At 65.6% G+C, this 57,671-nt stretch carries 41 protein-coding genes (1 of these 41 running past the window's edge); 24 read left to right on the plus strand and 17 right to left on the minus strand.

Annotation, left to right across the window (positions count from 1 at the left end):
• Positions 1-620: 620 nt before the first annotated feature.
• From QPK29_RS28625 to QPK29_RS28655, 7 genes are all read right to left on the minus strand, one after another.
• A complete protein-coding gene (locus QPK29_RS28625; protein WP_371771853.1) occupies positions 621-1,514 on the minus strand; it encodes an alpha/beta hydrolase in 894 nt (297 codons plus the stop codon).
• Complete coding sequence (locus tag QPK29_RS28630) at positions 1,511-2,872, minus strand: FGGY-family carbohydrate kinase (protein WP_371771854.1); 1,362 nt, start codon at positions 2,870-2,872, stop codon at positions 1,511-1,513. Before QPK29_RS28630 ends, QPK29_RS28625 begins: the two co-directional genes overlap by 4 nt.
• A 13-nt stretch (positions 2,873-2,885) precedes the next feature.
• Positions 2,886-3,902 carry an ABC transporter permease gene (locus QPK29_RS28635; RefSeq protein ID WP_371771855.1) on the minus strand — a complete coding sequence of 339 codons (1,017 nt, stop codon included), beginning with the start codon at positions 3,900-3,902 and terminating at the stop codon, positions 2,886-2,888.
• Positions 3,899-4,888 carry an ABC transporter permease gene (locus tag QPK29_RS28640; RefSeq protein ID WP_371771856.1) on the minus strand — a complete coding sequence of 330 codons (990 nt, stop codon included), beginning with the start codon at positions 4,886-4,888 and terminating at the stop codon, positions 3,899-3,901. Before QPK29_RS28640 ends, QPK29_RS28635 begins: the two co-directional genes overlap by 4 nt.
• Positions 4,885-6,468, minus strand: coding sequence for a sugar ABC transporter ATP-binding protein (locus tag QPK29_RS28645; RefSeq protein ID WP_371771900.1), 1,584 nt, complete (start codon positions 6,466-6,468; stop codon positions 4,885-4,887). Before QPK29_RS28645 ends, QPK29_RS28640 begins: the two co-directional genes overlap by 4 nt.
• Positions 6,469-6,607: 139 nt before the next feature.
• Positions 6,608-7,591, minus strand: a complete 984-nt coding sequence (rhaS, locus tag QPK29_RS28650) for a rhamnose ABC transporter substrate-binding protein (protein ID WP_371771901.1) — start codon at positions 7,589-7,591, stop codon at positions 6,608-6,610.
• Between the two features lie 17 nt (positions 7,592-7,608).
• Entirely contained in the window at positions 7,609-8,490 is an 882-nt protein-coding gene (locus tag QPK29_RS28655) for a DeoR/GlpR family DNA-binding transcription regulator (protein WP_371771857.1), read from the minus strand.
• Positions 8,491-8,810: 320 nt separating this feature from the next.
• Between QPK29_RS28655 and QPK29_RS28660 the strand changes: the two genes are divergently transcribed.
• The 6 genes from QPK29_RS28660 (at position 8,811) to QPK29_RS28685 (ending at position 16,527) form a co-directional block, all read left to right on the plus strand.
• On the plus strand, positions 8,811-10,919 hold the full coding sequence (locus QPK29_RS28660) for a bifunctional rhamnulose-1-phosphate aldolase/short-chain dehydrogenase (RefSeq protein ID WP_371771858.1): 2,109 nt from the start codon (positions 8,811-8,813) through the stop codon (positions 10,917-10,919).
• Positions 10,920-10,984: 65 nt separating this feature from the next.
• Positions 10,985-12,280 carry an L-rhamnose catabolism isomerase gene (gene rhaI, locus QPK29_RS28665; RefSeq protein ID WP_371771859.1) on the plus strand — a complete coding sequence of 432 codons (1,296 nt, stop codon included), beginning with the start codon at positions 10,985-10,987 and terminating at the stop codon, positions 12,278-12,280.
• A gap of 23 nt (positions 12,281-12,303) precedes the next feature.
• Positions 12,304-13,074: a triose-phosphate isomerase gene (tpiA, locus tag QPK29_RS28670; protein ID WP_371771860.1), complete on the plus strand. Its 771-nt coding sequence runs from the start codon at positions 12,304-12,306 to the stop codon at positions 13,072-13,074.
• A 45-nt stretch (positions 13,075-13,119) separates the two neighbouring features.
• Positions 13,120-14,256: an FMN-dependent L-lactate dehydrogenase LldD gene (gene lldD, locus QPK29_RS28675; protein ID WP_371771861.1), complete on the plus strand. Its 1,137-nt coding sequence runs from the start codon at positions 13,120-13,122 to the stop codon at positions 14,254-14,256.
• Positions 14,257-14,272: 16 nt separating this feature from the next.
• Positions 14,273-16,345 (plus strand): glycoside hydrolase family 3 protein, encoded by a 2,073-nt coding sequence (locus tag QPK29_RS28680; RefSeq protein ID WP_371771862.1) that lies wholly within the window; start codon positions 14,273-14,275, stop codon positions 16,343-16,345.
• The gene (locus QPK29_RS28685) at positions 16,291-16,527 is read left to right on the plus strand and encodes a fibronectin type III-like domain-contianing protein (RefSeq protein WP_371771863.1); all 237 of its coding nucleotides are present in this window, start codon (positions 16,291-16,293) and stop codon (positions 16,525-16,527) included. Before QPK29_RS28680 ends, QPK29_RS28685 begins: the two co-directional genes overlap by 55 nt.
• 408 nt (positions 16,528-16,935) lie before the next feature.
• Here the strand turns inward: QPK29_RS28685 and QPK29_RS28690 are convergent, their stop codons facing one another.
• Positions 16,936-19,155, minus strand: a complete 2,220-nt coding sequence (locus QPK29_RS28690; RefSeq protein WP_371771864.1) for a beta-glucosidase family protein — start codon at positions 19,153-19,155, stop codon at positions 16,936-16,938.
• Positions 19,152-21,983, minus strand: a complete 2,832-nt coding sequence (locus tag QPK29_RS28695) for a glycosyl hydrolase (protein WP_400189879.1) — start codon at positions 21,981-21,983, stop codon at positions 19,152-19,154. Before QPK29_RS28695 ends, QPK29_RS28690 begins: the two co-directional genes overlap by 4 nt.
• Before the next feature lie 396 nt (positions 21,984-22,379).
• Here QPK29_RS28695 and QPK29_RS28700 point away from each other — a divergent pair, with 396 nt between their 5' ends.
• From QPK29_RS28700 to QPK29_RS28750, 11 genes are all read left to right on the plus strand, one after another.
• A complete protein-coding gene (locus tag QPK29_RS28700) occupies positions 22,380-22,724 on the plus strand; it encodes a hypothetical protein (protein ID WP_371771866.1) in 345 nt (114 codons plus the stop codon).
• Between the two features lie 143 nt (positions 22,725-22,867).
• Positions 22,868-25,213, plus strand: coding sequence for a TonB-dependent receptor (locus tag QPK29_RS28705; protein WP_371771867.1), 2,346 nt, complete (start codon positions 22,868-22,870; stop codon positions 25,211-25,213).
• A 74-nt stretch (positions 25,214-25,287) separates the two neighbouring features.
• A complete protein-coding gene (locus QPK29_RS28710; protein WP_371771868.1) occupies positions 25,288-27,672 on the plus strand; it encodes a family 78 glycoside hydrolase catalytic domain in 2,385 nt (794 codons plus the stop codon).
• A gap of 32 nt (positions 27,673-27,704) precedes the next feature.
• Positions 27,705-29,117 carry an NAD-dependent epimerase/dehydratase family protein gene (locus tag QPK29_RS28715; protein WP_371771869.1) on the plus strand — a complete coding sequence of 471 codons (1,413 nt, stop codon included), beginning with the start codon at positions 27,705-27,707 and terminating at the stop codon, positions 29,115-29,117.
• Between the two features lie 41 nt (positions 29,118-29,158).
• On the plus strand, positions 29,159-30,463 hold the full coding sequence (locus QPK29_RS28720; protein WP_371771870.1) for a sugar MFS transporter: 1,305 nt from the start codon (positions 29,159-29,161) through the stop codon (positions 30,461-30,463).
• 207 nt (positions 30,464-30,670) lie between these two features.
• Positions 30,671-31,354: a TetR/AcrR family transcriptional regulator gene (locus tag QPK29_RS28725; protein ID WP_371771871.1), complete on the plus strand. Its 684-nt coding sequence runs from the start codon at positions 30,671-30,673 to the stop codon at positions 31,352-31,354.
• 24 nt (positions 31,355-31,378) lie between these two features.
• On the plus strand, positions 31,379-32,536 hold the full coding sequence (locus QPK29_RS28730) for an HlyD family secretion protein (RefSeq protein ID WP_371771872.1): 1,158 nt from the start codon (positions 31,379-31,381) through the stop codon (positions 32,534-32,536).
• Positions 32,533-34,068: an MDR family MFS transporter gene (locus QPK29_RS28735; protein ID WP_371771873.1), complete on the plus strand. Its 1,536-nt coding sequence runs from the start codon at positions 32,533-32,535 to the stop codon at positions 34,066-34,068. The genes QPK29_RS28730 and QPK29_RS28735 overlap by 4 nt, the downstream gene beginning before the upstream one ends.
• A gap of 9 nt (positions 34,069-34,077) precedes the next feature.
• Positions 34,078-35,484, plus strand: coding sequence for an efflux transporter outer membrane subunit (locus tag QPK29_RS28740; RefSeq protein ID WP_371771874.1), 1,407 nt, complete (start codon positions 34,078-34,080; stop codon positions 35,482-35,484).
• A 48-nt stretch (positions 35,485-35,532) separates the two neighbouring features.
• Positions 35,533-36,396, plus strand: a complete 864-nt coding sequence (locus tag QPK29_RS28745; protein WP_371771875.1) for a DeoR/GlpR family DNA-binding transcription regulator — start codon at positions 35,533-35,535, stop codon at positions 36,394-36,396.
• Positions 36,397-36,430: 34 nt separating this feature from the next.
• A complete protein-coding gene (locus tag QPK29_RS28750; RefSeq protein ID WP_371771876.1) occupies positions 36,431-37,558 on the plus strand; it encodes an alpha/beta hydrolase in 1,128 nt (375 codons plus the stop codon).
• 307 nt (positions 37,559-37,865) lie between these two features.
• Here QPK29_RS28750 and QPK29_RS28755 read toward each other — a convergent pair whose 3' ends face one another.
• Complete coding sequence (locus QPK29_RS28755; RefSeq protein ID WP_160408720.1) at positions 37,866-38,312, minus strand: hypothetical protein; 447 nt, start codon at positions 38,310-38,312, stop codon at positions 37,866-37,868.
• Between the two features lie 517 nt (positions 38,313-38,829).
• Between QPK29_RS28755 and QPK29_RS28760 the strand changes: the two genes are divergently transcribed.
• The gene (locus QPK29_RS28760; protein ID WP_371771902.1) at positions 38,830-39,825 is read left to right on the plus strand and encodes a zinc-dependent alcohol dehydrogenase family protein; all 996 of its coding nucleotides are present in this window, start codon (positions 38,830-38,832) and stop codon (positions 39,823-39,825) included.
• A gap of 161 nt (positions 39,826-39,986) precedes the next feature.
• Here the strand turns inward: QPK29_RS28760 and QPK29_RS28765 are convergent, their stop codons facing one another.
• Positions 39,987-41,114 carry a 6-phosphofructokinase gene (locus QPK29_RS28765; protein ID WP_371771877.1) on the minus strand — a complete coding sequence of 376 codons (1,128 nt, stop codon included), beginning with the start codon at positions 41,112-41,114 and terminating at the stop codon, positions 39,987-39,989.
• Positions 41,115-41,118: 4 nt separating this feature from the next.
• On the minus strand, positions 41,119-43,548 hold the full coding sequence (ppsA, locus tag QPK29_RS28770) for a phosphoenolpyruvate synthase (protein ID WP_371771878.1): 2,430 nt from the start codon (positions 43,546-43,548) through the stop codon (positions 41,119-41,121).
• 236 nt (positions 43,549-43,784) lie between these two features.
• Between ppsA and QPK29_RS28775 the strand changes: the two genes are divergently transcribed.
• Together QPK29_RS28775 and QPK29_RS28780 are read left to right on the plus strand one after the other, a co-directional pair.
• Entirely contained in the window at positions 43,785-45,053 is a 1,269-nt protein-coding gene (locus QPK29_RS28775) for a family 1 glycosylhydrolase (protein ID WP_371771879.1), read from the plus strand.
• Between the two features lie 20 nt (positions 45,054-45,073).
• Positions 45,074-46,408 carry a nicotinate phosphoribosyltransferase gene (locus tag QPK29_RS28780; RefSeq protein WP_371771880.1) on the plus strand — a complete coding sequence of 445 codons (1,335 nt, stop codon included), beginning with the start codon at positions 45,074-45,076 and terminating at the stop codon, positions 46,406-46,408.
• A gap of 2 nt (positions 46,409-46,410) precedes the next feature.
• Here QPK29_RS28780 and mgtA read toward each other — a convergent pair whose 3' ends face one another.
• Genes mgtA through QPK29_RS28800 form a run of 4 tightly spaced genes read right to left on the minus strand, consistent with a single transcriptional unit; the run spans position 46,411 to position 51,449 of the window.
• Complete coding sequence (gene mgtA, locus QPK29_RS28785) at positions 46,411-49,002, minus strand: magnesium-translocating P-type ATPase (protein ID WP_371771881.1); 2,592 nt, start codon at positions 49,000-49,002, stop codon at positions 46,411-46,413.
• Positions 48,999-49,865 (minus strand): universal stress protein, encoded by an 867-nt coding sequence (locus QPK29_RS28790; protein ID WP_202114367.1) that lies wholly within the window; start codon positions 49,863-49,865, stop codon positions 48,999-49,001. The genes mgtA and QPK29_RS28790 overlap by 4 nt, the downstream gene beginning before the upstream one ends.
• A gap of 2 nt (positions 49,866-49,867) precedes the next feature.
• Positions 49,868-50,704 (minus strand): universal stress protein, encoded by an 837-nt coding sequence (locus QPK29_RS28795; RefSeq protein ID WP_371771882.1) that lies wholly within the window; start codon positions 50,702-50,704, stop codon positions 49,868-49,870.
• A 25-nt stretch (positions 50,705-50,729) separates the two neighbouring features.
• The gene (locus QPK29_RS28800; protein WP_371771883.1) at positions 50,730-51,449 is read right to left on the minus strand and encodes a lipid-binding SYLF domain-containing protein; all 720 of its coding nucleotides are present in this window, start codon (positions 51,447-51,449) and stop codon (positions 50,730-50,732) included.
• Between the two features lie 238 nt (positions 51,450-51,687).
• Between QPK29_RS28800 and QPK29_RS28805 the strand changes: the two genes are divergently transcribed.
• The 3 genes from QPK29_RS28805 to QPK29_RS28815 are packed head-to-tail and all read left to right on the plus strand — an operon-like array spanning position 51,688 to position 56,601.
• A complete protein-coding gene (locus QPK29_RS28805) occupies positions 51,688-52,764 on the plus strand; it encodes an HlyD family secretion protein (RefSeq protein WP_371771903.1) in 1,077 nt (358 codons plus the stop codon).
• Positions 52,761-55,475 (plus strand): ribosome-associated ATPase/putative transporter RbbA, encoded by a 2,715-nt coding sequence (gene rbbA / locus QPK29_RS28810; protein WP_400189880.1) that lies wholly within the window; start codon positions 52,761-52,763, stop codon positions 55,473-55,475. Before QPK29_RS28805 ends, rbbA begins: the two co-directional genes overlap by 4 nt.
• Before the next feature lies 1 nt (position 55,476).
• Positions 55,477-56,601: an ABC transporter permease gene (locus QPK29_RS28815; protein WP_371771885.1), complete on the plus strand. Its 1,125-nt coding sequence runs from the start codon at positions 55,477-55,479 to the stop codon at positions 56,599-56,601.
• An 18-nt stretch (positions 56,602-56,619) separates the two neighbouring features.
• On the opposite strand, the gene QPK29_RS28820 is transcribed toward QPK29_RS28815, so the two are convergent.
• The gene (locus QPK29_RS28820; protein WP_160408733.1) at positions 56,620-57,462 is read right to left on the minus strand and encodes a universal stress protein; all 843 of its coding nucleotides are present in this window, start codon (positions 57,460-57,462) and stop codon (positions 56,620-56,622) included.
• Positions 57,463-57,667: 205 nt separating this feature from the next.
• Between QPK29_RS28820 and QPK29_RS28825 the strand changes: the two genes are divergently transcribed.
• Positions 57,668-57,671: the start of a sensor histidine kinase gene (locus QPK29_RS28825; protein WP_371771886.1), read on the plus strand. It continues 1,481 nt past the right edge of the window; only the first 4 of its 1,485 coding nucleotides appear in the window; its start codon is at positions 57,668-57,670; its stop codon lies off the right edge, out of view.

Below are 57,671 nucleotides of genomic sequence, written 5' to 3' on the forward strand. Positions count from 1 at the left end.
ACGGCTCTCCGCCGTGATTAACTGATCGGGGACCCAGCCCCTCGAGAATCACTTCTCATACACCACTTCTGGGGACACCATCCGACGTCCAAGATTAGCCAACGTTTTTGGGGGCCGATTTGGGGGCATGATGAGAGCGCTCGGCCGGAAGAGCCTAGATAGAATGCCGGTTTGCGAGGACATTAGGACTCCCACCGCCTCCGCCAGGACAATTGTTAGAGAGAAATCTTTAACATTCATGAGACCCGCTAGCTCTGAGAGCTGCGGGTCTTTTGTCTTTTTGGTGTCTGGATTTAACATCAATACGAATCCCGCAATGGAATTTGTATACGTCGAGATGACCTACGACGAGTCGTACCCCAGTGGGGACGCCAGAGCAAGAATTTGCGCAGCCTTTCGGGGTAGGCTTGGCGCTCGGAGGACTTAGCGCAATTGCCCGACAAGCATGAGCGGATCCGCGTCGGTACCGCGCGGCACTTCCGCGGCTGCTTCGTCACATTACGTGGGCAGTATGCCTGTGGATGTCGAATGATCGTCCGTCGCGGACCGAGGTCGCGTCCAAGCGTATCGTCGACATGTCGTTGACTGGCATACACGCCGACTGCGGAATACCAGACGAGCTAGTCGAGAAAGCCTTTTCCCGCAAGCCACTCCTTGACACGCACAGGCCATGCCGAGGTTGTCCCGAGCTTCGAGCGCATACCGATCCCGTGGGCGCCACGTTCGAACAAATACATCTCGGCAGGCACTCCAGCCCGCGTCAGCGCCTGGTAAAACAGGATGCTGTTCTCGACTGGCACCAAACGGTCTTGCTGCGTATGAACGAGCAAGGTCGGCGGCGTTGCGCCGGTGACCTGCATTTCAACCGACATCAGCCGCAGATCTTCTTCCGTTGGACCTGCGCCCAGCAGCTGTCTGCGCGAACCCGCGTGCGCGTTCGGGCCAGTCATCGTGATCACCGGGTAGACCAGCATTAGGAAGTCAGGACGAGCGCTGACCTTGTCCAGGTCTGCCCCGGTGCGCCCGAGCGGATGATCGAACAGGGTGCCTGCGCTGGCTGCGAGATGGCCGCCCGCCGAGCTACCGATGATGCCGATGCGATCCGGACGGATGTGATAGCGGCCGGCTTCGGAACGCACGAGACGCATCGCACGTAGTACATCAAGTAGTGGCGCCGGATGGCGCGCCCGCACCCGGTAGCGCAACACAAACGCGGTGACGCCCATGTCGTTGAGCGCACGGGCATAGTCGGTACCTTCGTGATCGACTGCCAGTCCGACGTACCCACCGCCCGGGCAGATAATCACCGCCGTCCCGTTCGCGTGGTCGATCGCGGGGCGATACACGGTCAGCGTGGGCGCATATGCCGTCGAAGCCCGATCGTCGCCGGGGTATGCAGCACCAGCCTGTTGAGCGCCCGGCACCCCTTCCGGCCACAGTGGAACCACCTCGGGACTGGCGCTGGCCCAGGGAACGGCCACCGCGAACAGCAGACAAGCGAGCAAGCGTTTCATGTCAAGGCCTCGAGCCAGCGATCACGGTAAGCCGCCAGACCTGGCAGTGGTAGAGGTGGCGTCAATATGCCGGTCCCCGAGGGCGTGCCATCACGATAGCGCAACAGCCAGCCACCGCAGGTGGTGCCGCTGCCATCGTCGGAATAGCTGACGGCCTGTTGCGGCCGCAGGGCAGCGAGCAGTGGACCGAACCAAGGATTCGCGGTGAAACTGCCCTCGACGGTTAAGGGGCCTGCCGTATCGAGCGTAGACAGGCAGTAATCGGTCATGAGCACCACGTACAGGGTCGCCAGGGCATAGCGTTCCTGGGCATTCATTGGTGCCGGACCAATGACGTGTCCCGTGCGGCCGGCGAACGGTCCTCCTGTCCCCGCGTAGCACGGCAGGGCCAGGGTACCTCGTTCGATGACGCGCTCGAGGTCAGCCATTGCGCACGCGTTACCGTTCGCCTGGGCGCCGGCAAGTTCGCCGAATTCGCGACCACCCATGAACCGCATGCACGCCACCGGTTCGCCCCGTGCGTTGGTGTTCGCGAGCATGTCCGCGTCCTCGCGCAGCCTGGCCAGATCCGCCCCGAAGGCGGCGGCGATCACCCAGGTACCGGTGGAAAGCACGGTACGTTCCGCACGCTGGTCGTTCTTGTCGAGGTAGCGAACCAGCGACGCATTACTGTCATGGATGCCGCAGAGGACCTCGCAGGCAGGAGACAGGCCGGAGGCTGAAGCAACTTCGGGGCGCAGCGTACCCAGCGACGCAGATGGCGGGGCCAGCGGCGGCATCAGCGCCTGCCAACCCATGCGTGCCACCAGGCTTGAATACTGCTGGCGACGCGGGTTCCACAAGTCGGTATGACAGCCCAACGATGTCGCTTCGCTGGCCGCCACGCCGCACAGGCGCCAGGCCCAGTACTGCGGATACATGAGGATATGGCGTGCGTGTCCAAATTCGCGCGGGAAGTGCTGCTGCAGCCAGGCCAGCTGGCGCCCCAGGTTCAGTCCCGCCGGCAGATTGGGCGAACAGGTTTCGGCATAGGCGGGCCGCACCGGGTCGTAATCGATTCCCGTCAGCGGCGCTTCGTAATCGAGTACCGGCAGCACCAGGCCGTTGTCGTCCACCAGTGCGGCGGTGGCGCCATGGGTGACAGGCACGATGGCGGTGACGTCGGCCTGCGTGGCGAATACGCGGCAGGTGGCAAGCAGCCAGTCCCAGATGCCATCGGTATCGTGATGCGGATAGGGGCCGCTCATCAATACCGTGTTGGGGCGCCGTTGCTCGGCAATCATGCGTCCGCAGGCGTCGACCAGGGCCAGCTTGACGTTGGTCTTGCCGATATCGAGGATGATCAGGGCGTCGTTCATGGCGTGCCTTGCCTCATGCCCGGGTCGAGCGGCCGCGCAGCACACGCGATACCGCGATCGTCACCAGCAGCAGCACGCCGACGACGATCGTCATGTAGATACCGGGAATGTTGGCCAGCGACATGCCGTAGGTCAGCGTGCCCATGGTCAGTACCGCGAGCATGACGCCGCCGATGGTGCCTGTACCGCCGGCGATGCTGACGCCGCCCAGGATCACCATCGTGATGACTTCCAGCTCCCAGCCGGTCGCGATGTTGGGACGGGTGCTGCCGATGCGTCCCGTCAGCAGGAACGCCGCCAGCCCGGCCATCGCGCCCGTCAGCATGAACAGCGCGAGCCGGTAGCGGTCGACGGCGATGCCGGAAAAGCGCGCGGCGTCGGGGTTGTTGCCGATCGCGTAGATGCGGCGGCCCCAGACGGTTGTGTGCAGCAGCACTGCGAACAGCGCGGCACACGCCAGCAACACCACGAACTCGCGCGGCACGATGCCGAAGAAATAGCCCTGGCCCCAGTCCGTCATCAGCTCGGGATATCCGGTGAACGCCTTGTCTCCCAGGACGACGCTGGCCAGGCCGCGATATAGCGATACGGTGCCGATCGTGACGACGATTGACGGCAGGGCGTAACGGGTGACCAGCACGCCGTTCAGGAAGCCGCAGGCGGCGCCGGTCGCCAGCGCCACGACAGGCAGCATTGCGGGCGGCAGGCCGGCGCCCTTGGCGAGGCCCATCGCGACCGAGGACAGCGCAAGGGTGCCGGCCACCGAGACGTCGATCTCGCGGCAAATGATGAGCAGCGCCATCGGCAGCGCGATCAGCGCCTTCTCGCTGAAGTTCGTGGTGCCGTCGAGCAGGTTGTACGGGTCGAGAAAGTAAGGCAGGACGATGCTGTTGGCCACGAACACGAGTACGAACAGCATGGCCAGCAGGCTTTCCCAGCGCGTCAGCACATGCTTCAGTTTGGTATTTTCACGGTCGAGGATCGTATAGCGCGACGTCTTTTCGTTGGGCGTCATGGTGATCGGATTCATGCTGCGCTCTTCATGTCGTTGGTATGCAGGGGAAGGATCTGGCGGCCGCGGCTCGTTTTGCCGCGTGCGTTGATCAGCACGGCGACCAGGATCACCAGGCCGGTGAGGGCGCTCTGCCAGAACGGCGAGACCTGCAGCACGGGCAGCGCGTTGCCGATCACCGACAGGAACAGTGCGCCCAGCATCGCGCCCGGCACCGAACCGATGCCGCCACCGATGCTGACGCCGCCGATGACGCAGGCCGCGATCACGGTGAATTCGAAACCGTAGGCGACCTCCGTGTAGGCGACCGCGTAACGCGCCACCCACAGGTAGCCGCACAGGCCGGCCACGGCGCCGGACAGGCCATAGACCCACAGCAGGCGGCGCGCGATCGGGATGCCGATGTAACCGGCGCACTGCGGCGCGTTGCCGACCGCGTACAGGTCCCGTCCGAACCGGGTATGCCGCGCAAGAAACGCCATCAGGACCAGCATCGCCGCGGCCAGCCACACCAGGTGCGGCAGCGCGAACAGCCGGGTCAGCGGAAAGGCGATGAACTCGTGCGGCATCTGGTGCGCGGACACCCAGGCACCGCCCGAGAGTACGAAGACCATGCCGCGGTAGACACTCATCGTACCAAGGGTGACGACGATCGGCGGCAGCTGCAGATAGCCGATCAGCCAGCCGTTGACCAGCCCCAGGCCCAGGCCAACGAGGATCGCCAACGCGACCACGAGCGCCAGCGGCAGCCCGGGATTGTGCGACGCCAGCATGGCGGCCACCATGCCCGACAGCGCCAGGTTGGATGCCACCGACAGGTCGATGCCGCGGGTGACGATGACCAGCATCTGGGTCAGCGTCAACATCACCAGGAGCGTACTGTCCGTGACCAGGTTGCCCAGCGACGACGGGGTGAGAAAGACCGGCGCGCGCAGGCCGACCAGGCCGATCAGCATGACGATCATCAGGGCGAGCAGGGACTCGCGTTGTTTCAACAGATTCATTGGACCTCCAGATTGTCGTTGGCCAGCTCGATGCCCGATGCCGCGGCGACGACGCGCTCGGGCGTGGCATCGGCGCGCTCGAACACCCGCTGCACCCGACCGTGGTGCATGACCACGACGCGGTCGGCCATGCCCAGCACTTCGGGCAATTCGGAAGACACCAGGATCACGGACAAGCCGCGCGTGACCAGCTGGCTGATGAAGCGATGGACGGCTGCCTTCGATCCGATATCGATGCCCTTGGTCGGCTCGTCGAGGATGATCACTTTCGGTTCGGTGGCCAGCCACTTGCCGAGTACTACCTTTTGCTGGTTACCTCCCGAGAGTTCGGCGACATGCTGCGTGAGGTGACTGGCCTTCAGCTCCAGCTGCTCCGAAAAGTGGCGTGCAATCGCCGTCTCGGCGGCCCGCTTGCCGCGCAGGAAGAAGCCGATCCGCGACAGGATCGGCAGCGTGATGTTGTGCATGATCGGCATCGTCAGATGCGCGCCATGGTGCTGCCGGTCTTCCGGTACGTAGGCAATGCCATGAGCGATCGCGTCCCTCGGGGTGGCGACCCGGATGGTCTTGCCGTCCAGGCGCACGGTGCCGCGGACGTCGGCCGTCATGCCGAACAAGGCCTGCATGACCTCCGAACGGCCGGCGCCGACCAGGCCGTAGAAGCCCAGGATTTCGCCTTTGCGAAGCGCAAAACCGACGCCGTCGAATTCGGTCGGGTGGCACAGGTTTTCCACTTCCAGTAGCGGTCCGCCGATTGCCGCGATCTCCTTCGGATACGCCTGGTGCACCGCGCGGCCGACCATCAGCGCCACCAGTTCGGACTCGGAAATGTCCGCCAGGCTGCCCTCGGCGACAAAATTGCCGTCCCGGAGCACCGTATACCGGTCGGCCACCTGGTAGATCTCGTCGAACTTGTGCGAGATGAAGATGACTGCGGTACCGGCGGCCTTGAGCTGCGCGATGATGCGATACAACTCCCGGATCTCGCGCTGCGACAGTGCGGCGGTCGGCTCGTCCATGATCACTACGCGCGCGTCCTGCGACAGGGCGCGTGCGATCTCGACGAAATGGCGCTGTGCCACGGACAGGTCCTTCACGCGGGCGCGCACCGGCAGGTCGACCTCGAGGCGCGCGAATAAGGCTTCGGCCTCCGCTTCGATGCGTTTCCAGTCGATGCGGCGCGCGGTGCCCGTCGCAGGTTGCCGCCCGACGTAGATGTTCTCGGCCACCGACAGCTCGTCGAACATCACGGTTTCCTGGTGCACGGCGGTGATCCCGGCGGCCATCGCTTCCTGCGGGCTGCCGAAAGACACAGGCTTGCCGTCCAGGTTGATGGCACCGCCGTCGGGCCGGTAAATGCCGGTCAATGTCTTGACCAGGGTGGACTTTCCGGCGCCGTTCTCGCCTATCAGGGCCATGACCTCGCCAGCCCGGATATTGAGGTTCATGCCGTTCAGGGCCACGATGCCGTTGAAGCGTTTGCTGATCCCGGTCAGCTGCAGCACCGGCGCGGGGGCATCGGTGCTCTGCGGCGTGGCGCCGCGGTGTGGAGTAGGGCTGGACAGTTGTGTGACTGACATACGAATGGGCGGACAGGTTGTGATTGTGGCCGCGGCACGTGTCGAGAACAGGAACGACACGCGCAGCAGAGACTCTCCGTCCCCGCGCGGGGGGACGACATGCAAAACTGCAGCCGATGATCAGGCCGCAGAGGGAGCGTCAGAACAGCTTCGCGAACTTGTCGACGTTGTCGCTGTTGTACGTAAATGGCGGGCCAAGAGCAGCTTCGCGGTTGGCGTCGAGTGTGACGTTGCCCATGCGCCCAACCGAGACCGCGGTGCCGGGCTGTGGCTGAGCCGTGCCCTTGACGAACTCGGCGGCGGCATACGTCGCCGCGTAGCCCAGGTCGATCGGATTCCAGATCGCAAATTCCTTCACCGCGCCGCTCTTCACATGGCCGGCCATTTCGGATGGCAGGCCGAGCCCGGTCACGAACACCTTGCCGACCAGCTTTTCGTCGACGACCGCCTTGGCTGCGGCCACGATGCCGACCGTGGTGGGAGCGATGATCGCCTTCAGGTCGGGGTGGCTGCGCAGCAGGCCGATCGCCTCGCGGTAACTCTTGTCGGACTGGTCGTCGCCGTACACCGTAGCGACCAGCTTGACCTTGGCGTACTGCGGCTCCTGCAGCACCTTTTTCATCACGCCGATCCAGATGTTCTGGTTGGTGGCCTGGGCCGAGGCCGACAGGATTGCGATTTCGCCGGCGCCGCCGATGGCGCTGGCGGCCATCTGCACCTGCTTCTCACCGATCAGCTCGGCGTTGGAGGGGTTCAGCTGCATCAGGCGCCCCTCCGGCGCCAGGCCACTGTCGAAGGAGACCACCTTGATTCCGCGTTGCATCGCTTTTTTCGCGATCGGGACCAGCGCGTTCGGATCGTTGGCGGAGATAACGATTGCATCGACCTTTTGGCTGATCAAAGAGTTGATGATCTCGATCTGCCCTTCGGCGCTCGGGGTCGTGGGACCGGTATAGATGACCTCGATGCCGCCGATCTGTCTGGCCGCCTCGTCCGCGCCGATATGGGCCGCGTTGAAAAAGCCGTTACCGAGGTTTTTCACAACCATGGCAATGCGGGTCTTCTCGGGCTTTTTCTGGCAGCCGGCGCTGCCAACGAGGATGCCGAGGGCGACCGCGCTCAGCAAGAGTCTTCGAAAATTCAATTGAGCATCTCCATGTAGTACGTGTTTGGGGAATTCAAGTCGTACTGGCCATCAAGTGACAGGGCGTCGCCGTCGTGCTCCGATCCGTATGCGTCCGTTTGATCGGGTTGTACAGTGATCACTTTGACCCCACTCTGTTCAAGCATCTGGACCGCTTTATCCGATACGTCCGTATCGGTGATCACAGTCGACACCCGGTCGAGCCCGCACAGGATGAGGCCGGCCCTGCGTGCGAACTTCGAGCTGTCGGCCAGCACGATCAGTTCTTCGGTCTGACTGATCAGCCGCTTCTCGGCCTGGATCAGGACAGGATCGGCTTCCATCAAGCCGAGTAGCGACAGGCCATACACGCTCATGAACATCTTGCTGGCGTAATGGTGCTGCGTGATGTCGTTGTCGAACGGCGAGAGAATGACATTCTGTTCACGATAAATCGTGCCGCCGGGCACGATGACTTCGCTTTTGCTGGACACCAGCAGGCGCTCCGCCATCAGGAACGAATTGGTCAGGATCTTGAGGGGCTTTTCGGTGAGAAATTCCGCCATCATGAACGTCGTCGTGCCGCCGTTGATGATGATGGTTTCCTCGTCCGAGCACATCGATGCGGCGTAACGCGCGATGGCCCGTTTGCGCGATGCGAAGCACTGGATGTTGTTGTCGAAAGTTTCGCTTGCCAGCGGATGCTGGCGGCTCTTCTGTTCGATGTTCCTGGCGCCGCCCCGTGTGCGCGCCAGCAGTTTGCGATCCGCGAGCCAGTTGATGTCGCGTCGGACGGTTGCTGGCGAGGCGTTCAGCCATTCCACCAGCTGCGGAACCGTCACCACCTGATGCTCGGCGAGCAGTTTCAACAAGCTCTTGCGGCGCTTGTGGTTCACCATGTTCGTCTCCTCCATCGGCCGTTGTTCTTGTGTTCGACCGTTTCCGTTCGAAGAGATTAGTGAGTCATGTAGTCATGGTCAATCGCAAAGCGTGTCAAATAAATGATTATTTCGCGCGCTTGTCGCTCAAATGCGATCAAACGAATCATTCCGATGATTATTCGCTGCTTGCGGGCCAATCTGGCCGCCGGCCCGTTGACACCAGTTATCCGCGTGTCTTTTACTAGTTTTAGACGCCGCGGACGCAATGCATCCGTGGTTTGTAGGTGAGACATGAATGCTATCGGGCGATAGCCGCTAACTGTATGGAGACCTTTTTGATGGGCACGATGAGCGAAACGAAGCAGAAGGAACCAATCACGTCGCGCTGGGATGACCAGCACGCCGCCACCCTGAGCGAACCCGAATTGTTGTTGTACCGTTCGAACCTGCTCGGCTCCGACCTGCGCATCACGAACTTCGGCGGCGGCAACACGTCCGCCAAGATTGCGATGACCGATCCGCTCAGCGGCGCGCAGGTCGACGTGTTGTGGGTGAAGGGTTCCGGAGGAGACCTCGGCAGCATCAAGCTGGACGGTTTCTCGACCCTCTACATGGACAAGCTGGAAGCGCTGAAAGGACGTTACCGCGGCCTGGAACACGAGGACGAGATGGTCGGTTACCTGCCGTACTGCACGTTCAACCTGAACCCACGTGCGGCATCCATCGACACGCCGCTGCATGCCTACATCCAGCGCAAGCACGTCGATCACATGCATCCGGATTCGGTGATTGCGATCGCGGCCTGCAGGAACAGCCGTGCGCTCACGGAGAAGATCTTCGAAGGCGAACTGGGTTGGCTGCCGTGGCAACGTCCGGGTTATGACCTCGGGCTGAAACTGGAAAAGCTGTCGCAGGAACAACCGCATCTGAAAGGCATCATCCTGGAAGGACACGGTCTGTTCACCTGGGGTGATACCGCCAAGTCGTGCTACGAGACGACCCTGGCGATCATAAGGCGCGCGGAAGACTGGCTCGCCGCGAACGTCAAGCAGCCGGTGTTCGGTGGCAGCAAATATGCGCCGTTGCCTGCGCAGGAGCGTGCCGCCATCGCGTCGCGCCTTATGCCGCTGCTGCGGGGCAAAATCAGCAAGGATGAATACAAGCTCGGCCACTTCGATGATTCCGACGCCGTCCTGGAATTCGTCGGCAGCGCCGATCTCGCGCCGCTGGCCGCACTTGGTACGTCGTGCCCGGACCACTTCCTGCGCACCAAGATCCGTCCTCTCGTGCTGGACTTCGACCCGACCGCGCCCGATCTCGATCGCCTCGTGAACGGCCTCGACCAGGCTCTGGAAGCCTACCGCGCGGACTATACCGCTTACTACGAGCGCTGCAAACGTGCCACCTCCCCGAAGATCCGCGACGCCAACCCGATCATCTACCTGATCCCGGGCGTGGGCATGCTGTCGTTCGCGAAGGACAAGGCGACCGCGCGCATCGCCGGCGAGTTCTATGTCAACGCCATCAACGTGATGCGTGGTGCGAATGGCGTCGATGAATACGTCGGCCTGCCGGAACAGGAAGCCTTCGACATCGAATACTGGCTGCTCGAAGAAGCAAAGCTGCAGCGCATGCCCAAGCCGAAGAGCCTCGCGGGCCGCATCGCGCTCGTAACCGGCGGCGCCGGTGGCATCGGCCAGGCTGTCGCGCGCCAGCTGCTGCAGGAAGGCGCGTGCGTGATGCTGACCGATATCGACGCGGCAGCGCTGGAATCGGCGCAGGAGAACCTCGTCAAGGTGGCCGGCAAGGACACGGTCGGCACCGTGCAGGCGAACATCACAGATGAAAGCCAGGTCGCCGGCATTCTCTCGGCAACCGCGCTGCGCTTCGGTGGCGTCGACCTGCTCGTGTCGAACGCGGGCATCGCGTCGGCCGCGCCGCTGGACGAAACGTCGCTTGAGGTCTGGAAGCGCAACCAGGACATCCTCGTGACCGGTTACTTCCTTGTCAGCCGCAATGCCTTCCAGATCATGAAGCAGCAAAAGCTGGGCGGCAGCATGGTCTTCGTCGGCAGCAAGAACGGCCTTGTCGCTTCCGCTGGTGCGTCGGCGTACTGCACGGCGAAGGCGGCCGAGATCCATCTGGCGCGCTGCATCGCGCTGGAAGGCGCGGAGCACGGCATCCGCGTCAACGTCGTCAATCCAGACGCCGTCATCCGCGGCTCGCGCATCTGGGACGGCAAATGGAAAGAAGAGCGCGCGGCGTCGAACAAGATCGAAGCCGACGACGTGGAAGAGTTCTACCGCAAGCGCAGCATGCTCAAGCGCAGCGTCCTGCCCGAGGACATCGCAGAAGCCGTGTATTTCTTCTCCAGCGAAAAAGCGGGCAAGAGCACGGGCAACGTCCTGAACGTCGACGCCGGCAACGCAGCGGCATTCACGCGCTGACCATTACAAGGAATACGCAGCGAAGCAAGCCTGCTGGTGGCTTCGCTGTCAAGGAGACACGAAACATGAAAGACTTGATCGACGCCGGCCTGGTGGCCGAACAGAATGCCAAAGCATCCGCACAGCTGCAGGCCGACTATGACGCGCTGGGAGGCATGCTCGCCCGCCGCGGGCAGGACATCGAAGCATTGACCTCGCTCGCGCAGGACTTCGCAGTGGCCGTTCCCAGCTGGGGCGTGGGCACGGGCGGTACCCGCTTCGCGCGCTTTCCGGGCCGCGGCGAGCCGCGCAACGTGTTCGAAAAACTGGACGACTGCGCCGTCATCAACCAGTTGACGCGCGCCACGCCTGCCGTGTCGCCGCACTTCCCGTGGGATAAACCGACGGATGCGAACGAGCTGCGCCAGCATGCGGACGCGCTTGGCCTCGCCTTCGATGCTGTCAATTCGAACACGTTCCAGGACCAGCAGAGCCAGGAACACACGTACAAATACGGCAGCCTGACAGCCATCGCGGCAGCGACGCGTGCCCAGGCCGTCAAGCACAACATCGAGTGCATCGAGCTCGGGCGCGAACTCGGGTCGAAGGCGCTGACGGTGTGGGTGGGTGACGGTGCCAACTTCCCGGGACAGAGCAACCTGCGCGGCGCGCTGGAGCGCTATCTGGACAGCATGCGCGAAATCTACGCGGCGCTGCCGGACGACTGGAACGTCTTCATCGAACACAAGCTGTTCGAGCCGGCGTTCTACGCGACGACCATCGCCGACTGGGGCACGAGCTTTGCGTGCGCCACCGCGCTCGGCCCGAAAGCGAAATGCCTCGTCGACCTGGGCCACCACGCGCCGAACACGAACATCGAAATGATCGTCGCGCGCCTCGCGCAATTCGGCAAGCTGGGCGGCTTCCACTTCAACGACAGCAAGTACGGCGACGACGACCTGGATTCCGGCTCGATCAACCCGTTCCAGCTGTTCCTGGTCTTCAACGAGCTGGCCGACGCCGCGCAGCGCGACGGCGCCACCTTCCGGCCCGCGTACATGCTCGATCAGTCGCATAACGTGACGGATCCTATCGAGAGCCTCATGAACAGTGCCGTCGAGGTACAGCGTGCGTACGTGCAGGCTGCGCTCGTCGACAGGACCAGGCTCGCTGAACTGCAACGCTCGAACGATGTGCTGCTGGCTGCCCAGGCGCTCAAGGCCGCATTCCGCACCGACGTCTCGCCGATCCTGGCCATGGCTCGCGTGCGCAAGGGCGGGGCGGTCGATCCGGTCGCATGCTACCGCGCAAGCGGGTACCGCGACCTTGCAGCGAGCGCGCGTCCGGCCAAGGCCGGCGCGAGCAGCAGCGGCATCGTCTGACGAGGGCATTCATGGGAGCTGAGGTGCGTCGCAAACTCGTTGTTGGAAACTGGAAGATGAATGGGAACAGGCAGACTGTCCTCGAGCTGCTGGGCGCCATCGGCGCGAGGACGGCGCGGCCGGAATGCGACGTGGCGATCTGTCCGCCATTCGTGTATCTCGACCTGTGTGAGCGGGTCCTGTCCGCGACCGCCGTTGCACTCGGCGCACAGGATCTGTCCGAACATGCGAACGGCGCCCGCACGGGGGAGGTGTCCGCAACTATGCTGGCCGACCTCGGATGTCGTTATGTTTTGCTCGGACATTCCGAACGGCGTACGTCCCACGGCGAATGCGACGAAACCGTGGCCCGCAAGACCCTGCGGGCGCTGGCGGTCGGGCTGAACCCGATCGTCTGCGTCGGCGAGACTTGGGACGAGCGCATGAGCGGGCGGACATACGATGTGCTGTCGCGCCAGATCCGTGTCGTCGCCGATGCGCTGACCGAGAGTGAGCATTTCATGTCCTTTACGGTCGCGTATGAACCTGTCTGGGCGATCGGCAGCGGTGTGACGGCGACCGCAACCGTGGCCCAGCAGGCCCACGCATTCATCCGGCAATGTCTTGCGAGGTATTCCGCCACTGCCTCGCAACGTGTGCGCATCCTGTACGGGGGAAGCATGAAGCCGGACAATGCCCCGGAGCTGCTGGCGATGCCCGACATCGATGGCGGTTTGATCGGCGGTGCGTCGCTCGACGCACAGCAATTCCTGTCGATCCTCGATGCCGCGGCCGGGCTCGAGGCAGTGCAATAAGCCGTCTCCGGGATCGATTCCAACCGTACTTCTTCATTATTTACCGTGATTATTTCATCCGCGACCGACTATCGCGCGGCTGCACGCCGCGTATTGCCCCCCTTCCTCTTCCACTACCTGGACGGCGGAGCAGGCGCTGAGGAGACGCTGCGTGCCAATGTCGATGACCTGCAATCCGTCAGGCTGCGCCAGCGTGTCATGCGCGGTTCGGAGCAGCTCGATCTCGGTGTGGAATGGTTCGGCCAGCGGTATGACTTGCCCATTGCGCTGGCCCCTGTAGGGCTGACCGGCATGTATGCACGGCGCGGCGAAGTGCAGGCGGTTCGCGCCGCGTGTAATCGAAATATCCCGTTCATCCAGTCGACGGTGTCCGTGTGCCCGCTGGCCGAAGTTGCTGCGCAGGCCTCCAGACCGATCTGGTTCCAGCTTTACGTGTTGAAGGACCGGGGCTTCATGCGTGACGTCATGAAGCGCGCCAGCGACCTGGGAGCGACGACCCTCGTCTTCACCGTGGACATGCCGGTGCCCGGCGCGCGTTACCGTGACGCGCATAGCGGCATGAGCGGCCCGAACGCGTCACTGCGGCGCGTGATCCAGTCCATGCTGCACCCGCGGTGGGCACTCGACGTCGGACTGCGTGGGCGTCCTCACGATCTCGGCAACATTTCGGCCTACCGGGGGCATGCCACCGGACTCCAGGACTATATCGGATGGCTCGGTGCCAATTTCGATCCCGCCATCGGTTGGCGCGACCTCGAGTGGATCCGCGACGAGTGGAAGGGCAAGCTGGTGATCAAGGGCATCCTCGATAGTGACGATGCGCGCGACGCATTGGCCTTTGGCGCGGATGGAATCGTCGTGTCGAACCATGGCGGACGCCAGCTGGACGGCGCATTGTCGACGGCTCGGGCCTTGCCGGCCATCGCCGATGCGGTCAAGGGAAAGATGACGATTTTCGCGGACGGCGGTGTGCGTACCGGTACGGACGTGTTCCGCATGCTGGCCCTCGGCGCTGATGGGGTCCTGATCGGGCGCGCGTTCGTGTACGCGCTGGCCGCGCAAGGCCAGGCCGGCGTGGAGCGGCTGTTTGCGATCCTGGAAAAAGATATGCGGACGAACATGGTGCTGACCGGCGCAAAATCGGTGCGCGACATCGGGGCGCACTTGCTTGCTGATCAATAAGCCGAAGGGAGTAACGATGAAATTTCAGCGTCAGAACAACCCGAACAAGTACAAACGGACAGGCCGGAACAAGATCTGCAGTGCCGTCGCATTGAGCCTTGCTTCGCTTGGACCCAACGTATCGAAAGCACAAGAGACACTTTATGCTCAAGATAGTGTCCAATCCGCCAGGCAGGAGGCCGTTACCACCGGGGAATGGTCAAATCCGAATCTGTCGCCCGACGCTCGCGCCGCCGCCGCTCTGGCAGCGATGACCCATGAAGAGAAGATTCAAATTATCAACGCAAATCCTATTGGCGTACCTCGACTTGGCATCCAGGCGGTAAAGGAAACCGACGCAAGTTTGGGTATTTCAAACATCGGGAATTTGCGCAAGGGCTTTGTTGCCACGGCGCTGCCTGCTTCGTTGCTCTTGGGCTCATCCTGGGATACCTCGTTGGCTTTCAGATCTGGTGAAATGGTCGGATCGGAAGCGCGTTCGAACGGGTTTGGCATTCTCCTGGGCGGAGGAGCGAATCTGATTCGCGATCCACGCGCCGGTCGAAACTTCGAGTATATCAGTGAAGACCCATTGCTGACGGGTGTTCTCGCAGGCCATTCCATCGCCGGCGTTCAGAGCAACAAAATTATATCGACCCTGAAGCACTTTGCCTTGAATAATCAGGAAACAGGAAGGGCAGTGTACTCGGTCGATATGGATGAAAAGGAAATGCGTGAAACCGAGCTCCTTGGGTTCCAGATCGCGAACGAGATCGGAAATCCAGGCTCGGTCATGTGCTCGTACAATCGTGTCAACGACGTCTACACCTGCGAGAACAGTTTCCTGCTTAACGATGTTTTGAGGCACGAATGGAATTACAAAGGTTTTGTGATGTCCGACTGGGGGGCGGTCCATTCCGTTGAGTCCCTTGTCCGCGGCTTGGACCAGAAATCTGGCGGAAATATCGACACTAAACAGTTCTTTAGTAAAGAATTGGAGCCTAAACTAAAAGACGGGAGTATTCCATACAAAGCCGTGGACTTGGCAGTCACCAGAATTTTAAGGTCGCTCTTCGCCAGCGGAGTCGTAGACAATCCGCCGCTGGCGGGGTCTCGGATTGATTATGGTTCGCACGAGAAGATTGCTCAAGCAGAGGCTGAAGGCGGGATCGTTCTGCTGCAGAACGAAAATAACTTCTTACCTATTACATTCTCCCCGAAGCGAATCGCTGTTATTGGTGGACATGCACGAGAGGGTGTCCTTTCTGGAGGAGGCTCATCGCAGGTCGTCCCGGTAGGTGGGTTTGCACTCGAAATCCCCCATAAAGGGCCCATTAAACGCAGCTATGGCGGTCTCGCACCGCTCAAGGCATTGCTGGATACCTTTCCCAAGAGCCAGGTGGATTATGCGGATGGAAAGGACATTGCCGCAGCAGTTGCCTTGTCTCGCAGCGCAGATGTTGTCGTCATATTTGCCGAAAAGTGGTCAAACGAATCGGATGACAGCGCTGACATGTCCCTCGGTGGCGGCCAAGACGAGCTCATCAGTGCTGTTGCAGAAGAAAACAAGAACACGTTGGTTGTACTCGAGACCGGTAATCCGGTACTGATGCCATGGGCTTCGAAGGTGAAATCTATCCTGGCGGCATGGTATCCGGGCCAGCGAGGGGCCGTCGCCATCGCAAGAATTATTTCCGGCGATGTGAATCCCTCGGGACATCTTCCGGTCACTTGGCCGCTCGGAATCGACCAGCTGCCGCTGCCGACTTTACCCGGATCCGATGTGCCACGTGCAAATATGGAGGTCCGCAAGGCTTTCGGTTATCAGGCAGATCGTATGCCGTTCCGATTTCGCTATCCTGAGGGATCTGACATAGGTTATCGCTGGTTTGAACGCAACAACAAGAAGCCGATATACCCGTTCGGTTTTGGTCGGAGCTATTCGTCGTTTCGCTATGATAAATTCTCGGTTTCTAACGCGAAAAACGGCGTGACGTTACGCTTTCGCGTCAAAATACTGGCCAGCGTGATGGCGCCGACGTACCACAGGTATATATGTCACGTCCAGGTACAACGCGACGTCTTGTTGGCTGGAGCAAACCGTTTTTAAAAGCTGGAGAATCTACAATCGTCGAGGTCAAGGCAGAGCTTCGCACCATCGCCGATTTTTCTGTGGCGCAAAAGAAATGGATTGTGCCGAAGGCTAGATATACGATTGAATTGGCACATGATGTTGCAACGCCAGTTTCAAAAATCGATATTGAAATTTCACGCCAAGAAATTTTTCCATAAAATTGGCCCATGTACGGCGCGCCCCACGAATGGGGCGTCGTCGTTGCAAAGCGGGAAGTAAGAGTGTGCCTTGCGCGGCAACACATGCGAGTACAGGTCGAGGAATTGCGGTACGGCCACGCAGGTTGCGGCAAAGCCCGCAGTCTTTCTCAGCGATCGAGGATCGGCCAACGGCTGATCGGCGTATTAGTTGATCCTCAATCGACGGACGGATCGCCATTCGTGCACGAGCCGCTTTCGTCCGTTGGCAACGCAACGGAGGAACGATAACACGATGATGGTGTGCGCATCGTGTTGCAAGAGTGTCAGGCTCGTGCTGGATCCGTGAATCGAGTCAGACCTGCACGCGACGCCGGATTCGGACGTGGCCGTCACGACGAGCCGGCTCGCCGTGACGGAGGAACAGCGTTACGGCGTCATTTCACGCGGTTTCAGGCGCAGGTCGACGGTGAGGACAGGATCGCTGGCTGAACGCGCGATCGCGAGTTTGTAGGTGCCCCCGGCGATCGTCCATTTCTGCGCCGCGCTGTCGAAGTTCGCGAGGATCCTCGGTTCCAGCTTCACCTTCACGACTTGCGACTCGCCCGGCTTGAGCGTCACGCGTCCCCAGCCGGCCAGGCGCGACACGAGCTTGCCGTCCCGGCCGGGTACCACCGCGTAGACCTGTGGCACATCGGTCCCGGTCCTGCGTCCCGTGTTCTTGACCTTGAGCGACACGGTCAAGCCATCGTCCCCTTGCAGTGTGGGTTTTTCATACTTGAACGTGGTGTAGGAAAGGCCGAAACCGAACGGGAACAGAGGCTTGGCCTGCGTGCGTTGGAACCAACGGTAGCCGACGTCCGATCCTTCGATATCGTAATCGACGTCGAACTCCTTGAGGCCCGACAGCAGGCCGTACGTCACTTCACCCTTGGCGTTGGTCTTGGCGGCCATGCCGGGCACAGTGGGGCGCGGCAGCTGCGTTTCGCTTTGCGGGAACGTCAGCGGCAGGCGGCCCGACGCGTCGGCGTCGCCCGCCAGCACGTTGACGATCGCCTTGCCACCGGCCGACCCCGGATACCATGCTTCCAGGATGCCCGCTGCCTTGTCCTTCCAGGGCATCAGTACCGGGCCGCCCGTTTCGAGGATGACGACCGTGCGGCGGTTGGCCGTGGCGACGGCGTCGATCAGCGCGTCCTGCTTGCCCGGCAGGCTCAGGTTCGGCACGTCTTCGGATTCCGTCGACCACTGGTCGGCGAACACGAGGACGAGGTCCGCATCCTTTGCCCGTTTCACGGCGGCGTCGATGTCATCGCCGCTGTCGAAGACGATCGTCGCTTTCGGAAAACGCTGGGACAGCGCCTTCAGTGGCGACGACGGCAGGTAGGTGATGCGCGAAAATGCGGCCGACATCCCGGTTGGCTTGAGTTCGAGAGCGGGCCCACCTACCGGGTATACCTGCGACGATCCGCCGCCGGAGAGCACGCCGACGTCGGCGTGGGCGCCGATGACGGCGATACGTTTTACCTGCGCCGTGACCGGCAACACGTTGCCGTCGTTTTTCAGGAGTACGATGCCGGCGGTCGCGGCGCGTTCGCTGGTCGCGGCATTCGCTGCATAATCGATGGCCTGGCCCGGTACGGCGGGGTGATCGAGCAAGCCCGTTGCGACGAGGCTGCGGACAATGCGGTAGCTCATGTCGCGGATGCGTTCGGGGGACACTTCACCGTTCTCCACCGCGGTCTTCAGCAAGGCGCCGAAAAACGGCTTGCGGTCGAGTACGTAACCGGACTGGTGGTCGAGTCCCGCCAGGGCGGCAGCGCTCGTGCTGTGCACGGCGCCCCAGTCGGACTGCACCCAGCCCGGATACTTCCAGTCGCCTTTCAACACGCGGTTGAGCAGAAAATCGTTTTCGCAGGCATACACATCGTTGACGCGATTGTAGGCGCACATCACCGCGGCGGGTTGCCCGGTCTCGATGGCGATCTCGAACGCCAGCAGATCCGACTCACGCATCGCCGCTTCGCCGATTTTCGAATTGAGGACGTTGCGTCCGGTCTCCTGATCGTTCACGGCAAAATGCTTGACCGTGGACAGGATCCGGTTGCTCTGCACACCGGCGATGGCGTGGCCGACCATCACACCGGACAGCAAGGGATCTTCGCCCGCGTACTCGAAGTTGCGGCCATTGCGGCCATCGCGCACCAGATTGACGCCGCCGGCGAGCAGGATATTGAAGCCTTTCGCGCGCGCTTCTGAGCCGATCATCGCGCCCCCCTGGAACGCCAGTTGCGGATCCCAGCTGGCCGCCGTCGACAGGCCGGACGGCAGGGCCGTCGCTTCCTCGCCGGGGCGGATATGCATGGGACTGGCGACACCGAGGCCGGCATCCGCTTCGCGCAGCGACGGCAGGCCGACCCGCTCGACGCCGGCAATATAGCCTGCACCCTTTTGCCCGTCGGCGGGCAGCGTCTTGCGCTGCAGCGTCGGGAACATGCCCATAAGCAGGCTGAGCTGCTCATCCCTGGACATCTGCGACACGATCGACGCGGCGCGCGCGTCGACGTCCTGGGGCGGCGTTTGCGCTGTCGATGCCTGGGCCACGAGCAGCAGGGCGCCGGCGAGGAGGGGTTGTTTGCGGAGTTTCATGCGGCTGCCTTCTGTTGTTCGAGTAGGAGTTTGACGGGGCCAAGAAGGCCGGCCGGTTTTGGTTTGAGGTTTTTCAGTCCGGGTAGTTTGGGATCGATCATCGCGTTGTTCGGACTGTTCGACACCGTGATCGTCAGACGCCGGGCGCCAGCGCGCAGATGCTTCGTCAGGTCGGTGTCGAACGGCCGCGCGATCAGTGTGTCGACCAGCCTGCCGTCGACGGCGACCGCCGCCATGTCGTGGACCGCTCCCAGGTCGAGGCGGATACGGTAGCCGTCCCGCAGCCAGTTGTCCGGCAGCGTCAACTCGGTGGTATAGGACGCCTGGCCGGAAAAGTCGGCGAGCCCGTCGAGCGTGCCCAGGTTTTCGAGCCCGTTCAGGCTCAGCTCGCGCTCGATCTTGCGTCCCTTTGCGCCATGCCCCACGGCGCCGAGCCGCCAGTTGCGCTGGCCGAGATCGAGCGTATCGACGGTCGTCCATCTCGGCGCCGGCGGAAGGCGCCGGGCCGCGAACACGACGAACGCTCCACCGCCGGGGCCGATATCGACGCTCACCTCCTGCCGACCGTCGACGTGCGTCGTCTTCAGGCCGGTCCGGCTGCCGTCGAACGCGTTCCACGATTCCGGATGGCCCGGCGCCTTCGACACGAAGCGCACGGTGACTGCCTCGTCCTTGGGATTGTGGAAGAAGTAGGCGCTGCGTCCGTCGAGCGACTTTTCCACGAATATGCAGGGTTCGCTGGTGAAGGTCAGGTTCGGCGCGACGCCAGCCTGGCGGAGCGCGGCCGGCATCGTGTCGGCGTCGGCGGTGCGCGCGCCGTGGTCGAGTGTTTCCTGGATGGCCTGGCGCACGAGCCGGTCGCGCGTCTCCTGCTCGAAATAGCCTTCGTCGCGTAAGGGCGGCCGATCCGCGTAGAACACCGGCAGGCCTTGTTTCGCCAGACGGGCCACCTGCGCCGCGGTGGAGGCACGCAGAGAGACGCGGGGCGGCAGGATGAGCGCGCGATAGCGCGCGCCGCCGGGCGCCACGAGCATACCCCGCTCAATGCGTCCTTTCCCGATGCAGTCGTCATTGATCCGGTCGTAGTCGTAGCCGCCGCGCAGCAACTCATGCAACAAGGTGTGCGTGGCCTTCGGTTCGATGTCGTGGTAATACCCGATCTCGCCCAGGTAGACCGCGACCGACACCACGTTGCGGCCGCGCTGCAGGAGTGCCTGGAGGCGCGCGATGTAGCCGTTGAGCTTGCCCATGGCGGCCCAGAGCGGGTTCGCCTCGTTGATCATGCTGCTGAACCCTTCCAGGAACGGACTGGGCGCGAACGGATACCAGCCGGGCCAGGCGTCCCGGTGCAGGGCATACGGAAAGCCGTGCATCACGATGGCGTTGACGCCGCTGGCAAGCAGCAGATTGACGCGCGCGTGCCATTCGCCGGGTGTGACGTCGAACGACCGCTTGGGCCAGCACAGGCTTTCGCAACCGACGAGTTTTTTGCCGTACAGGTCGGCGGCCGCGCGCGCGAGCCGCATGAAATGGGTGTCGCCTGCGGATTCCAGATCTTCCGTCTCCGGAATGTCGCCCAGGCCGTACGACTGCAGCAGGTCGCCGGGACCGCCATGGGCCTGCACGCGCGCCGACAAGCCGTGGCGATGGTTCCATTCGGCGAACGGCTTCCAGAAGTTTTCGATCAACAGTTCCGAAATGGTCAGGCGATAGTCAGCCCGGATCCGGTCACCGACTTCGCCGGCGTCGAAGTACGGTGCCGATGCGTGGGGATTCCAGGACTCCATCCATCCCGGTTGCAGCAGATGGGGGAAGTGCGGCGTCAGATCGTAGCCGCGGCGGGCCTTGAACTCGACGACGAGGTCCTCGGACCAATATATGTCCGGCATGAGCTCGAGGCTGTCGATGAAGGTCCCGCGCAGCGCCTTCGTCCTGGCGCCGTCCGCCACCATCGGGTCGCCGACGCGCCGGGCGTGCGCGTCGAACGCGGCGCGCCTGAAGTGGTCCAGCACCAGCTGCGGGCCCTCGCCGACGCCGGCCATGACACCGCTATCGACGACAAACTGCTTGAACACGACGATCTGCCAGTCGCCCGCGCTGGGCGGCACCCAGTCCAGCATCCCGTCGGCGCCCAGCCGGTCGGTGAGCACGACGGTGGTTTCGGGCTCCATGGTGCCGCTGGACTTGACGATGGCCGAGCGGTAGTTCTTGTTTTTCTCCAGTACCGGCGCGTTGCCCTTGAAGGCGACGACGGCCACCACTTTTTGCCGGGCCTCGATGCGGGCCCGCCAGTCTGCGGCACGCGGATCCTTCGTGCGGGCGTCGAGCGCCGACATGGCGCCGAACTTGCGGGTGTTCGGAGGCACGTTGAGTCGAATGGGGCCGGTCACGGGTGCGCGCACGCTCGTGACCGCCGGGGTCAGCTCGAGTAACGCGAGCTCGGGCGTGATGGCGAATCCGCCGCCCGACGGCCATGCGGAGCCGAACGTCACGTCGATTTGCAGGTTCTGTTCCTGCGCGGCGTCGGTGCAGGTTTTCAAATGCGCGAAATAAGTGGAATTCGCGTAGTCGTTGATCTGGAGGCGCTCGGCTTTCGTGAGGTTCGGAATCGCCGGATTGAATGCCTGGATCTCCGCGCCGCCGAAACCAGTCTGGCGCAGTACCTGGATTTCCCGGCGCAGTTCCCCGTCCTCCACCACGCCGCCAGGCCACCACCAGCGCGCCCACGGTCTGGCCTGGTCGGGCGGATTGTCGAATACCTGCTGAAGCGTACCGGCGGTATTCGTGGCGCTCGCGGGCAGCGCCACGAAGCCTGCAACCGCTGGCATCGATGCGAGAAAGTCTCTCCGGGTTAAAGGCATCCTGCGTGTCTCCTGATTAATCTTGTTATCGAATTACCGGTGCGGTAGCGCTGCCATCGCGTCGTTTTCAATCGCAATGAGCCTAAATAAAGGAAATACCAGTGTCAATCAATCACCAATCAACCTTTTGCAAACTTTGATTGACCATGTCGCCGGATGAACACGAAACGCTGCAAAAACATGATTATTTCGCGTCCAGGCTGACTGCTTGGCTTTCACCTGATTGACACCGCTCAGCCGGTGATTTCTACTTAAATCGTGGTTACACAGACGCAGCGTGCAGTGATGCCAGTTCTTCGGCAATTTGCAGGCACACGAATACAGAATATTTTGAAATTGGAGACAGCTATGCAACACAAAAAATTGAGCGCAATCGTCGCGGTTCTGGTTGGCTTGTCGTTCGGCCAGGCCTTCGCGCAACAACAAGCGCCCGCCAACCTGCCGGCCGCGGCGTCCGGTCAGGCGCAAGTCAAATGGTCTACCGATTCGTTCGTGGGCGATCTGCTGGACTATGCGCCCGCGAAAGCGATCCTCGTCAAGCACATGCCCGAGATCGCCAAGGACGATCAGATCGAGCAGGCGCGCGGCATGACCTTCCGTTCGCTCCAGCAGTTCGCGCCGGACGCCATTACCGATGCGCTGCTTGCCGCGATCGACGCCGATCTCGCGAAACTGCCGCCTCAGCAGGCCACCGCTACGAAGCCGTAAGCGCCTCTAGGCGCCGCCAATGCGCGGCGCCATCCGACCAGGCAACGGCATGCGCGCGTTGCCGAACAATACAAAAAATCGATCGATCGCATCGGGCGAGGATGCTTTGCGTCGATACGGTGCCTAACTGGAGACCGAGCCACATGAAAGTGTATTCCCGCAGCACTTACCACCCCACCATCAAACTGTCTTTATGCGCGGCGGCACTTGCCGTCGCCTTTCCCGCGGCCGCGCAGGAGATCCCCGTCAAGCCGGGCGAAATCCAGGAGGTCGTGATCACCGCGTCGAAGCGCAAGGAGAGCATTCAGACGGTCGCGATGTCGGTCGATGCACTGACCGCTGAATCGCTGCAGAAACTGAACGTGCAGCAGTTCGCCGACGTCGAAAAACTCAGCCCGGGCATGCAGCTGGATTCCGCCGACGGACGCGGCCAGAGCGTCGCCTTGCGCGGCGTGACGTTCAATCCGGACACGGGCGCAAGTCCGACCGTGCAGATCTACTGGAACGAAACGCCGATCTCCACGTCGGACGCGTTTCGCAGCCTGTTCGATATCGGCCGCATCGAAGTCCTGCGGGGGCCGCAGGGGACGTTGCGCGGACAGACGTCGCCTGCCGGCGCGATTACCGTGGCGACGCGCGTGCCGAGTCTCACCGGCGTCGAAGGTACCATCAACCAGACGTGGGGCTCCCATAGCCTGTGGAATACCCAGGCCGCGGTCAACGTCCCTCTCATCGAGGGCAAACTGGCCATGCGCGTCGCGGGTGTCTACAACCGCAGCGAGAGCGACGTGCACAACGTCTCCAACGGGCGCGACAACAACGACCGGGCGCGCGGCGGGCGCGTGTCCCTGCTGTACCAGCCGACCCGAGACCTGGAAATCCTGCTCGTGCATCAGCAACTCACCGACAAGGCCGTCAACTATCCGGTCAACGTGGGTGCGCCGGTAGCGGGGCAGGGAAGCGGCCCGAGTCTGACCGCCGGCGATCGCACCTCCGTAATTGAGGGCAATTACGACTTCTATAACCGCGCCAGGCTGACGTCGCTGAACGTCACCTGGAATCTCGGAGCGCACAAGCTGAGCTATATCGGCGGTTTCCAGCAGAGTGTCGACCGCTCGGTCCGCGATCTCGATCTGACCAACGTCGTCACCGGCTTCAACGACGAGCAGTCGGTGAATGTCGAAGGCATGCAACGTACGCATGAGCTGCGTTTCGAGTCGGTCAACAATCCGTTCTGGAATTACATGGTGGGCGCGTACTACTCGAAAAATACTTTCGAATCGCGCTTCGCGCAGCCATTCGCCTATTTCTATCCGGCGCCTTATGCGCCGCCGATGACGGTGACCATCGAAGGCTACAGCGCTCCGGGCTCCTATGCCAAGGGCTCGGCGATTTTCACGAATCACCGTTTCGCGCTGACGCCGGTCGACACGTTCGAATTCGGTACGCGGCTGCAGAAAAACCAGTCGTATTCCCAGCAATACCTGAGCGTGTTCGGAAACGTGGCGCCCGGGCTTACGGAAGACCTGGCAAAACGCGATAACAAACGCTGGACCAGTTCCGCCAGCTACAAGCACGAATTCAGGAAAGGCCTGATGGGCTACGCGAGCTATGCCGGCGGCTATCGCCCGGGCGGTGCGGCCAGCTTCGTGACGGCACCCGGACTCGATCCGAACTACATCGTATTCAAGCCCGAGAAGACCAATTCGTTCGAGCTCGGCGTGAAGTCGTCCTGGCTGGACCGCAAGCTTACGTTGAACGCCGACGTGTTCCAGCAGAAGATCAAGGATTACATCGGACGCGCGAACGCGATCAATGTGCGGACCGCCGCCAAGGCCGGCGAGCCGGCGGGTCCGGGGCCGGGCGGCACGTATCCTGGCGACGCCGGCACGGGCGCGATCAACCTGAACACCAATGGCGACGTCGTGGCCCGCGGTATCGAAACGACCGCGATCTGGAGCATCCAGCCGAACTGGCGCGCCCAGCTGTCGATGAGCTATGTCGACGCGCATTACGACAATGCCATGCTGTACTGTAACGACAGCAACAACGACGGCATCCCGGACAATGGCGGCGCGTTCGTGCAGCCCGGGCGCCAGATTTCCGTGTGCAAGAGCAGCCGTCCGCTCGCGGATGCGAATGGCAACGAGGCAGGCAAGTTCAGCATGTCGCTGCAGTCGGAGTACTCGCGTGACCTGGGCAAGGTGGAAGGGTTCGTGCGCGGCCTCGTGCGCCATGCCTCGCCGGGTTACAACGAGATGCTGAACCACCGGATCGCCTCGTTCACGCCGGTCGACCTGTTCGTCGGTGTGCGTGACCCGAACCAGCGCTGGGAACTCAGCGTATGGAGCCAGAACCTGTTCGACCGCTCCGTGGACCGGGGCATGTCCAAGGTGTTCCTGGGTGCACTCGCCGGCGGATATTACCGGATCGCGACGCCTGAACAACGCAAGGTCGGTGTGACGCTGCGCTACGACTTCGACAACTGAGTGATTTCCGGCACGACGGCCTGCGGCAGCACGGATGCCGCGGGCCGTCGTTTATGCTTATCTTAGGAAAGCGAATGAAGATTTCCCCCATGTTCTTTTCGCGCACGACGATTCGCCTGAGGCATTGGATCTCCGGCAGCCTGGTCGTGTTGATGGCGGCCCACGTGCACGCGGCCGCCGTCGAGCCGGTATGGATCACGCATCCCGACGCCAAGGAGGTGCCGGTCGTCCTGCACCTGCGCCAGGCGCTCCAGCTGGACGCGCCGCCTCCGTCGCTCTGGGTCGACGTGAGCGCGGACAACCGGTTCATCCTGTACGTCAACGGCAAGCGCGTCGCCAGCGGTCCCGCCACCAGCGACCTGGCGCACTGGCGCTACAAGCGCACCGATATCGGCCCGTACCTGCATGCGGGCGCAAACGATATCGCCGCGGTCGTGTGGAATTTTTCGAGGCCATCCGGTCCGATGTCGCAGATCAGCGCCCGCACCGGCTTTTATTTCAAGGCCGAGGACGCGGCGTTTGCGTCATTGAACAGCGGCCCGGGCTGGCGCGTCAAGCTGGACAGCGGGCACAAGTCGCAGTCCGGCATGGCCGTGATCAGCAGGCAGGTCAAGAAGGTGTACTACGTGGCAGCCGCGCCCGAAACGATCGATGCCGCGACGGCCGAGTGGAACTGGGCGACGGGGCCGCTGCAGGGCGAGTGGCGCACGGCCGTCGCCGCCGTCGACGCAGGGCAACCGGTGCCGTGGCGCCTGGGTGCGGACCCCTTGCCCGACATGACCTATCAACAAGCCGACAGCGGCAAGGCGGTCAGGACGAACCTGCCGGGCGCGCTTGCCTTTCCCGCGCAACCGGTCAGCGTCCCCGCGCATACCCGGGCCAGGATCCTGATCGACCAGGGAACGATGATCGCCGGCTATCCCGCGTTGTCGGTTGCCGGCGGCAAGGGCGCGACGATCAGGATGACGTACTCGGAAGCGCTGTACGATGCCCAGGGCAAGAAGGGGCAGCGCGACGAGGTCGGCGACCGCATGGCCAAAGGACTGTTCGATACGTTGACCGCCGACGGCGAGGCCCGTACGTTCGAGCCGTTGTCGTGGCGTGTCTGGCGCTTCGTCGAACTGGACGTGGAAACCCAGGCATCGCCGCTGGTGCTGCAGGGGTTTGCCGTGCATGAGACGGGCTATCCGTTCCAGCAGCGCGCCCGCTTTGTCTCGAGCGACCCGGTCCTCAACCGGATATGGGACGTCGGCTGGCGGACCGCGCGCATCGACGCCCACGAGACCTACATGGACTCGGCCTACTGGGAGCGGTTGCAATATGTCGGCGATACGCGCCTGCAGGCGCTGATCTCTTACGCCGTGACGAACGACGATCGGCTCGCGGCCAATGCCATCGACGCATTCGGCTGGTCCGACAAGAACGGCGGCCTGACCGAAGGCGCGTATCCGAGTCGCGGCACCAACGTCATCGCGCCGTTCTCGCTGCTGTGGATTGCGATGATGGACGACTACTACCAGCGGCGACCGGATCGCGCGGTCGTGGTGCGGAACCTGCCGCGCGCGCGCAAGGTGCTGGCCTGGTACGGGCAATACCTCAATCCATCCAATCTGCTGAAGAGGAATCCGACATGGAATTTCGTGGACTGGGTCGGGCAACCGTCGACCGACCGCGATATTTTCCCCAGCTTCGACGCCAATGGCGAATCGTGCCTGACGACGCTGTTCTATCTCGGCGCGCTGCAACAGATGGCGCGCATGGAGCAGGCCGTCGGCGACGCTGGCGCGGGCAGGGAAGACGCGGCGCGGGCCGAGGCGATCACGGATGCGCTGCGCTCGAAGTGCTGGAGTGCCTCGCGCGGCCTGTTTGCGGATGATCCTTCCCTGACCAGGTTTTCGCAGCACAGCAATGCGCTGGCGATCCTGTACGGCGTCGCGACGCCGCAGGAAGCGCGGTCCATCCTGCCGCGCATTACGACCGCAAGCGGCATCGGGGCGCCCGAAGGCATCACGCCGACCAGCTATTATTTTTCCTGGTATCTCGCGCAGGCGAGTGTCAAGGCGGGACGTGCCGACAGCTACATGCAGTTCCTGCAGACCTGGCGTGACTTGCTGCGCCTCGGCTTTACCACGTGGCCCGAGGAGCCGGGCGACACGCGCTCGGACACGCATGCATGGAGCGCCCATCCCACGGCCGACCTGCTGGAGATCGTCGCGGGCGTGGCCCCGGCGGCGCCCGGCTACGCACGCGCCAGGATCGCGCCCCAGCTTGGCGACCTGACGTCGCTGGACGCCGTCGTGCCGACGCCCGCCGGGCCGGTCTCGGTGTCGTACCGCGTCGCGGGCGGCAAGCTCTTCGCGACCATCGACAGGCCCGCGGCGTTGCCCGCCGTGTTCTCCTGGCGCGGCCGGGACTATCCACTCAAGCGGCCACGCACGACGTTACGGCTGAACTGGTAATCCAGCCAATCAACCGTATCGAAAGAGAAGACATGCCGAAACAAATTTTCCTGACCGGCGCGTCCGGAAACATGGGCAATGCCGCTTTGGAGCACCTGCTTTTATCGCACCAGGACATCAAGGTACGCATCCTCGTGCTGCCGTCCGAGCTACGCCATCGCCGCATCCGACGCTGGCAGGACGACGCGCGGGTCGAGGTGCTTGCTGGCGACCTGCGCAACTATGAGGATGTACTGGCAGGAGTGACAGGAGTCCGCTACGTCCTGCATGTCGGCGGGATGGTATCGCCGGCATGCGACCGCTTCCCCGAGCTGACGCGTCAGGTCAATGTCGGCGGTGCCGCCAACATTGTCCGGGCCATCCAGGAGCAGCCGGATCCGGATGCGGTCAGGCTGGTCTATATCGGTACCGTGGCGCAAACGGGCAGCCGCAACGCGCCCATCCACTGGGGTCGTACGGGTGATCCGATCAAGATCAGCAAGTACGACCACTATGCGGTCACCAAAACCCAGGCCGAGGCGATTGTCGCCGAGTCCGGGTTGCGCTACTGGGTCTCGCTGCGCCAGTCGGGCATGGCGCATCCCGACATGTGGAAGATCTTTGACCCGATCATGTTCCACAATCCCATCAATGGCGTGTTCGAATGGTCGACGGTGAAGGACTCCGGCCGTTTGATGGCTGCGGTCTGCGGGGACGATGTTCCGGAACGGTTCTGGCGCTCGTTTTACAACATCGGCGGCGGACCGTCCTGCAGGGTCAACAACCACGAATTCATGCGGGTGACCTTTGAGGCGCTGTCAGGGGATTACCGCAAAGTACTCGCCCCGCACTGGATCGCGACAAAGAACTTCCACGGTCAATGGTACGCCGATTCGGATGCACTGGAACAACTGGTGCCGTACCGCAGCCAGAGCCTGGCCGATTTCATGCATGAGTACCGCGCGGCCATCCCCTGGTATGTCAAGGCGACGGCACGCTTTCTTCCAAGAGCCATCCGGAAGCGCATCGCCGGCCTGGCGCATGCGGAGGGCGGGTCGATGGCCTGGATCGAGAACAACGATACCGAGCACATCGATGCTTTCTTCGGGTCGCGTGCGGACTGGGAGCGCCTACCCAGGAGCTGGGACCGGTTCGAACTCGCCAGCGCCCCGACCACGCCGACCCTGCTCGACCACGGTTACGACGAGCAGCTGGCGCCGGACCGGTGGGACGGCGCCGCGCTGCGGCAGGCGGCTGCATATCGCGGTGGCGCCTGCCTGTCGGACGCGAGCGTGGGGCCCTACCGTCCGGTGCGCTGGCGTTGCGCCCGCCGGCATGAGTTCGACATGTCGCCCAACCTGTTCCTGCGTGGAGGCCACTGGTGCCCGCAGTGCATGGTCGATCCGTCCACCTACGACGAGGTGGCGCGGCACAGCCCTTACTTCAGGCAGGTCTGGCCCGACTGATTCTTCCCTTCGTCCGTATCCGAACCTACTTCAACGACTTCATGGAACCCATTCCTTCGGCTCCGGCCATGCATCAGCAACATCGAGCTGGCGAGGCGACGACCGGCCCGCTCGCCGTCATCACGATGCTGTTTTTCATGTGGGGCTTGCTCACATCGCTGAACGATATCCTCATACCGCACCTGAAGGCCGTCTACATGCTCAGCTATGTCCAGGCCATGCTCGTGCAGTTCTGCTTTTTCGGCGCATATTTCCTTGTCTCGGCGGCGGCGGGAATGCTCATCAAGAAAATCGGCTACCAGCATGGCGTGGTCGTCGGCCTGCTGGCGGCGGCGGCCGGCTGCGCATTATTCTATCCCGCAGCCTTGGGCGGCTACGGCCTGTTCCTGTGCGCGCTGTTTGTCCTTGCGTCCGGCGTTACCGTGCTCCAGGTGGCCGCCAACCCGTACGTGACGGTGCTTGGCGATGCGAGGTCCGCGTCCAGCCGGCTGACCCTGACCCAGGCGTTCAACTCCCTCGGGACGACCGTTGGGCCGTTGCTCGGCGGCGTGATGATTTTATCCGGCACGGTCCTGAGCGCCCAACAGCTCGCGAACATGCCGTCGGACGCTCAGGCTGCCTACCGTACAGCTCAGGCAGCCATGGTCCAGATCCCGTACCTGATGCTCGCCGCGGTGCTCGTGCTGCTGGCGGTCGTGTTCATGGTGATCCGTCTGCCGCGGATCGCGCACGACGGAGACCCCGCGCGTGAACACGGCAACAAGTCGATTCTCGGGTATCGCCATCTTGTACTCGGCGTGGGCGCCATCTTCCTGTACGTCGGCGGTGAAGTGAGCATTGGCAGTTTCCTGATTAACTTCCTCGAAGATTCGCGCGTCGCATCGCTCAGCCAGGCCGACGCGGCACACTATGTCAGCTTCTATTGGGGTGCCGCGATGGTAGGGCGCTTTATCGGTTTTGCCGCGATGCGTTACATCAGTCCCGGGAAGGCTCTCATGTTCAATGCCGGCTGTGCGGTGTTCCTGCTGCTGTGCGCTATCCTCGGCCGGGGACACCTGGCGATGTGGTCGATCCTGCTGGTAGGACTGTGCAATTCGATCATGTTCCCGACCATTTTCAGCATGGCCCTGCGCGGCCTCGGGGTGCGGACCGGCCAGGCGTCCGGCCTGCTCTGCATGGGCATCGTGGGCGGCGCACTGGTGCCGTTCGCACAGGGCCTGCTGGCCGACACGATCGGCCTGCGCGCATCGTATCTTGTTCCTGTAGCGTGCTATGTGTTCGTGTTCTATTACGGATGGAAGTACGCGGCGCCCGCGACGCACCCGTTGCGTAAGTCCTCTCATTGAATGTTCCGGCCAACCGGCGCCATGCGCTCCGGTTCGCTGCCCCACCTCCCGCAGTCCTCGTCTTTCGTCCACGCCGGACGGCCGCTTCCCTCAAGCGATCACTCTCCTGATTATTTAAAACGGGCAGCTTCCGGGCGCTTGCGTCATTACAAAACGCTCGCTAAACTAATCAAACGTTTGTTTGAATAAGAACCGGAAGGATACGCAGTGACACAAGCTTCGCCGACGCGCAAGGTGCGCGCAAACGGTCAGCACGCCCGGGAAAAGATCCTGCTGGCGGCGCTCGGATTGTTTTCCAAAAAAGGCTTTACGGGCACGTCGGTGCGCGACGTCGCCAGTGCCGCCGACGTCAACCTGGCGGCGATCTCTTATCACTTTGGCGACAAGGCTGGCCTGTATCGCGCCGCGTTGCACGAGTACCTCGACGATGCCGGCGACGACATTCCGGCATTCGATACACCCGGCCTGACGTTGGAGGAGTTGCTGCGACGGTACATGCGCGTCTGCCTGCGGCCGCTCGGCATGGGCAAGCCGGCGCTGCTCAGCGTGCAGCTGCGCGTGCGCGAATTCATCGAGCCGACCGGACTCATGGAATCCCTGGCCGAGGGGCGCGACCAGGCTTATGCGCTCCTCCTCGGCATCCTGACGGGTCATTTCGGTCTCGAAGCGCCGGACGATGAGCTGGAGGCACTGGCGTTTTCGATTTTCGCCTTCGTCGGCAACCTGTATTCCGCCCAGGATCACCTCGCCGCCAGGCGACCGGCGCTGCTCGACGCGCCGGACGCCGCCGAGGCATGGGAAGAGCGTTTCACGGCCTATGCCTGCGCCATGGTGGCGGTCGAGTCCGAGCGCCGCAAGGCTGCAGCGCACGCGAACCAAGGTCCTGCCTGACCAGCTCCATTCAGAAAGCATTCAATGACCGACCACACATTCACGCCCGAAGCAACGTTCGATGGACAGGCCACGCCCGCCGCGCCAACCGGGAAGCGTCGCATTCCGCCGGCCCTGTCCGGCTTCGGTGCGGCCGCGCTGCTCGCGGGAGCGGCATGGCTGACCTACCATTATCAGGTCGGCCAATTCTACGAAGAGACCGATGACGCGTATCTCCAGTCGGAGGCCGTGACGATCGCTCCCAAGCTCGGCGGCTATGTCGAGGAGGTGCTGGCGAAGGATAACGAGCTCGTGAAGGCAGGGCAGCCATTGGTGCGTATCGATCCGCGCGACGCGCACGCCCAGGTCGAGCAGTTCCAGGCGCAGATCGGTATCGCCCGCGCCAATGCCGATGCCGTGCGCGCCCAGATCGGGGAACAGGAATCGGCGGTTCGGCAGGCGCGGGCCCAACTCGCGACGGCACGCACCAACGCCGCCTTCGCCGCCGCCGAGGAGCGCCGCTACGCGCCGCTGGTGGAGATTGGCGCCGAGACCGCCGAGCAGTTCGCCAACCGGCGCAATCAGGCCGAGCAAAGCGCACAGCAGGTCGACGCCTACCGCGCCGCACTGGAGACTGCGGAAAAGCGCATCGTCTACCTGCGCGCCCAGGTGGAACAGGTCGAGGCGCAGGCCGCCAGCGCCGAAGCGCAACTCAAGACGGCCAGGATCAACCTGTCGTCGACCACGATCAGCGCCACCGTCGACGGGCGCATCGGCGACCAGACCGTGCGGCCCGGCCAGTTCGTCCAGCAGGGCACGCGCCTGATGTCCCTGGTGCCGTCGAACAGCCTTTACATCATGGCCAACTTCAAGGAAACCCAGATCGGCCGCATGCGCGTCGGCCAGCCGGCCGAGATCAAGGTCGATGCGCTGCCGGGCCTGAAGCTGCACGGCCATGTCGACAGCATCGCGCCCGGTACCGGTGCCCAGTTCTCGCTGCTGCCACCGCAAAACGCCACCGGTAACTTCACCAAGATCGTCCAGCGCGTGCCGGTACGGATCGCGCTCGATCCGAGCGCAGCGACGCGTCAAGTGTTATTGCCTGGGCTGTCCGTCAAGGTCACCGTGGAAACGAGCAATGCCAAGGATGCCGTCAAGCGCATCCTGGCCGCCGAAGATGCCCGCGAAGGAGTGCGCAAGTGAATGGCGTGGCGGAGCCGCGCGCCGACGCAGCCGCGTGGCTGGCGGTTGCCGCCGGCACGCTGGGCGCACTGATGGCGACGCTGGACATTTCCATCGTCAACTCCTCGCTGCCCACGATCCAGGGCGAGATCGGCGCCAGCGGCACCGAAGGCACGTGGATCGCGACCGGCTACCTGGTGGCGGAAATCGTCATCATTCCGTTGTGCGGCTGGCTCGAGCGGGTGTTCGGACTGCGTACTTTCCTGTTGCTGGTCACCGTGCTGTTCACCGCGTTTTCGGTACTGTGCGGCCTGTCCACGTCGCTCGACATGATGATCGTCGGGCGCGTGGGGCAGGGCTTTACCGGCGGCGCGATGATACCCACGGCGCAGACCATCATCGCCACCAGGCTGCCGCGCAGCCAGCAGGCGGTCGGCGGCGCGATGTTCGGCGCGACCGCGATCCTCGGTCCGGTCATCGGTCCCGTGGTGGGAGGCTGGCTTACCGAAAACCTGAGCTGGCATTACGCATTCTTCCTCAATATCCCGATCTGTATCGCACTGATGGCGTTGCTCTGGATCGGCTTGCCGCACCAGAAGGCGCAGGTAAAACAGCTGGCGGAGGCCGACTGGCTCGGCATCGTGGGTTTGACCGCCTTCCTCGGGGCGCTGACGGTCGTGCTGGAAGAGGGCGAGCGCGAGCAATGGTTCGAATCGGGCTTCATCGTCTGGCTGACCGTGCTGTCCGCCGTGGGCTTGCTCCTGCTGATACTGGGGCAGCTGACCGCGAAGCGTCCCGTCATACGCCTCGACATCCTGCTCGACCGCCAGTTCGGTGCCGTCGTCGTCATGGGGACCATGGTCGGCATGGTGATCTACGGGACGTCCTATGTCATCCCGCAATTCCTGGCGACCATCGCCAGCTACAACGCGTCGCAGGCTGGCGGCGTCGTCGTGCTCTCGGGAATACCCAGCCTGATGCTGATGCCGCTGGTGCCGTTGCTGATTCGTTACGTCGATATCCGCCCGGCCGTGGCCTTCGGACTGGTGCTGCTGGGAGGCAGCGCCTTCATGGACACGGGCTTGACGGCGCAGGCCGCGGGTTCGGCGTTCGTCGCGTCGCAATTGATCCGCGGCGTCGGCACCATCTTCGCCATGCTGTACCTGAACCAGGCCGCGATCCAGTCCGTTCCGCGTGAATTCGCCAGCGACGCAGCAGGCCTGTTCAATGCCGCGCGCAACCTGGGCGGGTCGCTCGCGCTGGCCGGGATCGCGGTGATCCAGAACCAGCGCATGTGGCTGCATAGCCGCCGGATGGAAGAAACGTTGAGCGCCAACGGTCCCGGCGTCCATGACTACCTGGCGGCGCAGGCGCATGTCCTGGGCGGCATGCCGCAAGCGTTGCGCGCCCTGTCCGGGACGATCCAGGTCCAGGCGCTGACGATGACCTATATCGACCTGTTCTGGATCCTGGCCGTGGGTGTGAGCTGTACGCTCCCCCTCGTGTTGTTCCTCCGGCCGCTCGACAAGGACGCGCCCCTGGCGGCCCATTGAAAGTTCCCGATGTATAAACGAGCCATCCTTCTCGCTTTCTTCGCCAGCCTCGCCGCCGGTTGCACCACCGTCGGTCCCGATTACGCGGGGCCGCCGCATGTCACCGTCCCAACGGCTTTCAAGGCGCCCACGACGTCCGGCGGCTACCCGGCCGTGTCCCCATGGTGGTCGCAGCTCGACGATCCTGTGTTGAACAGCCTGCTGGACCGGGCGCTCGGGACAAGCCCCGGACTCGCGGTCGCGCAAGCGCGCGTGCGGCAGGCCCGTGCCGTGTTCCAGGGCGAGCGCGCCAACCAGCGGCCCAAGGGTGGGATGACGCTACTGGCTGCGCATGCGCGTCTGCCATCGGGCGGCGACGGCGCGCAGGCGTCCAGCCTCGATCTCTATAACGCCGGATTCGACGCCACCTGGGAGATCGACCTGTTCGGCGGCCGGCGCCGTGCGGCGGAAGCGGCAGAAGCCTCGGCGCAGGCGATGGAGGCCAGCCTCGTCGATGTCCACGTCAGTCTGGCGGCAGACATCGCCCAGGACTACGTCAACCTGCGCGGCTGCCAGCAGCGCATTGCCTTGACCGACGCTGCGATCGCCCGTCAACAGCGGGCGCTGGAGTTGATCCAGCGCCGGCGGCAGGCGGGCGCCGCGTCCGAACTCGATCTGGCGCGCCTGCAGGCGCAGCTGGAAGCGACGCGGGCGGACGCGGGGCCGCTTGTCGCCGAGCTGGATGCCTACCGGAATGCGCTGGCTGTGCTGCTGGGACAGCCTCCAGGCACGCTGGACATCGAGTTGGCACAGCCAGGCCGGGTGCCGTTGCCGCCCGCGGCGGTGGCGGTCGCTGAGCCCGTCGCGTTGCTCCGTAGCCGGCCCGACGTCCGGGCCGCCGAACGTACCCTCGCAGCACGTACGGCCCAGATCGGTCAGGCGGAATCCGCGCGATTTCCCCGTGTGACATTTATGGGCTTGATCGGCATCGGGGGCACGCATCTGTCCGACCTGACCCGCCTGGACGACTTCGTTGCCCTCGCCGCCCCGCAGCTCAGCTGGAATTTCCTCGACTTCGGCCGCAATGCCGCAACGATAGAGAAGGCGAATGCCCTGCGCGACGAAGCGGAGGCCCAGTACCGGATCGCGGTCCTGGGGGCGCTGCGCGACGCGGAGGATGCGCTGTCGCGCTTCCGCCAGCGTCGCATTACCGTCGCCACCCGGGCACGCGCGCGGATGGCTGCGGAACACACGGCCGATCTGACGCGCGCGCGCCAGCGTGCAGGCACCGCGACCCTCATTGACCTGCTGGATGCCGAGCGCACGCAGATCAATGCGGAACAGGGCCTTGCCCTGGCCGAAGTCGCATTGACCAGCGACTTCATTTCCGTTCAAAAGGCATTGGGCCTGGGCTGGACGAATTCGAACCCACCGTAACACCGTTGTTGAAGCACCCATAAGAGCAATGACATCGAGGAGACAATCATGAACCAGGATCGCCGCAAAAAATTGTTGAAGCTTCTCGCCGCGCACCAGACAGCATCGATCAGGTGGCTTGCCGATGCGCTCGATGTATCGCCAGCCACCGCGCGCCGCGACATCGACTGGCTGGCCAGCCGCAATCTGCTCGTCCGGACGAGAGGCGGAGCGCAAAGCGCCGGACCCAAGTCGCAGCAAAATCCGCTGTCGAGCGAAGCGTTCCAGAAGAGCATCCTGGAGTGCGCGGCCCGCAAACGCGCGATCGCGAAGAAGGCGGCATCGATGTGTGTGGACGGCGAAACGATCATCATCAATGGTGGAACCACCACATTCATGATGGCCGAATTCCTGATCGAGAAGAATATGCGGATCCTGACGAATTCGTTTCCGATGGCCCAACGGCTGCTGGCCACGAGCGAGAACGAAATCGTCCTCTCCGGCGGTAATATCTATCGCGAGCAGAATGTCATCCTGGCACCTTTTGACAATGACGTCACCCAGAGCCATTACGCCAGCAAGATGTTCACGAGCGTGTATGGGCTGTCCCTGCTCGGCCTGATGGAAGCCGACCCGCTGTTGATCCAGGCGGAGCAACGCCTGATCAAGCAGGCTGAAGAGCTGATCGTCGTGGCCGACAGCTCCAAATTCGGTCGCAACGCCGGCCTGATCATGTGCCGCCTGGACCAGGTGGCGCGCGTCATTACGGATACCGACGTCTCCGACAAAGCCGTCCAGATGCTCGAGCACCAAGGTATCCAGGTCATTACGGTGCCGGCTGAGGAGCCCAGGCTGCACGCCGAGGCCGCCGTGCCCGGTCGGCGACACGGACGCGAACCGCGGGAACCCTGGGAAATCGGCGCCTATATTTAAGCCGTCTCATCCCAATGCAAAGGAAAAAACAGACATGACTAAGCAGTCTTCGGCGCTCAAGCATGCCCTGCTCGTGGGCGCCATGCCGATGCTGTACTGCGCGATGCCGGCGTACTGTGCCGAGAAAGTCGTCCCTGCCGTGGCGCAGGCCGACCCGTCCCGGATCGTGCCGGATACGGTTTCGGATTCCTGGAAGACGAGTTGGCCGTTGCTCATGAAGTACATCACGAAGTCCAACGGTCCCTTTCCAAAGCCGGACGACTATGCGGGCTGGGAAGCATCGTACACTGCGAACGAAAAGAGAGTTCGGCCTCTGGTGGCAGGCAGCGCGAAGATGTGGCGTGTCGAGACGCGGGAGGCCAGGCTGGGCGGTGTCCCTGTCCTGCGAATCGTGCCGTCGAACTGGCATGACGATGGCCGCGTGCTGATCCACGTGCATGGCGGTGGCTTCACGAGCGGGTCCGTGTATACCAGTTTGGGCATGTCCACGCAGGTGGCGGCGGAAACGGGATTGCAGGTCATCTCTGTGGACTATACGGTGGCGCCGCGCGGACGTTGGCAGCAGGTCACCGATCAGGTGATCGCGGCGTACAAGGCGGTGCTGGCGGAGGGCGTGGCACCGGAGAACATCGCAATGATCGGCGAGTCGGCCGGCGGCTCCATCGTCGCCGGTACCACGTTGAAAGTGCGCGATCTCGGTTTGCCGATGCCAGCCGCAGTGATTCTTTGGTCGCCATGGAGTGACGTTTCAGGCGCGGGCGATACCTATCGCACCCTGGCCGATGCCGAGCCGATGCTCACGATGCCTTCGCTGAATGCGTCGGCGCTTGCCTATGCCGATATCGCCGATCAAAAAAATCCTTACGTGTCGCCCGTGTATGGCGACTTCAGCAAAGGCTATCCGCCCACGCTCATCCAGGGCGGGACGCGTGAAGTTTTTCTCAGCAATTGCGTGCGGCTTTACCAGTCGATCAAGGCAGGCGCCGGAAACGCAACGCTGGACTTGTACGAAGGGATGATTCACGGATTCCAGTCCATCCTGCCGACTTCTCCGGAGAGTAAAAGTGCTCTCCGCACGGTGCGCGCTTTCCTCGACAGGAACATGAAGGCCGGAGGGGATGCGGCAAATGTCGCTGGTGTGAAGCGGTCGCCTACGGACTGATTCGCACGCTCCCGAAACATGGTCGCCGTCGTAGCCAATTTGCGATTCCAAGAATAGACGTCGCGGACGTTTCCAATGCCTGACACGCACTACAATGAGTCTGTTGGCATGCAGGCTCGCAGTGAGTACGGGATCGTCCACGGGTGCCCTGCTTTGACCAGCACGTATGAGGGTACGGATAAGGGTAGACAGTGATGCGACTTGAGGCCGAGCCAGCATTCATGCGCGTTGTAGCGGACTATAAGAATCCCACCGCCTCTGCCAGGAACAATTGTTTTAGAGAAATCTTTAACATTCATGAGACCGGTCAGCGCGACGGTCGGGCGCAGTCCGTGCGCTTCTTGTGCACCCGGAAGGTTCGCTTGGGCGGCGGCCCTGGCGCCGCGCCAACGGGAGCGCGGACGGCTTGCCTGTGCCTGTCTTCGATATAGACAGGGTTGGCGCGTTCCATGATGCCGATGGCCCGGATGGAATCGGGTTCGATGGCGCCAGTAAGGGTAATGACGTGGCGTCCGGGCAAGAAGCCGGACTCATCCACCCGTTCAGGCGCATCGTGCCACGGCCCGAACAGCCGCGCGAGTAGTTGCCGGAGCGTGTTCCTGCTTTCGGCGTCGGGCGGGCGCTCCGTGTCGCCGGCTTCGGGAGGACTGACGAGCGAGGTCCCGGAACGCGGAAAACCGGAGAGGATCAATTCGTCCAGCACTTGCCGGGCATCGTCCCGGTTGTTGAAGACTGCTGTGAGATCGTGGCGCATGACGTGCCCCTTTTCGCTTGCTCTTTCACTCGGCGCGAGGGATGGCACGCGCCCAGCCGCAGCGTACGGCAGGCCTGGATGCGTCTGGAGGGGCACGTGCCGGGGAGGGGCCCGGTAACCGCAACCACGCAGTGCGGGTCACTTCATGCAGTACGGCGCTCGAATGCTCAAAGCATACGCTGAATTCGAACCCGGTGTACGCTGTTTCGCATGTCGGAAAGCGCCAGGTGCAAAGCTGCTGTCAGCGCCGGCATATCGTGCTGGCATGGGAGGAAGCGATGAGACTGAGTGAAGCGGATGAGCTCGGACAATGTGCGCAGGTCCTGAAGAGCAGGACCTGCTCGTGTCTCTGGACGAGCCCGTCGGTATCGCTGGCGCCGGTATCCTGTCGCTTCAAGAACGCCATCGAACCCGCCGTTGCGCGTGTCCACCGTCGGAGTACATTGAATGCTGCCGACCGCGCCGATCCGGATGCCGCCGGTTTCCGCTGAGGGAAGACCCCGCCATGACTGCGACGATGACTGCGATGCTGCTGGATGGCCCCGGACGTGCATTGCGCACGGCGACCCTGCCGGTTCCCGAGCCATCGGGACATGAGATCCTCATCCGGGTTTCCGCCTGCGCGGTGTGCCGCACCGACCTGCATATCGTCGATGGTGAACTCGCGCCGCGTCTGCTGCCGCTCATTCCCGGCCATGAGATCGTCGGCCTGGTGGCGGGCGGCGGGCCGGAGGCGCGGCGTTTCCGCCCGGGACAGCGCGTCGGCGTACCATGGTTGGGCGGCAGTTGCGGACATTGCGCCTATTGCTTGGGAGGACGCGAGAACCTGTGCGACCGGGCCGTGTTCACAGGCTATGACCGCCATGGCGGCTTTGCGGAGTACGCGCTGGCCGACGAACGCTACTGTTTTGCGCTGCCGGAGGCGTACGACGACGTGCACGCGGCGCCGCTGCTGTGCGCCGGGTTGATCGGCTACCGGGCGTATGTTCATGCGGGCGATGCGACGCGGCTCGGGTTGTACGGCTTCGGCGCCGCGGCACACCTGGTGGCGCAACTGGCGCTGCGCCAGGGGTGCGAAATCCATGCCTTTACGCGCCCGGGTGACACGCGCTCCCAGGCCTTCGCACGTTCGCTCGGCGCCGCATGGGTCGGCACGTCGGACGCGCTGCCGCCCGCGCCGCTGGACGCGGCGATTCTGTTCGCGCCGGCCGGGGAGTTGGTGCCGCGAGCGCTTGCGGCCACTCGCAAGGGCGGCGTCGTGGTCTGCGCCGGCATCCACATGAGCGATATCCCTTCCTTTCCCTACTCGCTGTTGTGGGGAGAGCGCTGCGTACGCTCGGTGGCGAACCTGACCCGCGCGGATGGTGACGCCTACTTTCGCCTGATTGCACACGGCGAGGTGCACACCAGTGTCGTTCGCTATCCCTTGCAGCAGGCCAACCAGGCGCTCGCGGACTTGCGCAGCGGGCGGATCGATGGAGCGGCGGTGCTTGTGCCGAATGCGTGCGGGTAGCGGGCCTGGTAAAAACTGGTACACCAGTTCCAGAAGATGGCTGATGTTTGCAGAGCAGCCTCGATACCTGAACGTGCAGATGGAAAGCCATCGGTGGCTGTCGAGTGCCTGCAAACGTCTGATCGGATGGCCGCCGGCGGGCAGGATCGCGGGACCCATGCTCACGCGTCCGCCGCCGGACGATCGCCCAGGCAGATGCCGACTTCGCGTGCCGTCCGGATCGTGTCGCCGCCGAGCGGCACGCGGCGGGTCCGGCCCGCGACGTCGGCCAGCGGCACGGTGCCGATCTGCTGGCCGTCCAGCGTCACCATGACGCCCCTCTCGCCACGCGCCAGCGCGCGAACCGCCGCGGCGCCGAAGCGCAGGGCGATGACGCGGTCGAATGCGGACGGGCTGCCGCCGCGCAACAGGTGGCCCAGTACCACACAGCGGCATTCCTTGCCCGTCAGTTCCGCCAGGCGGGCTTCGACCCACGCGCCGATACCGCCCAGGCGCTCGGCGCGGCCGGCGCCGGCGGCCTCCAGCACCGCGCGCTGGCCGCCGACGGGCAGGGCGCCTTCGGCCACGACCACGATCGAGTGGCGCCAGCCGAGCGCGTCGCGGGCATGGATGGCGTCGGCCACGACGCGCGTGTCGAACGGGATCTCGGGTAGCAGGATCGCATGGGCGCCGCCGGCCAGGCCCGCATGCAGCGCGATCCAGCCGGCGTAGCGTCCCATCGTCTCGACCACGAGAACGCGGTGCTGGCTGTCGGCGGTGGTGTGCAGGCGGTCGATGCAGTCGGTCGCGAAGGCGACCGCGGAGTCGAACCCGAAGGTCTGCAGCGTCCGGTCGAGGTCGTTGTCGATGGTCTTCGGTACGCCGACCACGCGCAGGCCCTTGCGATGGAGGCATTCGGCGATGGCCATCGAGCCGTCGCCGCCCACGACGACGACGGCGTCGAATCCGGCGCGGCGGCACAGGGCCACCAGTTCGTCGCTGCGGTCGTCCTCCGCGACGGTGCCGTCCGCGCGCGCCACCGGATAGCGCAGCGGGTTGCCGCGGTTGGTGCTGCCCAGGATGGTGCCGCCGAGATGGCCGATGCCGTGCACGGTCCGGGCCGACAGCGGCACGACGGGTTCGCCCACGCACTGGCCGGGCGCGAGCAGGCCGTTGAAGCCGTCGCGGATGCCATGGCACTCCCACCCCAGCCGCGCGGCCGCCAGCACGACGGCGCGGATCACCGCGTTCAGGCCCGGGGCGTCGCCGCCGCCGGTCATGATGGCGATCCGCGCGATGGGCGGTGCCATGACGTCAGTCCTGGCCGTCGCGCGGCGGCAGGCCGAGCTTGCGTTCGACGTCGACGAGGTTGCGCGCGGTCGCCACCACCGAGTCCGGGTTCAGGCTGATCGAATCGATGCCTTCCTCGACGAGATAGCGCGCGATCTCGGGATAGTCGGACGGCGCCTGGCCGCAGATGCCGACGTGGCGGCCGTTGCGGTGGGCGCCCGCGATGGCCTGGCGCAGCATCTCCAGCACGCCCGGGTCGCGCTCGTCGAAGTCGAAGGCGACGATCTCGGAGTCGCGGTCGACGCCCAGCACGAGCTGGGTGAGGTCGTTCGAGCCGATCGAGAAGCCGTCGAACAGGCACGCGAACGCGTCGATCTGGATCACGTTGTTGGGGATCTCGCACATGACGTAGACCTCGAGGCCGTCGCTGCCGCGCGCGAGGCCGTTCCTGGCCAGCGCGCGCAGCACGTCTTCCGCTTCGCGTACGCGCCGGCAGAACGGGATCATCAGCTTCACGTTCGTCAGGCCCATGTCCGCGCGTACCCGCTGCAGCGCGCGGCATTCGAGGGCGAAGCCTTCCGCGTAGGCCGGATGCGCATAGCGCGCCGCGCCGCGGAAGCCGAGCATCGGATTGGCTTCCTGCGGTTCGAACGACGCGCCGCCCAGCAGGCTGGCGTATTCGTTGGTCTTGAAGTCCGACATGCGCACGATGACGGGCTTCGGCCAGAACGCGGCCGCGATCGTGCCGATGCCTTCGGACAGCTCGCGCACGAAATAGTCCGCCGGCGACCGCGCGTTGCGCGTCAGCCGGTCGATCTCGGCGCGCGCGCCCGCGTCCCGTACCTGGTCCGGATGGACGAGCGCCATCGGATGGATGCGGATGTGGTCCGCAACGATGAATTCCATGCGCGCCAGGCCGACGCCGTCGTTGGGCAGGAAGCAGGTCCGGAACGCGGTGTCCGGATTGCCGATGTTGACCATCAGCCGGGTGCGCGGCATCGGCAGCGCGGCCAGGTCGGTCGTGATCTTGCGGAACGGCACGCGGCCCGCGTACACGTGGCCGGCATCCCCTTCCGCGCAGGACACGGTGACCTCGTCGCCGGTGCGGATCGCCGCCGTCGCGCCGCCGCAGCCGACCAGCGCCGGCACGCCGATCTCGCGCGCCACGATCGCCGCGTGGCACGTGCGCCCGCCGCGGTCGGTGACCACTGCGGCGGCCGTCTTCATGACGGTGCCCCAGTCCGGCATGGTGGTGGCTGCCACTAGGACTTCGCCCGGCTGGAACTGGTCCAGGTCGGCGGCGTGCGCGACCACCCGTGCCTTGCCGGACGCGACGCTGCCGCCGACGGCGCGTCCCGTGGCCAGGACCTGCGCCTTGCCGTCGAGGCGGTATTCGTCGATGCGGGTGCCGGTCTGGCGCGAGGCGACCGTCTCCGGCCGCGCCTGCACCATGTAGAGCTTGCCGTCGAGGCCGTCGCGTGCCCATTCGATGTCCATCGGCACCGGATGGCCAGCGCGGGCGGAGTAATGGTCCTCGATGCGCACGGCGGCGTCCGCCAGTTCGAGCACGGCGGCGTCGTCCAGGCAGAACCGGGCGCGTTCCTCGTCCGTGGTCGGCTCGTTCCGCGTGGTGACCGTGGCGCCCGCGGCCGCGTATACCATCCGGACTTCCTTGCCGCCGAGGCTGCGCCGCAGCACGATGCGCCTGCCCGCGCGCAGCAATGGCTTGAACACGTAGAACTCGTCCGGGTCGACCGCGCCCTGCACCACGTTCTCGCCCAGCCCGTAGGCGCCCGTGAGGAACACGACGTCGCGGAAACCGGTCTCGGTGTCGAGCGTGAAGATCACGCCGGACGAGGCCAGGTCGGCGCGCACCATCTTCATCACGCCGACCGACAGCCAGACCTTGAAATGGTCGAAGCCGTGTTCGATGCGATAGACGATCGCGCGGTCCGTGAACAGGCTGGCGAAGCAGCGGCGCACGCTGTCGACGAGCGCGGCCTCGCCGACGTGCAGATAGGTCTCGTGCTGTCCGGCGAAGCTGGCGCCAGGCAGGTCCTCGGCGGTCGCGGAGCTGCGCACGGCCACCGTCAGGCTGTCGCCGTATTCCGCGCGCAGCCAGTGCCATCCCTGCAGGATGCCGTCCTCCAGCTCGGGCACGAGCGGCGCGCCGGCCACGATCGCGCGCGCCTGCGCCGCGCGGCGCGCCAGGTCCGCGACGTCGGCCGGATCGACGCCGTCGAGCGCCGCGTGCAGCGCGGGCCAGGCCCCGGCCCGGTCGAGCGTGGCACGGTAGGCCGCCGCGGTGACGGCAAATCCGTCCGGCACGCGCAGGCCCTGGCCCGTCAGCTGGCGGTACATCTCGCCCAGGGATGCGTTCTTGCCGCCGACCGATGGCACGTCGTCGATGCCCAGCTCGGAAAACCAGCGGATGTAGTCGTGCGGCGTCGCCATGGCATCGGCCTCCAGGAACGGACTGCTAGCCTGACCATGGTAGCAGCCCGGCACCGTGTTCACCGGGATTTCGCATCCGCCGGAAAACCGTGAGGTCAAGGCGCCACATCGGTTAGCAATTTGATTCAGGTCAAACAAAATCCTTGCTGCAGCGCTTAGTCTCCAAGGCGGACCCGGCGTGCGACGCTGTGGAAGGGCGCCGGCAGCGCGGCGCGGAACGCGCCAGGGGAGGACGCATGACATCGATGGCGACCTTGCACGGCACGCAACCCCCGCCGGCCATCCGCGCGTGTCCTCCGCTGTCGCCGGCCACGCTGACGCGGTCGTTTTCGTTCTGCACGGGCATCGAGAACAGCGCGCCCGTGATCGCCGGTCCCGACGGCGCGCCGTGCCGCATCGACCAGATGGCGGCCTCGGGCCACGACACGCGCTGGCGCGAGGATTTCCGCCTGGTGCGCTCGCTCGGCCTGCGCTGCCTGCGCTACGGGCCGCCGTATTACCGCACGCATCTGGGCCCGGGACATTACGACTGGTCGTTCGCGGACGAGACCTTCGCGGAGTTGTCCCGGCTCGACATCACGCCGATCGCCGACCTGTGCCATTTCGGCGTGCCCGACTGGCTCGGCGATTTCCAGAACCCCGACTTCCCCCATTACTTCGCGGAGTACGCGGACGCGTTCGCGCGCCGTTTTCCCTGGGTCTGGCTGTACACCCCGGTGAACGAAATGCTGGTCACGGCCGAGTATTCGGCGCTGCGCGGCATCTGGAACGAGCGGCTGACCAGCGACCGCGCTTTCGTCACGGCGCTGTCCAACGTCGTGGAAGCGAACATCCGCGCGGGCGAGGCGATCTGCCGGCATTGCCGGCCATGGTTCGTCCAGAGCGAGGCGACGCGTTACTACCATCCCCACGATCCCGACGCCGCGGCACGCGCCGAGTTCCTGAACGGCCACCGCTTCCTGTCGCTCGACCTGAATTTCGGCCGGCTCCCCACGCCCGCGCTCGTGGACTACCTCCGCGAAAACGGCATGGTACAGGCCAGGCTCGACTATTTCATCAAGCGCGCACCCTGGTCGCACGCCATCATGGGAACGGACTACTACGAGATGGGCGAATCCGTCGTCTTCGCGGACGGGCGCACGAGCGGTTCGAACGTGCTGGGCTACTACGGCCTGACGCGGCAGTACCACGACCGCTACCGCCTGCCGATCATGCACACCGAGACCAACCAGGCGCAGTGCCTCAACGCGGCCGGATGGCTCGAACGGCAGTGGGCGAACGTGCTGCGCCTGCGCCAGGAAGGCTATCCGGTCATCGGCTTCACGTGGTACAGCCTGACCGACCAGGTGGACTGGGACATCGACCTGCGCGAGCGGCGCGGCCATGTCACGCAAAACGGCCTGTTCGACATGGACCGGCGCATCCGCCGCGTCGGCGTCGAATACCGGCGCATCGTGCACGCGTGGGGCGGCCAGCTCGTCGGCGCAGAACGGCGCAGGACCTGAGCCGGACAAAGGAGCGGTTTATGGACGACGCGGCATTGCTGACCGACCTGTATGAATTGCACATGGCCCAGGCCTACCACGCCGAAGGCATGGAAGGCACGGCGGTCTTCGATTTCATCGTGCGCAGGCTGCCGCCGGGTCGCAATTTCCTGGTCGCGGCGGGCCTGGAGAGCGTGCTCGCCTTCCTGGAGGCGCTGCGCTTCGGTCCCGACGACCTGGACTGGCTGCGCGCCACCGGCAGGTTCGGCGAGGATTTCCTGCGCTACCTGGGCGAGTTGCGCTTCTCGGGCAAGGTCGACGCCATGCCGGAGGGAACGGTATTCTTCCCGGGCGAGCCGGTGCTGCGCGTCGCCGCGCCGATCGCGCAGGCGCAACTCGTCGAGAGCCGGGTCATCAACCTGCTGCAATTCTCGATCCTGAGCGCGTCGAAGGCCGTACGCTGCGTGTTGGCGGCCGAGGGGCGGCAACTGGTGGACTTCGGCATGCGGCGCGCGCACGGCGCCGAGGCCGCGCTGCTGACGGCACGCTGCAGCTTCATCGCCGGCTTCGACGCTACCGCCACCGTCCTGGCCGGACGGCGCTACGGCATTCCCGTCGCGGGCACGATGGCGCATTCGTACATCCAGGCGCACGCGTCCGAGGAACAGGCGTTCGCCGCATTCGCCCAGGGCTACCCGGGCGGCTGCACGCTGCTGGTCGATACCTACGATGTCCCGCGCGCGCTGGGACGGGGCGCGGCGCTCGCGCGGCGGCTGCGCGCGGACGGCACGGGCCGGATCGACGCGGTGCGCATCGACAGCGGCGATCTGGTCGAACAGGCCCGTCTGGCCCGCCGGTTGCTCGACGAGCAGGGGTGCCCGGAGATCCGCATCGCCGTCAGCGGCGACCTCGACGAGCATGCGATCGCCCGGCTGGTGATGCAGAAGGCGCCGGTCGACAGCTTCGGCGTCGGCACGCGCCTGGCCACGTCGTCGGACGCGCCGTACCTGGACTGCGCGTACAAGCTGGCCGAGTACGACGGACAGGGGCGGCGCAAGCGCTCGACCGGCAAGGAAACGTATCCGGGCAAAAAACAGGTGTTCCGCCGGCTCGACGACGACGGCGTCATCGTCGACGATACCATCGGCCTCGAGACGGAATCCGTGCCCGGGCACCCCTTGCTGCAGCCGGTGATGCTGGCGGGACGGCGCTGCTGTCCCGCCTGGACCCTCGCGCACATGCGCCAGCAACTGCGCAGCCAGCTTGCCAGCCTGCCGCCGGGCGTCACGGGCCTGGCCGCGGCCGTGCCGCCGCCGGTGCGCATCTCGGCGGGCGTGACGCAACTGGCGGCGGAGGTCGACCACCGGTTCGGCTGAGCTCAGGCAATGCCGAAGCGCCGGGTCAGCCACGCCTTGGCCGCCTGGGTGACGACCGCGTAAGCCGCGAGGATCGCAGCCAGGCCCCACCAGTATACCGGCGGCGGCGGTGCGAACCCGAGCATGGATGCCAGCGGCGACCACGGCAGCCACAGCCCGGTCGCGCAGACCAGCACGCTCGCCGCGACGAGCGGCAGCGACGGCCGGTTCGCGAGCGTCGGCAGGGCAGCGGTGCGGATCACGTACACGATCAGCGTCTGCGACAGCAGCGATTCGACGAACCAGCCCGTCTGGAACCGCGCGGGGTCGTGCGCCATGCCGAGCCCGAACCAGAGCAGGCCGAAGGTCGCGTAGTCGAACAGCGAGCTGATCGGTCCGAAGCAGAGGACGTAGCGGCGCAGGCTGTCGACTTCCCAGCGCCGCGGGCGCGCCAGGTAGGCCGGGTCGACGCGGTCGGTCGTCAGCGCCGTCTGCGAGCAGTCGTACAGCAGGTTGTTGAGCAAGACCTGCACCGGGGCCATCGGCAGGAACGGCAGCAGGACGCTGGCGCCGAGCACGCTGAACATGTTGCCGAAATTGGAGCTGGCGCTCATGCGCACGTACTTGACGATGTTGCCGAATACGGTACGCCCCGTCATGACACCATCGGCGATGGCCGTCAGGCTCTTGCTCGTCAAGACCAGGTCGGCCGATTCCTTGGCGATGTCGGCGCCGGTGTCGACCGAGATGCCGACGTCGGCGGCCTTTAAAGCCGGACCGTCGTTGACGCCGTCGCCGAGGAACCCGACGACCCGTCCCCCGCCTTGCAGGCAGCGGATCACGCGCGTCTTCTGCGCGGGATCGAGCTTGGCGAACACGCCGGTGACGAGCGCCTGCTTGCCGAGTTCGGCGTCGTCCAGCCGGTCGACCTGCGCGCCGTCCAGCGCCGCGGCGGCGTCGAGGCCCACCATGCCGCACACGTGGCGGCACACGGCCAGGTTGTCGCCGCTGAGCACCTTGACCGCCACGCCGGCCCGCGCCAGCGCGGTGAGCGCCGCGGCTGCGGACTCTTTCGGGGGATCGAAGAACGCGATGTAGCCGACCAGCACGAGATCGCGTTCCAGCGCGGGATCGGTCAGCCGGTTCTCGGCGGCGTCGAGCAGGCGGTACGCGATGGCGATGACCCGCAGGCCGTCGGCATTCAGGCGCTCCACGACATCGCCCAGTGCGCCGGCCCGGTCGCCGGCGAGCGCGGCCCGGCTGCCGTCGCATTCCGCATGCGTGCAGACGGCCAGCATTTCCTCCACCGCACCCTTGCAGATCAGCACGCGCCGGCCGTCCGGCCCGGCGACCACGACGGACATGCGCCGGCGCCGGAAATCGAACGGCATCTCGCCCAGCTTGCGCCAGCCGCGGTCCGCGTCCAGGCGCGCGTGCACGTGCGAGTGTTGCAGGACGGCATTGTCGAGCAGGTTCCGCAGGCCGGTCTGGTAATAACTGTTCAGGTAGGCATAGTCGACCACCAGTTCCGATTCCTTGCCGGCGATGTCGACGTGGCGCTCGAGCACCACGCGATCCTGCGTCAGCGTGCCGGTCTTGTCGGTGCACAGCACGTCGATCGCCCCGAGGGTCTGGACGGCACCGAGCCGCTTGACGATCACCTGTCGCCTGGCCAGTTCCAGGGCGCCGCGCGCGAGATTGACGGTGACGATCATCGGCAGCATCTCCGGCGCCAGGCCGACCGCCACGGCCGTGGCGAACAGCAGGGCCTCGCGCCAGTCGCCCTTGCTGGCCCAGTTGAGCACGAGGACGAGCGGCGCCATCACCAGCATGATCCGCAGCAGCAGCCGGACCACCCGGTCGATGCCGCGGTCGAAGCTGCTGCGTTCGCGCGCCATGGCCAGTGCCGCCGCCACCTTGCCGAAGCCGGTGGCGGCGCCCGTCGCGACGATCAATGCGCGGGCGCTGCCGCTGGTCACGTGCGTGCCCATCAGGCCGATGTTGGCGAAGCCGGTGGCCGGGCCGTCGCCGCGTGCCGGCCGGTCGGTCTTTTCCGCCGGCAGCGACTCCCCGGTCAGCGAGGACTGGTCGATGAACAGGTCGACGGCCTCGATGAACCGCACCTCCGCCGGGATGGGATCGCCCGCCGCCAGCAGCACGACATCGCCCGGCACCAGCGCCTCCAGCGGCTGTGCCGCCGCCGGCATGCCCGGCCGCAGCACGCGCGCGGTCGTGCGCACGAGGGCGCGCAGGCGCTCGACGGCGCGGTCCGACCGGTATTCCTGGGCGAAGCCGAGGACCGACGACAGGCACACGATCACCGCGATCACCGCGGCGCTGACGCCTTGCCCGGTGGCGAGGTCGACGCCGGCGAGACCCAGGAGGAGCAGCGGCAGCGGCCGGGCGAACTGGCTGAGAAAGGTGCGGACCGGATGGCGGTGGCGCCTGTCGGTGACCGTGTTGGGACCATGACGGGCGAGCCTGGCCCGGGCGTCCGCGGCCGTCAGGCCTTCCGGACCGGACCCGAGCAGGTGCAGAGCGGCGGCGGCGTCGAGTTCGGCGAGCGCCGTCAGGTCCGCTGGAACAGGGGATGGCGCGGACGGCGGCGATCTCAATGGGCGAGCAGGACGGGAATCCCGGCGTCCGCCAGCACGGTGCGGCTCGCGCCGCCCAGGCACAGTTCGCGTAACCGGGTATGGCCGAAGCAACCCATCACCAGCAGGCCGCAATCCAGTTCCGTGGCGAGCGCCAGCAGGTCGTGGCCGGGATCGCGCCACGCGTCGCGCATCACCATACGCGCGTTCACGTAGTGGCGCGCGAGGAAATGCATCAGGTCGGCCTGTTCCGCCTGGACCGCCTCGTCGGCCGGATCGGCGGGACAGATCGCCGCCACGACGACGCCCGCCGAGCGGCGCAGCAGCGGCAGGGACGCGCTCAGCGCGAACGACGCTTCCTTGCCGCCGTCCCAGGCCACGAGCACCTTTGCGCCATGCCATGGTGCCGGGTCGGTGCGCGGCACGACGACGACCGGACGCGCGCAGTTGAGGACCAGGTACTCGGGCAGGCGCACCGCCATGTCGGGCATCGCCTCGGCCGGGTCGTCCTGGCTGATCACGACGAGGTCGGCGAAGCGTGCGAGGCGGGCCAGGCCGTCGTCCGCCCGGTCGCAGACGAAGCGCGCCTCGTACCGGACGCCCATGGCTTGCGCGATATTCTCGAACGCGGCCAGGGCGCGCCGGGCGTTGTCGGCCAGCGGTTCGAAGTAGCTGGCACCGAGCGAGCCCGGCTTTTCATGGTATCCGTTCGGGAAAATGCTGCGCGAGACGCCGAGCATCGCCGCGCCGACGAGGTGCGCGCCGGTGGCGTGGGCGAGGGCCGCGGCGTAGCGGATGCGCGCGGGCGCGTGGGCGGAGCCGTCGACGTGCACGAGGATGGTGGCGAGCATGGCGGCGCGCTCCGTGGCGGGACGGGGCGGCATGGTCAATGCGCCAGCAGCACCGGCACGGCCAGGCGCCGCAGCACGGTACGGCTGACGCCGCCGAGCAGGATCTCGCGATAGCGCGAGTGGCCGTAGCAGCCCATCACGAGCAGGTCGGCCTTGCGGTCCTCGACGAGGACCAGCAGCGCATTGCCCACTTCGCCGCGCGGATGGTGGCGGCTTACCTTGGCGTTGACGCCGTGCCGGTCGAGGAACCGCGCCAGCTCTGCCGCGTCCTCGGGCGAACGGGCGCTCGACGAATCGTCGTCGAAGATCGCGACCTCCACCTCGCTCGCACGCGCGAGCAGCGGCAACGCTGCGCGGACGGCGCGCGCGGCTTCGGGGCTGGCGTTCCAGGCGATCATCGCGCGCTCGAACGTGCCCGTGTGCGCCCCGGGATGCGGCACCACGAGCACGGGGCAGGGCGAATTCATCGCGATGTACTCGGGCAGCCCGGCGACGCCGGACAGCGCGGGCGTCCCCGGCCGCGTGTGTCCGACGACCACGAGGTCGGCATACAGGGCCTGGACGGCCAGCGCCAGGCCCGGCTCGGCGTCGTCGATCCGGTGCTCGAACGAGGCGACGCCCGCCCGGCTTGCCAATCCGTCGAATTGCGTGCCGCGCGCTTCGGCGAGCGCGCGCAGGTCGCTGAACAGGGGCGTGAGATCGCCCAGCTCCACGCCGTGCAGGGTGGTTTCGCGGATGAAGCGGGAAATGCCCGTCTGCGTCATCCCGACCAGGTGCGCGCCCTGCGCGTTCGCCAGCCTGGCGGCAAAGGCGACGAGGTCGGGTGCCTCGGGCGAATCGTCGACGTGGACGAGAACGGTCTTGTAGTCCATGTTGCGCTCCTTCGTATGCGGGCCGTCAGTGCGCCGCCGTGCTGGCCGACAGGGCCTGTACCAGCAGGTTCGCCTGTGGATTGCTGGTCTTGCCGTCGATGATGTCGCTGGCCGACAGGGTGCGGTGGTAGTAGGCGTTGTTCAGGTTCTGGTTGTAGCGCACGCCGGTCAGCTCGATGGAGGCGGCGTCGCCGAACACGCCGCGGCTGTCCGACCAGGCGACGACGTCGCCCGCCCCGGCGGAGCTCTGGACCATGCGGTTCCAGTTCACGACCGTCAGGCCGGCTTTCGCGTTCAGCGCGATGCTCGTCTTCTTCATGAACGCGTCCACGGCCTTCTGGTTGTTCAGTACGAATGCGAGCATGCCGCCCTGCGCGCCGACCTGCAGGCCCAGGCTCAGGCCCGCGGTGTCGTAGAAGACGGGTTGCGACCAGCCGCCGTCGGCCATGCGCAGCAGGAGGAGTCCTGCGCCGCCCTCCGCGCCCACGCCGATCGCCGCCCGCGTGTACTTCGGTACGATGAACACGCCTTTCGCGGCCGCCAGCAGGGCGCGCATGCGCTCGTCCATGTCGAGTTGGCGGACGACGCTGATGGCTTGCACGACGTGGCGCTCGGCGGCCGCCGACTGACGCGCGGCCGCGGATGTCGTGTCGGACCTCGGCGCGTCCTGCGCATGCGCGAGAACGGGACCTGCGAGCAGGGCGGCGGCGGCCCAGCGCAGGACATGAACGTTGATGATGTTCATCGCGAACTCCTTGGTTGGAACGGTTGTGTCGCATCAATCCTAGACGTGCCCGATGGGGTTGCGGTATGACCCAGATCAAGTATCGCGGTGAACGCTTGAATATGTTTCGCAAACCGAGATTTGATTTGGGTCATACCCAACATCATTGACGGGCCCTTATAGTCAGCTTTCTTGACGCCGCGCGGACCCTGCCATGCGACTTTTACGAATGCCGAGCTTGCCGATCATCGGCGGCGCGATGAAGAACACGACCTTGACGAAGCGCCTGGTGGCGGGCCTGGCCGTGCTGCTGCTGGCCGGCGCCGGCGCGTATGCGTGGAAGCTGTCGCGGCCGCAGGGGTCGGGGCCGGGTTTCGTCAGCGGCAATGGCAGGATCGAGGCCGTCGAGATCGACATCGCGGCCAAGCTGCCGGGACGCGTCGCCGACGTGCTGGTCGAGGAGGGCGACCTGGTGCGCGCCGGCCAGGTGCTCGCGCGCATGGACGACGCCGCGCTGCGCGCCCGCAAGAACGAAGCGCTGGCGCGCGAGCGGCAGGCACGCGACGCCGTGGCCGGCGCCGAGGCCCAGCTGGCGATGCGGCGCAGCGACCAGGCCGCCGCCGTGGCCGTGCGGACGCAGCGCGAAAGCGAACTGGACGCCGCGCGCCGGCGCCTGGCCCGCTCCACCGTGCTGGCGCAGGCGGGCGCCGCTTCGCTGCAGGATCTCGACGATGACCGGGCGCGCGTGGACGGGGTCCGCGCCGCGCTGGCGGCCGCCGGCGCGCAGTTGGCGGCCGCCGCGGCCGGCGTCGAGGCCGCCCGGGTCCAGGTCGTGCAAAGCCGCTCCGCCGTCGAGACGGCCGTCGCCACGACGGCCAGCATCGACGCCGACCTGCGCGACGAGGTGCTGGTGGCCCCGCGCGCGGGCCGGGTGCAGTACCGCGTCGCGCAGCCCGGCGAAGTGCTCGCGGCCGGCGGCAAGGTGGTCAACCTGATCGACCTCACGGACGTCTACATGACGTTCTTCGTGCCCGAGGATGCCGCCGGCCGCGTGGCGCTCGGCAGCGAGGTGCGCCTCGTGCTGGACACTGCGCCCGGCGTCGTGGTGCCGGCCACCGTCAGCTATGTCGCGAGCAGCGCGCAGTTCACGCCCAAGTCGGTGGAGACATCGAGCGAGCGCCAGAAGCTGATGTTCCGGGTGAAGGCCCAGGTCGACCGCGGCATGCTGGAACGCCACGCCGACCAGGTCAAGGCGGGCGTGCCGGGCGTGGCCTGGCTCCGTATCGATGCGTCGCGGCCGTGGCCCGCCGGACTGGCGCTGCGGAGCACGCCGTGAACGATGGCGGCGCCGCGTCGGTGGCCCGCCTTGCCGGGGTGTGCGTGCGCTACGGCGCGACGGCGGCTCTGGATGGGGTCGACCTCGACCTGCCGGCCGGGCGCATGACCGCCCTGGTCGGCCCGGACGGCGTCGGCAAGTCCAGCCTGCTGGCGGTCGCCGCCGGGGCGCGCCGCGTGGGCGCCGGGACGGTGCGCGTGCTCGGCGGCGACATGACCGACGCCCGCTGGCGCGCGACCGCCTGCCCGCGCATCGCCTACATGCCGCAGGGGCTCGGCCGCAACCTCTATCCGAGCCTGACCGTGGAAGAAAACCTGCAGTTCTTCGCGCGCCTGTTCGGCCTCGACGCGGGCCAGCGGCGCGCGCGCATCGACATGCTGGCCGCCGGCACCGGGCTGCTGCCCTTCCTCGGCCGGCCGGCGGGCCAGCTGTCCGGGGGCATGAAACAGAAGCTGGGCCTGTGCTGCGCGCTCGTGCACGATCCCGACCTGCTGATCCTGGACGAGCCCACCACCGGCGTGGACCCGCTCGCGCGCCGCCAGTTCTGGGACCTGATCGGCGCGATCCGGGACGCGCGGCCGGGACTGAGCGTCGTCGTGGCGACCGCCTACATGGACGAGGCGCGCCGGTTCGACTGGCTGGTGGCGCTGGACGCCGGCCGCGTGCTGGCCTGCGGTACGCCGGCCGGACTGCTCGCGCAGACGGGCTGTACGGATCTCGAACAGGCCTTCGTCGCGCTGCTGCCGGCCGAACGGCGTGCCGGCTACCGTCCGCTGGTGGCGCGCCCGCGCCCGCCCGTGGCCGGTGCCGAGGTGGTGATCGAGGCGGACAACCTGTCCTGCCGGTTCGGCAGCGTCGAGGCGGTGACGGCGGTCAGCTTCCGCATCGTGCGCGGGGAGATCTTCGGCTTCATCGGCTCCAACGGCTGCGGCAAGACCACGACGATGAAGATGCTGACCGGTCTGCTGCCGCCGAGCGCGGGGCGGGCCACGCTGTTCGGCGCACCCGCCGGCGCGCAGGGCACGGCGGCCCGGCGGCGGGTCGGCTACATGTCGCAAGGGTTCTCGCTGTACCAGGAGCTGACGGTGCGCCAGAACCTGCTGCTCCACGCGCGCCTGTTCGACCTGTCCGACGACGAGGCCGAGGCACGCTGCGCGGCGCTGGCCGGGCGCTTCGGCCTGGCGGCGCTGCAGGGCGCCGTGCCGGGCAAGCTGCCGCCGGGCGTGCGCCAGCGCCTGTCGCTGGCGGTGGCGCTGGTGCACCGGCCGGAACTCCTGATCCTGGACGAGCCCACGTCGGGCGTCGACCCGGTCGCGCGCGACGGCTTCTGGGAAGAACTGCTGACATTGGCGCGCCACGACGGCGTGACGATTTTTATTTCGACGCACTTCATGAACGAGGCCGAGCGCTGCGACCGCGTCGCGCTGATGCATGCCGGCCGCGTGCTCGCCAGCGGCACGCCGGAGGAATTGCGGGCCGGACGGGGCGCGGCCACGCTCGAGGACGCGTTCATCGGCTGGCTGCGCACCGCCGCGCCGGACGAGGAGTCACCCGCGCCGCCGCGCCTGGCCGCGGCCAGGGCACCGGCGCGCGGCGGCTGGCTGCGGCGCACCGGCAGCTACGCCTGGCGCGAAACGCTGGAACTGCGGCGCGACCCCGTGCGCACCATCCTCGCGCTGTGCGGCTCGCTGCTGCTGATGATCGTGATCGGCTACGGCATCGACATGGACGTCGAAAGCCTGCGCTTCGCGGTGCTCGACCGCGACGGCACCACGCTCAGCCGCGACTACGCGCTCAACCTGGCGGGCTCGCGCTATTTCATCGAGCGGCCCGCGCTGGCGAGCTACGCGGACCTGGACGCGCGCATGCGCTCGGGCGAACTGGCGCTGGCGCTCGAGATCCCGCCGGGATTCGCGCGCGCCGTCGCGCATGGCCGGCCGGCGCAGATCGCGGCGTGGATCGACGGCGCGATGCCGGTGCGGGCCGAGACCGTCGAGGGGTATGTGCAGGGGATGCACGAGGAATGGCTGCGCGGCCGCGCCGTCCGCGCCGGCGGCGCGGCCGGCGGCGTCGCCATCGAGACCCGGTTCCGCTACAACCCCGACGTGCGCAGCCTGCCGGCCATGGTGCCGGGGATCATGGCGCTCCTGTTGCTGATGCTGCCCGCCATGCAGGCGGCGCTCGCCGTCGTGCGCGAAAAGGAGACGGGGTCGATCGTCAACCTGTACGTCACGCCCGTGCGGCGCAGCGAATTCCTGCTCGGGAAGCAGGCGCCCCACGTCGTGCTGGCGCTGGTGAATTTCCTGCTGATGGTCGTCATGGCCGTCACCCTGTTCCGCGTGCCGCTGAAGGGCAGCCTGGCGGCGCTTGCGCTCGCCGCCTTGCTGTACAGCATCTGCTCGACCGGGATCGGCCTGCTGGCGTCGAGCTTCACCCGCAGCCAGATCGCGGCGCTGTTCTTCACGATGATCGGTACCATCGTCCCCGCCATCCAGTTCGCCGGCCTGATCCACCCGGTCGTCGCGCTGGAAGGTGCCGGGCGGCTGATCGGGGAAGCCTATCCGGCCTCGCACATGCTCACCATCAGCCGCGGCGTGTTCGGCAAGGCGCTCGGCGTCGCCGCGCTGGCGCCGGACTACCTGGCGCTGCTGGCGGCGATCCCCGTGATCCTCGGCCTCGCGATCGCCGCGCTGCCGAAGCAGGAGCGCTAGCGTGGGTACGGTGTCACTCCGGAAGGTAGGGCGCCTCGGCGTCAAGGAGTGGTGGAGCCTGGTGCGCGACCCGGTCATGCTGCTGCTGATCCTGTACACCTTCACCGCCGCCGTGTACATCGCCGCGACCGCCCAGCCCGAGACGCTGACGCGCGCCGCCCTGGCGATCGTGGACGAGGACCGGTCGCCACTGTCCCTGCGCCTGCGCGACGCCTACGCGCCGCCGCAATTCATGGTGCCCGAACTGATCACGCTGGGCGAGGCCGACGCACGGCTGGACCGCGGCCGCGCCACCTTCGTGCTGGTGATTCCGGCCGGGTTCCAGCGCCGCGTGCTGGCGGGCCGCGCCGCCGCGCTGCAGCTGAACGTGGACGCCACCCGCATGAGCCAGGCATTCACGGGCAGCGGCTACATCCAGCGGATCGCACAGGAGGAGATCGCCGGTTTCCTCGCGGGCGTGCGCGTGCCGGCCGCGCCGCCGATCGACCTGTCGATACGGGCCCGCTTCAATCCGGCGCTGGCGCCGTCCTGGTTCGGCGCGGTCGCCGAACTGGTCAACAACATCACGATGCTGTCCGTGATCCTGACGGGGGCGGCGCTGATCCGCGAACGCGAGCACGGCACCGTCGAACACCTGCTGGTGATGCCGGTCGGCCCGCTCGAGATCATGCTGGCCAAGCTGTGGTCGATGGGCGCGGTGGTGTTGCTGGCTACGCTCGTCGCGCTGCTGGGCATCGTGCGTGGCCTGCTGGACGTGCGGCTGGGCGGGTCGGTGCCGCTGTTCCTGGCCGGTACGCTGCTGCACCTGTTCGCCGTCACCTCGCTCGGGATCCTGCTGGCGACGCTGGCGCGCACCATGCCCCGGTTCGGGATGCTCGTGATCCTCGTGCTGCTGCCGCTGCAGATGCTGTCGGGTGCGACGACGCCGCGCGAGAGCATCCCCTCGCCGTTGCGGGAATTGATGCTGGCGGCGCCGACCACCCATTTCGTCGAACTGAGCCAGGCCATCCTGTTCCGGGGCGCCGGACTGGACGTGGTGTGGCCGCAGTTCCTGGCGCTGGCAGGCATCGGCGCGGCGCTGTTCGGCATCGCGCTGGCGCGGTTCGGGGCGGCCATGCGCCAGTAGGGACGTCGCGGCGGCGGTTCAGTGCGCGAGCAGCAGCGGCACCGGCGCGCGTTCCAGCAGTTCGCGCGTGACGCCGCCGAGGATCCATTCGCGATAGCGGCTGTGGCCGTAGGCACCCGCGACCAGCAGGCCGGCGCCCGTGCTGCGCGCCATGTCGATCAGTGCGGCGCCGTTCGTGCCGCGCGTACGCTCCACGATCACGTCCACCTGCACGCCCTGGCGGGCCAGGTACAGCGCCATGTCGGCACCCGGTTCCTCGCCGTGCAGCTCGGACAACTGGTCGGGGTTGACGAGGGCGAGCTTGACACTCTCGGCGCATTGCAGCAGCGGCAGCGCGCCCTCGATGGCGCGGATGGCCTGCATGCTGCCGTCCCACCCGACCACGGCAGTGCCCGGGATGGGCTGGCCCTGGTAGCCGTCCGGCACCACCAGCACGGGACGCGCGCCGTGCAGCGTGACATGTTCGGGCAAGCCGCGCACGCGCACGGGGAGGGCGGGATCGGGGTCGGTGTCCCGGCTCAGCACGATCAGGTCGGCATAGCGCGACTGCATGAGCAGCGCGAAGCCGGGCTCGTCGTCGACCAGGCGCTGCTCGAGCGACGCCACGCCCAGGCGGCGCGCGTCTTCCATGAACGCCTCGAGCCGCAGGCTGGCGGCGTCGCGCAGGCCCTGGAAGTCGCTGCCCGGCATCATCGGCGCGCCCATCGACCCGGTCAGCAGGGCGAAGTCGAGCCACGACATGCCGGTCATGGCGCTGCCGACGAGGTGGGCGTCGTGCGTCGTGGCCAGTTGGGCCGCGGCGCGCAACCGGCTTTGCTGCTGGTGGCTGCCGTCGATGTGAACTACGATGGTCTTGTACATGGTGTGTTCCTTTCAGGGCGTTGACCGATGGGTGCGTGACGTCCACATCACTGTATGCCGCCGGCACGTCGCCGTCAGGCAGCCGCTTGACGTAGATCAAAAACATCAAAACTTTCGTGGATAAAGCCCGAATTCACGCCAAACGCTTTGATATTGGCCAGGACAACCCCTATGATGGTCGCACTCATGTATTGACATGGCCGCCATGC

The sequence above is a fragment of the Massilia orientalis genome, assembly GCF_030411975.2.
Lineage (GTDB): Bacteria > Pseudomonadota > Gammaproteobacteria > Burkholderiales > Burkholderiaceae_D > Telluria > Telluria orientalis.

Bases quoted from the DNA above. Each gene is read 5' to 3' on its own strand.
- QPK29_RS28680 (WP_371771862.1), top strand. From the start codon at position 14,273: ATGAAATTTCAGCGTCAGAACAACCCGAACAAGTACAAACGGACAGGC.
- QPK29_RS28820 (WP_160408733.1), bottom strand. From the start codon at position 57,462: ATGTACAAGACCATCGTAGTTCACATCGACGGCAGCCACCAGCAGCAA.
- QPK29_RS28695 (WP_400189879.1), bottom strand. From the start codon at position 21,983: ATGCCAGCGGTTGCAGGCTTCGTGGCGCTGCCCGCGAGCGCCACGAAT.
- QPK29_RS28685 (WP_371771863.1), top strand. From the start codon at position 16,291: ATGTCACGTCCAGGTACAACGCGACGTCTTGTTGGCTGGAGCAAACCG.
- QPK29_RS28635 (WP_371771855.1), bottom strand. From the start codon at position 3,902: ATGAATCCGATCACCATGACGCCCAACGAAAAGACGTCGCGCTATACG.
- QPK29_RS28780 (WP_371771880.1), top strand. From the start codon at position 45,074: ATGGACGACGCGGCATTGCTGACCGACCTGTATGAATTGCACATGGCC.
- QPK29_RS28765 (WP_371771877.1), bottom strand. From the start codon at position 41,114: ATGGCACCGCCCATCGCGCGGATCGCCATCATGACCGGCGGCGGCGAC.
- ppsA (WP_371771878.1), bottom strand. From the start codon at position 43,548: ATGGCGACGCCGCACGACTACATCCGCTGGTTTTCCGAGCTGGGCATC.
- QPK29_RS28630 (WP_371771854.1), bottom strand. From the start codon at position 2,872: ATGAACGACGCCCTGATCATCCTCGATATCGGCAAGACCAACGTCAAG.
- QPK29_RS28750 (WP_371771876.1), top strand. From the start codon at position 36,431: ATGACTAAGCAGTCTTCGGCGCTCAAGCATGCCCTGCTCGTGGGCGCC.
- QPK29_RS28645 (WP_371771900.1), bottom strand. From the start codon at position 6,468: ATGTCAGTCACACAACTGTCCAGCCCTACTCCACACCGCGGCGCCACG.
- QPK29_RS28775 (WP_371771879.1), top strand. From the start codon at position 43,785: ATGACATCGATGGCGACCTTGCACGGCACGCAACCCCCGCCGGCCATC.
- QPK29_RS28660 (WP_371771858.1), top strand. From the start codon at position 8,811: ATGGGCACGATGAGCGAAACGAAGCAGAAGGAACCAATCACGTCGCGC.
- QPK29_RS28705 (WP_371771867.1), top strand. From the start codon at position 22,868: ATGAAAGTGTATTCCCGCAGCACTTACCACCCCACCATCAAACTGTCT.
- QPK29_RS28755 (WP_160408720.1), bottom strand. From the start codon at position 38,312: ATGCGCCACGATCTCACAGCAGTCTTCAACAACCGGGACGATGCCCGG.
- QPK29_RS28690 (WP_371771864.1), bottom strand. From the start codon at position 19,155: ATGAAACTCCGCAAACAACCCCTCCTCGCCGGCGCCCTGCTGCTCGTG.
- QPK29_RS28715 (WP_371771869.1), top strand. From the start codon at position 27,705: ATGCCGAAACAAATTTTCCTGACCGGCGCGTCCGGAAACATGGGCAAT.
- QPK29_RS28745 (WP_371771875.1), top strand. From the start codon at position 35,533: ATGAACCAGGATCGCCGCAAAAAATTGTTGAAGCTTCTCGCCGCGCAC.
- rhaI (WP_371771859.1), top strand. From the start codon at position 10,985: ATGAAAGACTTGATCGACGCCGGCCTGGTGGCCGAACAGAATGCCAAA.
- QPK29_RS28720 (WP_371771870.1), top strand. From the start codon at position 29,159: ATGGAACCCATTCCTTCGGCTCCGGCCATGCATCAGCAACATCGAGCT.
- QPK29_RS28795 (WP_371771882.1), bottom strand. From the start codon at position 50,704: ATGGACTACAAGACCGTTCTCGTCCACGTCGACGATTCGCCCGAGGCA.
- QPK29_RS28730 (WP_371771872.1), top strand. From the start codon at position 31,379: ATGACCGACCACACATTCACGCCCGAAGCAACGTTCGATGGACAGGCC.
- QPK29_RS28800 (WP_371771883.1), bottom strand. From the start codon at position 51,449: ATGAACATCATCAACGTTCATGTCCTGCGCTGGGCCGCCGCCGCCCTG.
- QPK29_RS28710 (WP_371771868.1), top strand. From the start codon at position 25,288: ATGAAGATTTCCCCCATGTTCTTTTCGCGCACGACGATTCGCCTGAGG.
- QPK29_RS28805 (WP_371771903.1), top strand. From the start codon at position 51,688: ATGAAGAACACGACCTTGACGAAGCGCCTGGTGGCGGGCCTGGCCGTG.
- QPK29_RS28790 (WP_202114367.1), bottom strand. From the start codon at position 49,865: ATGCCGCCCCGTCCCGCCACGGAGCGCGCCGCCATGCTCGCCACCATC.
- QPK29_RS28760 (WP_371771902.1), top strand. From the start codon at position 38,830: ATGACTGCGATGCTGCTGGATGGCCCCGGACGTGCATTGCGCACGGCG.
- QPK29_RS28640 (WP_371771856.1), bottom strand. From the start codon at position 4,888: ATGAATCTGTTGAAACAACGCGAGTCCCTGCTCGCCCTGATGATCGTC.
- QPK29_RS28625 (WP_371771853.1), bottom strand. From the start codon at position 1,514: ATGAAACGCTTGCTCGCTTGTCTGCTGTTCGCGGTGGCCGTTCCCTGG.
- QPK29_RS28740 (WP_371771874.1), top strand. From the start codon at position 34,078: ATGTATAAACGAGCCATCCTTCTCGCTTTCTTCGCCAGCCTCGCCGCC.
- QPK29_RS28655 (WP_371771857.1), bottom strand. From the start codon at position 8,490: ATGGTGAACCACAAGCGCCGCAAGAGCTTGTTGAAACTGCTCGCCGAG.